Genomic DNA, 57,671 nt, shown 5'->3' with positions numbered 1-57,671 from the left:
AACGACAACATGAGGCCAACACTCGGTGTTGCCATTCGCCGTGCTTTGATCGGGCGGTGTCCGAACTGCGGAAATGGAAAGCTATTTGCTTCCTATTTGAAGCAGGTAGATCACTGCTCTGTCTGCTACGAACAATATGGGCACATTCGATCGGACGACGCTGCTCCCTGGCTTACGATTCTCATCGTTGGTCATATTGTCGTGCCAATTGCTCTTTCCGTCGAAAGCGGGATGACCTTGCCAGGCTGGGTGTCGATGACCTTATGGCCCATTCTAGCCCTCGGCATGGCGCTCATCGTTCTGCCACGCGCCAAAGCCCTGTTTGTGAGCGTGATCTGGCACACGCGATCGCCGGGTTCGGAACGTGAATGAACGTTTCCGTGGTGCTATCCGGTGACTTTAAGGCGACGGTTTGCAATCTGCCTACATAGCGCCTTGAAAATCATATCGAATAGAAGATATCTACGGGTTGAAACATTTAGGATGATGTTTTATACATGATCCTAATGGACAAAAGAAGCGATAGATTTGAACATCCCACCTTGCCGGTCGCTCTCGCGCGTGGCCTGGTCGGCCGATGCCCGAATTGCGGTCATGGCAAGCTGTATCGCGCCTATCTGAAGCAGGTAGAGAATTGCGGGCCCTGCGGCGAACGCTTTGGCGACATAGAATCAGACGACGCCGCACCCTGGTTCACTATCCTGATTGCGGGCTTGTTTGCCGCACCATCGTATTTCCTGTTTCAGGGTATGCTTCTCTCGCACTTCGCACTTACAATGATTTTGGTCTCCCTGATTGTTGTTGCGCTGATACTCGTCCTGCTGCCCCGAGTTAAGGGCGCTTTGATCAGCGCTTTTTGGTTTTCGCGCTCAAAAGGCGATAAGCCGGAATGAGTATTCTTCCAATCACAACTGCCGCCTTCCTGCATAGAGCGGCGGTCGTCGATCGCTCTTTCAGTGCAGCGTGCTCGCAATCCGGAGATCAAAATGTGATTACCGCTTCGCAGATGCGTGCAGCCCGAGAATTGCTTGGAATTGACCAGAAAAACCTCGCTGACCGCGCCGGCATCTCTCTGTCGGCCATCCAACGCATGGAGGCCGGCGACAGCGATCTGCGGGGTGGGATCGATATACAGAAAAAAGTCATCAGCGCATTCAGGGCAGCGGGGGTTGAGATCATTGGGGATCACGAGCGCAGTCACGGCGGCGGTAGAGGCGTGCGCCTGGCGCATCCCGTTGGTTTAACCGGTCGAACGCATTGATTGTCGCGGCAGGCCGGCAGCGACCAAGTGCAGGATTTCGACCTCGGACACAGAAAACATGAATACGTATTTTCCGATGGATCAATGAAGCGACGATACACTGAACATCAAGAGGCAACCGGAAGCTGGTCTGTTCTGGATACACAACCTGAACGTCCGACGGAAACCCCTTCGCGCGTCATGAACGGGCTTAGCAAGGACGATGCTTGTGACGCCGCTGAACTGCTCAATAAACTTGATGCTCAAAGACCTGGACGCCCTAGGCCGCAGCGGCGTCCTCGCTGAGAATAAGGAACACGTTCCCGTATGGCTGATTTTGACTTTCTGGACGATGATCCAAGCAGCGGGAATGATCGCGACGTACCTGTCGATGCTGTTGCATCGGTCGAACCTACTTCGACGTCCACTGACAACCCGCCTATAGCGACCGCCCGGAATTATGAGGGCCCTGACGAGGTTTTCATCGTTAGACGCCGACGCGACCTTCAGGCGCATCAAGTGGTCTCACTGATCCGTTATATCACCGATTTCGGCTCGGGCGATGCTCGGGGGGTTGCGCTTGATGGCGGATGGTCGATGCGCCTCACTAGACTCTCGGACCTGCAGTTGCTGACGTCTCAATATCCCGACCTGATCGAGAGCCATTCCAGCTCCTGATATCTTGGTAAGGAAAGGCAGTCGACTATCTGCCTGACATCGGGAAATGAATTGGCCATAGTTGGTGAGGGTGAGAAATTATGGATTTCAATGCATTCTTCGAAACGAAGCTCGAAGGTCTGCATAAGGAGGGACGCTATCGGGTCTTTGCCGAGATCGAACGCCGCGCGGGCTCCTTTCCACACGCCACTCGCCATACCGAGAATGGCAAACGCGATGTGACGGTGTGGTGTTCCAACGATTATCTGGGCATGGGCCAGCACCCGTCGGTGATTGCCGCCATGCACGAGGCGCTCGACAAATGCGGCGCTGGTGCTGGCGGCACGCGCAATATATCCGGCACCAACCGCTACCATGTCCTTCTTGAACGTGAACTTGCCGATCTGCATGGCAAGGAAGCCGCCCTCCTCTTCACCTCCGGCTATGTCTCGAACTGGGCCACGCTCGGCACGCTTGGAGCAAACATCGCTGGTTGCGTTATCTTTTCGGACGAGAGCAACCACGCTTCGATGATCGAAGGCATTCGTCACTCGAAGGCCGAGAAGAGGATTTGGAAGCATAATAATCCAAAGGATCTCGATCGAATCCTTTCCGAATATGGGACAGAACGTCCAAAGATCGTCGCCTTCGAATCCGTTTATTCAATGGACGGCGATGTCGCGCCGATTGCCGAGATTCTTGCGGTTGCCGAAAAGCACGGTGCCATGACCTATCTTGACGAGGTCCATGCGGTCGGCCTCTACGGACCCCACGGCGGTGGGATCGCCGAACAGGAAGGCCTGATGAACCGGGTGACGATCATCGAGGGAACCCTCGGCAAGGCTTTCGGCGTCATGGGCGGATATATCACCGGGTCGGCGGCGGTCTGCGATTTCATTCGCTCCTTCGCCTCCGGTTTCATTTTTTCGACAGCGCTGCCGCCGGCAGTGGCCGCCGGTGCGCTCGCTTCGATCCGTCACTTGAAGAACTCAAATGTCGAGCGCGCCCGTCATCAGGACCGCGTGGAGAAAGTCCGCGCACACCTCACCGAAATCGGCATTCCTTATATGCCGAATTCGACCCATATAGTACCGGTGATGGTACAGGATCCGGTCAAATGCAAATGGATCAGCGACGTTCTGCTGGATCGGCACGGAGTCTATCTGCAGCCGATCAACTATCCGACGGTGCCACGCAAGACCGAACGGTTGCGCATCACGCCCTCCCCCCTTCATTCCGACACCGACATCGACCATCTCGCCCGTTCCCTTTCCGAGCTTTGGTCGCAGTGCGCACTCGCGAGGCAGGTGGCTTAGTCGGAAACGCTGCGGGCGTGAATCTGGCGCGTGTGCTCATCGCGCTTTCCTGTGATGCCAGCCACGGGAAAAACCAGACGAAACGGCAATGCGTGCCAACTCAAGCTCATGTTCCAGAAAGTCATTTGCGACGAGAAGCGCAATGACAGCAGCGCGTGCATCGCCGCGGCACGCGTCGATGGCCTGATCTGCCGCCTTTTCCAAATTCGGATATAGCTTCAACGTCCGTCGCCGGGCATCGGTGCGGTCATGTGAAAATTCCTTGATGAAGGATTTCTCGCATGAATCCGTTTGCCGACGCAAGGCATTTATTCCTATTTCGTCTCATTCCGGGTCGATGCTGTGAATGACCGATAAATAAATCTTTGCGTAGCCCTCTCTCGACCTTGCCGATGTTCCAGCGCGACATGTTGATCTTAGAGACGACTGTCTGGCTGCCATCCAGATAACCGCTTCGCTCGCTGAGCAGTCGTCTGTTGACTACTTCGGCCCGTCAGTTCTCTTGCAATCCGGTGCCAGCAGTTTGGCGATCTGGGGGCTGACGATTGTGGTGAACAGTCCAGGATCGCTGAAAGCCCTCGCAGAGAGCATTGCCCCATGGACCGATGCCATCAGCATTTGGGCCTCCTCCTCCGGCCGCTTGTTCAATCGGAACAAGTCCTGCTCTACTCCAGCCTGCAGCACGGACGTGAGCCACCTCGCAAGGCTATAGAAATGGGCGCGAACGCGTGATGCGACCTCTTCCGGCAGCATCTGCATCTCGCCAGCGAGCATTGCACAAACGCAGAAGGACGGCGAGGCATCGCGAATGCATGTCTGCCAGTAGTTCAGATAGGACCGCAGTTGATCGGCAGGGCTTGAGAATTGCTCCCGGAGAGAATGTAAGCCCGCTTCAGCCTGCCGCCTGTAACGATCCACCAGCACAGAGACCAACTCGGCCTTCGTCGGAAAGTGATGGTGGATACTCGCCTTCCTGATACCAATCTCAGCCGAGATATCGGCATAGCTGAACCCGTTATAGCCTCCCGCGACAATGAGGGCCTGCGCGATGTCGAGAATTTTTTCAGAAGTTGAAGCCATTGTTTCCAGTTAATAGCCTACCTTCTAGTAGGCTATTGTCAAGGCTTGCGTTGCCCCGATCCTCACAAGGAGGTGTTCGAGTGCCGGGTTGACTCAAACGATCTACCTTCCTACTGATAGGTAGATCACAACGAGGAACCTACCAATGCAAAGCCAATCTTCGACCCAGTCCAGCTGGCTGCGATCCTATTATTTCGTACGCGCCATATTCTCTATCTCCTGGATTGCCGCCGCCATTCTGCTCAGCGGGCAACCCCGTTTTGCCGCTTTTCTGCTCGTGATCTACCCGGCGTGGGATGCCTTCGCCAACTTGGTTGACGCCCAGGTAAATGGCGGCCTGAAAGCTAACCCGTCCCAAGCGTTGAATGTCGTGGTCAGCGTGATAACGACACTCGCCGTCATCGTGGCGGTCAGCAGCAGCACTTATGCGGTTTTGGCCGTGTTTGGGGTCTGGGCGATCCTCTCGGGTCTGCTGCAACTGTACACGGGCGTAAGGCGTTTGCGTTACCATGGCGTGCAATGGGCGATGATCTTGAGTGGTGCGCAATCGGCCCTCGCCGGCGGCCTCATGATTAGCCGATCCCTTGGCACCGATGCGCCGACGATTCTGAACATCACCCCCTATGCGGGGTTCGGCGCTTTTTACTTCCTGCTTTCCGCAACCTGGCTTGTCGTCGTAGCCTACCGCAAAGCAGATGCGTAAGCGGTGGCCGGTGAAAGTCATTTGCCGCCGTCGAAAGGGCAAAGATTGCTCATTCTTCCCCGCAGTCTTAGCCAGGTTGTTAGGTCTGGTTTGGTCCGATCGCGATCCTTTCGTCCCAGCTTTCGATATTTGATTGGCCTTCTGTGCTTGGCGAGGCGTATTAATTGGCGATAGGGTCCGGCGCAGGAACAGTCAATGTCTCAGGCATCCCGTCATGACGCATGGCAGGCAGGCGACAGTTACGATCTATATATGGGTCGCTGGAGTCGACAGATAGCCCCCCGCTTTCTCGACTGGCTCGACCCTGCGGACAAATTGGCTTGGCTTGACGTGGGCTGCGGCACTGGAGCGCTTTCCGCTGCCATCCTCGATCGCTGCAACCCGGCGAGCCTGATTTCTGTCGACCCTTCCGAAGGCTTCCTTACAACAGCACGAGCAAAAGTTGCTGACAAACGCATGGAGTTCCGCGTTGGAGATGCCCAAGCGCTGGCAGTGGATACCGGCAGCAGAGATATGATCGTGTCTGGGCTGGTTCTCAACTTCGTGCCCGACAGGGAAAAAGCGTTGGGGGAAATGAAACGCGTAGCGCGCAGCGGCGCGACGATTGCGTTTTATGTCTGGGATTATCCAGGAGGTGGTGTGGAATTCATGCGGGCGTTCTGGACTGCCGCCACCGCAATTGACCCAAATGCGCAAGACCTCGCTGAAGGCAGGCGATTTCCTTTTTGCACACCCGATGGACTGACCAGCTTGGCAACGACAGCCGGCTTGAGCTCGGTAGAGTGTACCCAAATTGAGATACCAACCGTGTTCAGGGACTTCGAGGACTACTGGCGTCCGTTCACGCTTGGAGCCGGGCCTGCGCCGGGCTACTGCATGAATCTTGAGCCTTCGACCCGGCAGCGATTGAGAGGAGAGTTGCACGACAGTCTGCCGCGTAACGAGGATGGGTCGATTCCTCTAAAAACCAGAGCTTGGGCGGTCAAGGCGGTGGCCCGCTAATGGACCGAAGCAAATGTAGATGAGTAGAGAAACGCGCGTGCCGCGACAACCTTGATGGTATTATCGGATTTATCGAACATCTCAACGAGATCGAATTCCTCAAGGCTTGGAGCCCTATGACCTTGGTGATCACGGCGAGTATGGTGAATCAAGCGTCGGCGGGAACTGGGCGATGGCTTGGATTCGATGTTCGGCGGCGGGCAAATCCTGATCGTCATGCTCGGACTGCTCGGTGGTTGAGGCTGGTGTGAAAAAGACGCGCCCCGGCTGAAAACGGCTATGAGCGCAATCGACGCGTCAGTGGTGCCATCCAAGAGCAGATACCGAAAGGTATTGCGTGCTTCTCGGCGACTACCGCGTGTACTGAAGGTTGGCGTCAGCGTCAGTCAAGATAGAAGGCAAATGACAAGGCTAAATGCCTGCGACATGCCCTTGGCTCGGTGTTGAATAACGTTCGGGCATGCGCCGTGTGTATTCCTCAAAACTTGCGTTTCGATCATAGACGTCCTCAAGGACCTCGAACGCTTCCTGAACTGACAACTTTCTCTCCTGCCATATTCGGGAGCGGTGATCCTCCCGCGAAAGGGCTGAAAGATGGTCGAGAGCTGTTAGAACTCCTTGTGCGGCAGAAATCTCGTCGTTTTGCCGCGAAGCCCGGATGAATATTAGCAAGCTAGCGGCCGCTATGTCCGGGTTGAAACTTCTTGCCTTCATGAGGCTGTCCATGGCCAGTTGAAAGGCAAGCTGTAAAATCTCAAACTGTTTCAGCATCTCCCCAAGTCCTATGTTTCCCTTCCAAATAGTGCCTCAAAAAAAGAGTGTTTGCAATCTGGTAGGACCAACAGGACATTCAGACACTTACTTCGCGTGATTGAGCGCGCAGATACTTATGTTGAAGATTGATGATATTCGCCATCTCCATCTATCGTCAGCGGTCGAGAAAACGTCGCTGGCGCAGACGCTTCACGACACGATCGGCCATGCCCGCGCAACGCGTACCGTCGAATGGAAAGATTCCCCGAACGCAGCAGAAAGCCTCTTCGCTATCGCCGCGCGCATCAGCTTTCGCGCACGATGAAGGCGGGTCTTCACAGTCTCCGCCTTGATCGAAAGCACGATCGCCGTTTCCTCCGTACTCATCCCCTCGACATCGCGAAGGATGAAGACGGTGCGAAACGGCGCGGGCAGAAAGTCCACCGCCTGTTCCAGCACGCCCCCAGCTTGCCGTCGTGATCGTATGCCAGGAACGGACCCGCGGGCGGACGTGCGGGATCGACGAAGAGTTGACCCATACCGGGCAGGAAATCGGGTAGCTTGACGAGGCTACTCACCGCCTTGAACGCCCCCGCCGGCGGCGAATTGGCTATCTCGGCAGGAACATCATGCGCGAACGCTGCGAGCGATCCGGCCAGCAGCGTGGCAAGCGCGATAGAAATGGTTCTCATTGCCTATTCCTTTGGTTCACAACGCCGCTCAAATTTGCGGCGTCAACCAATTGGATGCTGGATTTCGGCAAAGGTTCCCGGAAATCTTCACGATCGTCTTCCGCAATAAAGGGATGGCCCGTTACGGTAGCTGCAATGGTGACTTCGATGAAGTTTCATCGACCTTTTACGGGTGGAGTAAGGATATCTCTGGTAATCTCAAACGGGAAAATTCGCAGTGACATCCTATCATGCCGACTAATCACCAAGGCCGGGGTTGGGCGAAAAATACCTGGCGAATTTGTCCGGTTCTCCGTTGAACGTCGCGGCATCGGCGGGCGACGCACGTTTGATCGCGATGTTCGGCCATGCGGAAGAAAATTCGGCGTTCCGTGCGAACTGCTGAAGGTCAGGTCCTGACCCTGTTGGTTTTCCGCGCCCCCGTCTATTCGACGAACCTTCTTATTCGAGCCGCGGGCAACGGTCCTGGAGATAACGTTATGTCTCGCCATCTACCGGGTTGCTTGCGAGTTTGACCAAGAAAACGTCCGTTTCCGTTGAACCAAGTATCCTGACGATCACTCCGTGTTCCGATGGCTGCTTGCATGCTGCCTCGTTGAGTCGCCTTCAGTGCATGACGGCCGACCGGAGCATTGATGACAATGTTTGAATCGAGCGCATTACGGTGATTTTCGGCGACCGCACCGCAACCCCAAGGATCACAATAGATACGACCTCAAGAACTCTTCATACGGAAGGTAGCACCACTGTCGACCCCCGCTACGATTTATCGCTGGGTGCGAGTATTATTGCCGCTTCCGATGTTAGCATCCGGAAAGTGAAAGTCTCTTGTAGATAAAGTTCGACAACCGTGCTGGAGTGGCTGAGATAGCCTATGGAAAGGTCTTGCCCGATATCGAGTTCGAAATCGCCGCCGCGTGTTGTGATCACGAACCCGCCTTCGATTGCTGGGGCCCAGATGACGCCACCGTCCACCTCGTGTTCGATATGGCGGAAGACCGGATATCCTTCGTCGCTCCCACCGCTTGCAGCAGTGTACGCCTCGGCACCAAGTATAAGCGCATAGGGACCATTAACGCCTGCAAGCCGTAGTTGGCTTACCGCCTGCGCGATAGCGCCCGGATAGCTTTTGACGTTGCCGGGAAGCGGCACAATCGCATTGCTGCTTCCTTCGCGAATTCCCTGAATGCCGGCTGCGGCATATCCATGAAAAATCGAGCGATCCTCCGCAAAGGCGATTTTGCGCGCCGCTTCCTTTACGGGCGACCAGTCTGAATCCGCTGCGCCGCGCTCAACATCATCGATTGCCTGACGCGTCAGCTCAAACGGGACACGCAACTCGACGAGCGCCTGCACTTCGCGTTGCGCCGACAGAACACCTTCGCCAGGTCCCTGAATCTGTTTGATGTGCCCTGTGCCGACAGCCGAGAAATCAACGCCCTTCGGGCCGATAACGTCGACGACACGCCGTGCTGCGAGATGCCGCTTGAGGGTGCGGGACGCTTCATCCTCGATTTGATCCCAGGCACTGTCGGAGATGGGAGCAAGTTCCCGATATAGATTATTCATGGCATGCCTCACTTCTTCAACGAACCAATGCCGAGCGAACCGTCGCTTCGGGCGGATTGCAGTTTGGATTTGTCTTCGGCCTCGGGGTGATCTGCGGCCGGGGCGACGATCACGAGATGGCTGTTCTCAGGGGTGACACTGTCCAGGAATGTCGCCGACGGAACGAAGAACAGCGTGCCTGTCACCGCGCGACTGAAGTCGAGCAGCCGATCGTAGTTTCCCGGCGGTTGGCCAATGAACATATTCTCGAGCATCTGCTCGATTCTGCGCGGAGATCGGGCATAGCCGATGAAATAGGTGCCGAACTCGCCCTTCCCCACATCGCCGAACGGCATGTTGTCGCGCACGATTTCGAGCTGCTCGCCATTTTCGACAATGCTCGTCAAAACATTGTGCGCGTAAGGCTTCTTCACCGCATCGTCCTGCTCGATGTCCGAAAGCTTGTGTCGACCGATGATGTTTTCCTGTTCCTCGACAGGCACCTGGTTCCACTGCTTCAGATCGTGCAGGTATTTCTGCACGATCACATAGCTGCCACCGGCAAAGGCCGCGTCCTCATCGCCGATGATGGTGGCCATGATGGCGTCCTGATCCACGGGGTTTTCGGTGCCGTCGACGAAGCCGATCAGATCACGGTCGTCGAAATAGTTGAAGCCATGCACCTCGTCTGCCGTGGCGACTGCGCCATCGAGCCGCGACATGATCTGTGTCGCAAGTTCGAAGCACAAATCCATCCGTGTGGCGCGAATATGAAGGAGAATATCTCCAGGGGTCGATATAGCGCGATGCTTGCCGCGGATCTCGCGGAACGGATGCAGTTCCCTCGGCCTGGGCTCCCCAAAAAGCCGATCCCATAAATCGGAGCCAAGCCCCATGACACAAGACAGACGGCTCTCGAGATCACGAAAACCCACTGCACGCAGAAGCGCGGAGAGATCGCCGCATAATGCGCGCATGGTCGCTTCATGCTCCCGCTCGGGCCTGACCGTCAGGACAAGGAATATCGCGGCCGTTGTGAGCTTTGCCACGACCGGCTGCGAAACAGGGGATGCTGAATTTGAGTCCATATTTGATCCGTCAAGAATCGCTTGCTGAAGGGGTATCGGCAATTCTACCGCCGGGATAACTCACGTCGGCGTAACGGCGTCGAATTTCTCAACGACCGACATGCGTCAATCCATGTCTCGGAAGGCATGGCAATCAGTTGCAACGCCTTCCACGACGCTCGAGGTAACAGATCCTGTGCTGAGGTTCCGTCAAAGGCCCAGTCTTTCGGGTCGGCGAAATCTGGTAAGCCAACGCCTTTACGCACATAGAGGCCGATGGCGGGCTTTTTGACATTTATGTAGAGCTCGTATTCTTGCATCGCCGCAACTCTCATGGACTAATGACCGCTGGTGCCCGGGCGTTTGGCCTCGGTCGCGGAAAAAGCGAGGCAGTCGCTAGGCTGCCTCGGGAAATGCATCAGAGATTGACCGGCCGCCCGGTCGCTTCTTCTTCCAGCGTCACGGCGATGTCCGCGTTCGCGGAAAGACGAACCTTGTCACCCTCGACACCGGCTACGAAGCCCAGTTCGATGTAATGATGATGGCCCTCATGCCTTCCAAAACTGTCGCTCTTTTTCAGTTTGATGCGCTCGCCTTCGACGCGATCGACGGTGCCTACATGAACACCGTCGGCCCCGATGACTTCCATGCTTTCTTTGATCTTACGCTGCATCGCTACGTCCTCCTTGGTTGAACTCGAATGGCAACTGGTTATTGGACTGAGGCATCCGTGAATCCATAATCTCGACAACAGGAGAGTTGGGAATGGCTACCCGGCGATCACACTGACTCCAACTCATCTTCATCGACAGTCTTTACCGTTTTCCCGTTGAATGTAAGGCCGTCCTTGACCGCCGAAATCTTGACCTTCGACCCGTCGCACACATCACCTGCAAGCAGCATCTCGGCCAATGGATCCTGGACATACCGCTGGATGACGCGCTTCAACGGACGTGCCCCGTAGGCCGGTTCCCAGCCCTTGTTGGCAAGCCAATCCCTGCCCTTCGCGTCGAGCGAAAGGTCGATTTTTCGATCATCCAGCAGTTTGCGCAAACGTTGAAATTGGATTTCGACGATCCGACCCATTTCGCTCTTCTGCAATCGATGGAACAGAATGATTGCGTCGATGCGGTTGAGGAATTCGGGCCGAAAATGCGCGCGCACCATCGCCATGACCTGCTCACGCACGACGCTCGTCTTTTCGCCTTCGGGCTGATTGACGAGATATTCCGCCCCGATGTTGGACGTCATGATGATCAGCGTGTTGCGGAAATCGACGGTGCGACCCTGACCATCCGTCAGGCGGCCATCGTCAAGGACCTGAAGCAGCACATTGAACACGTCAGGAAGCGCTTTCTCGATTTCGTCGAACAGAACAACCTGATAGGGCCGCCGCCGCACGGCTTCCGTCAGCACACCGCCCTCGTCATAACCGACATAGCCTGGCGGCGCGCCGATCAATCGCGCAACCGAGTGCTTCTCCATGAATTCGGACATGTCGATACGAACCATCGCCGTATCATCATCGAATATGAATTCCGCAAGGGCCTTGGCGAGTTCGGTTTTGCCCACGCCGGTAGGCCCCAGGAACATGAATGATCCGATCGGGCGATTGGGGTCTTGTAACCCGGCGCGCGCGCGACGCACGGCCGTCGACACGGCGCGCACAGCCTGAGACTGACCAACGACTCGCTTGGCCAGCATTTCCTCCATATGGAGCAGTTTTTCCTTCTCGCCCTCGAGCATCTTGTCAACCGGTACTCCAGTCCAGCGCGACACGACTTGCGCGATATCGTCGGCTGTGACTGTTTCGGCTATGGAAAAGTTCTCGTCGGCTTCCACATTGGCGAGCTTCTTTTCAAGCTCCGGGATCGTGCTGTAGGCAAGTTCACCAGCCCGTTGATATTCGCCTTTGCGCTGCGCGTTGGCGAGTTCGGTGCGGAACTGGTCGAGCTCGCTCTTCATCTTTTGTGCGTCTGACAGCTTGTTTTTCTCAGACTGCCATTTCGATGTGAGATCGGCCGAACGCTTCTCCAACTCGACCAATTCCTTGTCGAGAGTCTGCAACCGGCTCTTGGAGCCAGCGTCTTTTTCCTTCTTGAGCGCTTCCTGTTCGATTTTGAGCCTGACAATTTCGCGATCCAGCGAATCCAGTGCTTCCGGTTTGGAATCCACCTGCATCTTCAAGCGGGCCGCGGCTTCATCGACAAGATCGATGGCCTTGTCCGGCAGGAAGCGGTCAGCGATATAGCGGTTCGATAACGTCGCCGCGGCCACCAGTGCTGAATCTGCAATACGAACACCGTGATGCAGTTCGTATTTCTCTTTCAGGCCGCGCAGAATCGAAATCGTATCCTCGACCGTTGGCTCCGAGACAAACACCGGCTGGAAGCGCCGCGCCAGCGCGGCATCCTTTTCTACATGCTTGCGGTACTCATCGAGCGTGGTTGCTCCAACGCAATGCAACTCGCCGCGCGCCAACGCAGGTTTCAAAAGGTTGGAGGCATCCATCGCGCCGTCGGTTTTGCCAGCGCCGATCAGAGTGTGCATCTCGTCGATGAACAGGATGATGCCCCCGGCAGCGGACGTCACCTCCTGCAGGACGGCTTTAAGCCGCTCTTCGAACTCGCCGCGATATTTCGCACCGGCGATCAATGCACCAAGATCGAGCGCAAGAAGCTTCTTGTCTTTCAGGCTCTCGGGTACGTCGCCATTGATGATGCGAAGCGCCAGGCCTTCGACAATGGCCGTCTTGCCGACCCCAGGCTCCCCGATAAGCACAGGGTTGTTCTTGGTGCGCCGCGACAGGACCTGGACGGTGCGGCGGATTTCCTCGTCACGGCCGATTACGGGATCGAGCTTCCCGTCCCGCGCGGCCTTTGTCAGGTCGCGGGCGTATTTCTTGAGCGCATCATAGGCATTCTCCGCCGACGCGCTGTCGGCGGTGCGGCCGTTGCGCAATGCATTGATGGCCGCGTTGAGATTTTGCGGCGTAACACCACCCTGAGCGAGGAGCTTTCCCGCTTCGCTGTGCTTGTCAGCGTCGAGTGCCTGCAGCAGCCGCTCAGCCGTCACGAAGCTATCGCCGGCTTTTTCCGCAGCCGCTTCCGCAGCAGTAAAGAGGCGCGCAGTTTCCGGTGCAAGATAAACCTGACCCGAACCTGAACCGCTGACCTTCGGCAACTTCGCGAGTGCCTCTTGGGTGGCGTTGAGTATCTCGCGGGAATTGCCTCCAGAACGGTCTATCAAGCCAGCGGCCAGGCCCTCGTTGTCGTCCAACAGAACTTTCAGAATATGAAGAGGTGTAAACTGCTGATTGCCCTCCAGCGACGCAAGCGACTGCGCAGATTGGACGAACCCTCTTGCACGATCAGTGTATTTTTCTGCGTTCATTGAGCCATCCTTTCAAGGCAAGAATGTTGGTTCAAAGAAAGAATGAACGACGGAGCGGAAACACTACCGAACACCGATAGCAAACCACGCGAGCCAATCCTCCGCTTCTGCACAGATTACCGAGCAATGTGCATGCCAGTTTGAATAGATAATAAAATCAAATTGGTAGCGTCTTGTGATTATCTCTGTTGGACAATATGTCGAACGGCGGCTGGACAAAGTGTCCGTCACAACGGGAGACGTCAGCGCGCTTCCGGCAACCAAATGGTAAATGTCGTTCCCGTCTCGATCTCGCTTTTTACCAGGATCTTGCCGCCTTGCCGCGTCATGAGCATCTGGCTGATCGACAGGCCAAGCCCGGTTCCCTCCCGGGTCTTCGTCGTGAAGAACGGATCGAAAATCTTCTGGATGACTTCTGGCGTCATGCCGGTGCCGGTGTCGGCGACTTCGATCGCAACTCCCGCCTCGCCATCGAGATCGCTGTCAAACGTGCGCAGGGTGAGCTGGCCACCTTGCGGCATGGCATGGATGGCGTTGACGATGAGATTGACCAGAACCTGCTGCAATTCGGTACGGTTCATCATAATCGGCCGCAAGGCGCGATCTTCGCGGGTGACCGAAATCGTCGTCTTCTTCAAAAGGTGCTGAACCAGCGGCAGCGTATCGGAAACGATGCCTGCCGCTACATATTGCTCGGCGTACCCCGCATACTCCTGGGGCTTGGCGAACTGAAGCAGCTTGGTAACGATCTCCGTAACGCGGTGCATCTGCTGGTCGATAAGAAGAAACTCGGTCTTGGCATTTTCGGCGTTAGAACCCATCAGATCGCGGATGACTTCGAGATTCCCCTGCATGACTGCAATGGGATTGTTTATCTCGTGAGCAACGCCGGCGGTGATCTCGCCGATTGAGGCGAGTTTTTCCGACATAACAAGTTGCTTCGTTCTTGCTTCGAGCTGCAGGGTGGCATCGTGCAATTCCTGCGCCCGCTGTTCGACCCGGTGATTGAGGTCCTCGTTCAGCCGCCGCAGTTCAGCGTCGCGTTCCTGGATTAGGTCGAGAAGATGGTCGAGATGAAGCGAGACCTGGCCGATTTCATCCTTATTTTCGATAGGACCTGTTCGTGCCGAAAGGTCTCCTTCTTCTATCCGCGCGATTGTGCCGCTCATGCGCTCAAGGGGCCGGAAAATACCGCTGGTCCAAATCAGGAACAGGGGAATGGTGGCGGCTGCGGCGAAAAGAAACGCAGCCGCAATAGACAGTAAAGTCTCGAGTTTCGCCTCCGTGATGGGCTTCTGAAGAAACCCCGCATAAAGCATTCCGACCCGGCGATTGTAGCTGTCCACGATCGGTTCATAAGCCGAGATGTACCAGTCATTAACGACGAAGGCGCTATCGAGCCATGTCCGGCCCTGATCGAGAACTGCACTGCGAACCTCTTCCGAAACGCGTGTTCCGATGGCCCGGCGACCTTCGAACAGCCGCACATTCGTACTGATGCGGATATCATTGAGGAAGAGGGTGACCGTGCCGTGACTGCCTTCGGGCAGAGCCGCATCATTGTAAATAAGGTTGTTGATCGTATCAGCGAACCCGAGGTTCTGATTCAAGAGGATGCCACCTACCAGTGCAGCACGTTGCCCGTCGGGCAATGTCAAAGCGCTTGCGGACTGCAAGACCAGGCCATGTGTTTCCTCTTTAAGATCGCTCGCGGTACTTCCTTTTGTCGGGACGATCGCAATACGGGCACGTTGCGCGAGCTCTGGCGAAATGGCCGCGAGATCGTCGGCGCTGAAGACATCCATGCCCGTCTTCGAGTGGCCTTCAAGAGCAGATCGTACGATCGGCCAGTTCGAGCGAATGGATGGCAAAGCCATCGGATAACCGCTGACAATGATATGACCGCCATCACCGACAACGTAGAGAAAGTCGAACTTGCGGGCTTGCGCGACATCTTTGAGAAGCCCCGAAAGGTCGCCGGTCGAGTATTCTCCTTTCGAAACGAGCTCCTGAAAGCGGGCCGATTCACCCACAGCCGTCAGCCGGCCTTCGATATTGTCGAGTATCCGTGCCACATATTGATGAGCGATGGTCAGGTCATCATTGACCTTGGACACCGTCATCGCATCGAATTTATCGTTCCAACGATTGATGCTCACCCCAAGCAAAAGGGGCAGGATGATGAGCATAGGAACAAGCGCGATCGCAAGGAGGCGATAGCGTACGGATCTCCTTCTGCTCGTTAAGTTGGGGCGCGGAGTCATACATTCCAACTCACGCATTTGCGGTCGATTGTCTTGCGCGAAATACCGAGTCGGCGTGCAGCTTCTTCACGATCGCCTTTAGCCTCGCGCAGCACGGTCAGGATATGCCGTCGCTCGACATCGGCTAGAGTTCCTCCATTCTTGATGTGGTCATCATCATCGACAATCCTCTTAATATCGTCCGGGAACCCACCAAGAATCACGGTTCTCTCAATCAAATTGCGCAATTCGCGGATGTTTCCGGGCCAGTCATATCTCGCGAGTGAAGCTCGCACCCTGTCGTCGATCTCAACCGGTCGCATGCCAAGCTGTTGGGAGAGCTCGCGCATGAACAGGTTGGCAAGGTCAAACACGTCTTCGCCACGATCCTTCAAGGGAGGTAGATGAACCTGCATGACGTTGATGCGAAAATAGAGGTCCGTGCGGAACGTTCCGGCCTCGACGCGTTTTGGAAGGTCCGCATTCGTGGCGAAAATGAAACGCGCGTCGAATGGCAGCTCGCGCTCGGAACCAACCGGCCGTACGCGCCGGTCCTCCAGCACGCGCAGCAGCTTTGTTTGAAGTGCGTAAGGAAGTTCGCCTATTTCATCGAGAAACACCGTCCCGCCATGCGCATGCATAAACAATCCCTCACGCGCCCGCGCAGCACCGGTAAAAGCGCCCTTCAAGTGACCGAAAAGTTCGCTCTCGATCATCTCCGCAGGGATTGCGCCGCAATTGATCGGAATGAAAAGTTTATCGGAGCGGTTGGAGAGGGAGTGCAGCGAACGTGCGGCAACTTCCTTTCCGGTCCCCGATGCGCCCGTTAACAGGACCGAAGTTGGCAAGGCCGCGACCCGTGCAATGGTGTCGCGTACGTGTTGGATTGCCCTCGAACTGCCGAGCAACTTGTTGCGTTGAAATATCTGATGCGAGGGTGATCTCAATTCGTGACGCAGAACGTCATTTTCGCGCTGGAGCCGCATTCGATCGAGACAACGCGCGACAGCGTTGAGCAACTGGTTTGACCGAAATGGTTTTAGAACGAAGTCGACAGCGCCGGCTCGCAAGGCTCCGATCGCCGTATCGAGATCGGCATATGCCGTCATCAGGATAACGTCGGCGAAAAATCCGGTCGCCCGTTGCTCGGCTAACCACTCGAGGCCAGACTTTCCCGGCATGATGTTGTCCAGGATGACAACGTCAAAGCGCTGTTCATCGAGCTTCCGAGACGCCTCCTTTGCGTCAGCCGCCACCTCGATCACCTTGCAGCGCGGGCCTAGTATCTTGACCAGGAAGTTTCGTATTCCCGGCTCGTCATCGACGACCAGTATCGACGCTTGCGCCAACCATGGCCCGAATTCAGGATCGGCGATCGTCTCAACGGACTCCTGCTGTGCATCCCTTGACATTCGAGTTCCTTCCCAATGCCACGACAGTCGAGGTGGCGTGAAATTTCGTTGCAAGATGCATCACATCAATGCCGCTGCTTCTGGAACGCGATGAACACCTCGAGAATGGGGCGACTGCCGCAACATCCCAATTGCCGGACGTCGTGAGGAGCATGGCCCAAAAGGAGAGATCGGAGCAAGCCGTCTGGTTCGTGTAGACATTGACCGCGGACGCAACCACTGCGCGAGGTATTCCCTCTGATTTGGAGTCGACGTCAGTAGGACTCGTGCCATCCTGTTACCAATCCTTACCGCAACGACGGGCTACCCCTGTCGATGTGCCAGCATTGGTTAGACAGCAACAGATGTGCCATGTCGCGCTGTTGCGTAAAATCAATAGCTTATCTCGGCCTCTCGAAGGAAATTGGACAAGCTGTCCTTCTAGTGCCAGACAAAATGTCCAACACGACTGCCGCGCCTTTGACATTCAGCATAATCTACCCGGCTCATAAGGGTCCTAGCTCAGGATATTGTCTTTTGGCTCAATCGGGGCTGGCAGGTCTTCTTCGCCCAGGAGCGCAAGCAGTTCCCGCTCCAGGTTTCGCCTCAACGCGTCAAGCGGCAAAGCATTGGGCTCCAAACCGAACGGATCTTCGAGTTGATGGCCAAGCGCATCGAGCCCGAAGAAGGTATATGCCACCAGGAGGACGGGTAGAAGAGTCCACCAGCCCAGGGAGCCGGCGAGCGCGAACGGCAATGTCACGCAAAAGACAAGCGCTGTGCGATGCAGCAGCAAGGAATAAGAAAACGGCACGGGCGTATGGGCGATACGCTCGCATCCGCCCTGCACGTCGCTGAGCGCAGTGACCTCACGTTCCAGGACGGAGTAGTGGATCGGCCCTATCCGATCCTGATGCATAAGGGTCAGGCAATATCGGCCAATCCGATCAAGCACTTCGTTTGTCGGATTAGGGTTTTTTGGACTCTCGTTGAAATCCAACCACGGCTTGATCGCAACCAGCTCGTCCTGCCCCCGCAACCGTGCTGCCAGTCCGGCCGCGAAGCCGCATAATCCATAAAGGAGGAAATACCGATCGTGTTCTTCCAGGGTTGAGGTTTGGCGCGCGATTGATCGACAAGCAATGGTCAATTCGCCCCACAACCGTCGTCCCTCCCACCACCGCGCGTAACAGGCGTTGTTTCGGAAGCTCATGAAGACAGACAGCGCGATGCCTATCAGTGTGAAGGGAATAGCGCTGATCCGCGCGAATATTCCCGGATGTTCCTGCGCAGCAAAGATCGCCACAACACTGATAAGCGCAATCGCGATAAGCTGGGCCCCAATCCGGGGTAGAATAGAGCCGTTTATGGCAAACATTATATCTTTGAAGTTGGGCTTCGAGCGTAAGATCATTTGGATATCCGTCGTGTTCGGTGGGACCACTCAGTGCATCGGAACCGCTCGGGCACCCTTCACCGCACACGATTGGCAAGTTTGCGATAGAAGCGCTCTCCACTGACCGAGAAAGCCGCGCTGCTCGACGCGATCTGTACCAGCGATTGGCCTCAAAATGCCGATTGCTCATTCTAGCGGCACAGTCAGCAGCATAATTCGTGCCAGATTCCGGCACCACGCAAAGTCAATGACTTAGCGTCTCGTGCGGGCAACGTTTTGGACATATTGTCCCGATGACAAAGACAAATTGTCTATAGATTTCAATATGATAACGTGATCTAATGCAAATAGGATCATTTCTTGGGAGTGCTTGAAGACATGGCTGACAGCAAGCCCCTTTATAAGACTTATCACCACCCTGCGGGAGGCTGGGGCGCAGCTGCGGCGACCGCGAAAGTTCTGCTTGAGCAGAGCGTCATCACCAAAGGCTCCCGCGCATTACTCGCGATGAACCAGCCGGGCGGCTTTAAATGCCCCAGTTGTGCTTTCCCGGACGCGGACTGCAAGAAGACACTCGAGTTTTGCGAAAATGGTGCCAAGGCGCTGGCCCATGAAGCGACAAAGTTCAGGGTGACCCGTGAGTTTTTCGAAAAACACACAGTGACCGAACTCATGGAGCAGTCGGACTATTGGCTCGAAATGCAGGGACGCTTGACGGAGCCAATGCGCTATGACGCTGCGTCCGATAGGTACGTCCCCTGCGACTGGGATACGGCTTTCGCGATGATCGGCGATCATCTGCGGGCACTCGAAAGTCCGCACGAGGCGGAGTTCTATACGTCCGGCCGCACGCCAAACGAGGCCGCCTTCCTCTATGCGATATTCGTCCGGGCGTTCGGAACCAACAACTTTCCGGATTGCTCGAACATGTGTCACGAGCCGACGAGCCGTGGCCTGCCACCTGCCATCGGCGTCGGCAAGGGGACCGTCGTCCTGAAGGACTTCGAGCACGCAGAGGCGATATTCGTCATCGGCCAGAACACCGGGACGAATTCGCCCCGCATGATGACCAATCTGGTCGAAGCAAGGAAGCGTGGCGTTCCGATCGTGGCCGTCAATCCGATGCCCGAGCGCGCGCTCATACGCTTCACCGAGCCGCAAGATGTCGTACAGATGGCGACCTTCGGATCGACGGCGATCGCAAGCGAGTTCGTTCACATCCGAATTGGCGGCGATCTCGCCCTCATCAAAGGTATGATGAAAGTGATCTTCGAGCGTGAGGCTCAGGGCGAAAAGATCATCGACACGGACTTCATTGAAAAGCATACCGTGGGATTGGACGCGATCCGCGACGACGCCATGGCTCAGGAGTGGTCGGATATCGTCAGAGTTTCCGGATTGGAGGAAGCGCAGATCCGCCGCTGCGCCGAAATCTACATCCGCTCGCGCGCCACCATGATTTGCTACGGAATGGGTCTCACCCAGCATCAGCAGGGATCGCGGCTCCTGCAGCAGGTGGCGAACCTGCTTCTGCTTCGCGGCAATTTCGGAAAGCCCGGTGCTGGCATTTCTCCCATTCGCGGGCATTCGAACGTCCAGGGCGATCGCACCGTCGGGATCGATGAAAAGCCTACGCAAGAGTATCTCGACCGCGTGCGCGACGTCTTTGGCTTTGAGCCGCCACGCGAGGATGGCCATCATACGGTTGAATCGGTCGAGGCCATGGAAAAGGGCATCGCCAAGGTCTTCATCGGGATGGGCGGAAATTTCGTCCGCGCGGTCCCGGACACGGAGCGATCCAACGCTGCAATGCGCAAGCTGGCGTTGACCGTCGGCATTGCAACCAAGCTAAATCGCGGACATCTGGTGCACGGTCGCGATGCGCTGATTCTACCGGTTATTTCGCGCTCGGAGTGGATCCGAACCGCCGCTGGCGAGCAATTCGTCACGATCGAAGATTCCATGTCGAACGTCACTGCCTCGCGCGGCGTCCTGACACCGGCCAGCCCGCATCTGCTTCCTGAGGTGGAGATCGTGTGCCGGATGGCGATGGCGACACTGCCCAACAGCAGAATTCCATGGGAAAGCTATATCGCTGACTACGATCTTATTCGCGACAAGATTGCTGAGGTCTATCCTGAGATTTACAGCAATTTTTCGGAGAAGATCAAAAACCCAAAGGGGTTTCATCTGGACGTGCCGCCAAGGCGGTTGATCTGGCCGACGCCAAACGGCAAGGCGAATTTCCTGCTCCTGCCGGGCCTAGAGGTAAACAATCCTATCTCGGATCCATCAATGCTGCGATTGGCGACCGTGCGTTCACACGATCAGTTCAACACGACGATCTACAGCTATAATGACCGCTACCGTGGCGTTTACAACGACCGTATGGTTCTCTTCATGAATGCAGAGGATCGCGCTGACAGAGGCTTGGAAGCGGGATCTGTTATCGCACTTGAGACCATCAGCGATGACGGTGTTGAGCGCCGTGTCGACGGCCTGACTGTGTTGGATTATCCGATGCCGCGCGGGTCTATCGCCGGATACTACCCCGAGCTGAACCCGCTTTTGCCTCTCGACTATTACGACAGGATCAGCGGCACGCCGGCGGCAAAATCCATACCCGTTCGCGTCGTCACGGCCTGAGCGAACCTTAGGCCGCATTCCAGGACTCCGTGGCGACGGCGCTTCGGAGACGGTGTTTGTACTCTTAAAGGAGGGATGGGGCTTTGCTAGAGCAGCTTGATCCGGTGATACTGGCACGTGCGCAATTCGCGTTCACGGTTTCATTTCACTTCATCTTTCCAGCGTTTTCGATCGGGATTGCAAGCTATCTGATGGTGCTGGAGGGGCTTTGGCTCAGGACCGGTCAAGGGGTCTACGCCAACCTCTATCGCTACTGGCTCAAGATCTTCGCCGTGGTGTTCGGTATGGGTGTCGTGTCAGGCGTCGTCATGTCCTACCAGTTTGGAACCAATTGGTCGGTCTTTTCCAATAAGGCTGGTCCCATCATCGGTCCGCTGATGGCCTATGAAGTGCTGACGGCCTTCTTTCTGGAAGCCGGCTTCCTTGGGGTGATGCTCTTCGGAATGAACAAAGTTGGCAAGCGCCTGCATTTCTTTGCCACGTGCATGGTGGCGCTTGGAACGCTCATCTCGGCGACCTGGATCATTGCCGTCAACAGTTGGATGCAGACACCTGCAGGCTTCGCAATCAATGCCAAGGGGCAATTTGTTCCCGCGGGCTCGTGGTTGCCAATCATCTTTACCGCCAGCTTCCCCTACCGCCTCGTTCACACGGTCATTGCCGCCTATCTTACCACTGCCTTCGTGGTGGGAGGCGTGGGTGCCTGGCACCTCCTGAGGGATGGCAACAATCCAGGTGCCCGGAAAATGTTCTCGATGGCGATGTGGATGGCCGCGATTGTCGCGCCCATCCAGATCATCGCGGGTGATGCCCATGGGCTGAATACGCTGGAACATCAGCCGGTCAAGGTGCTCGCAATGGAGGGCGATTATCAGCCAAGCCCCAACGGGGCGCCACTCATTCTGTTCGGCCTTCCAAGCAACGATGAGGCCCGCGTGAAGTACGAGGTCTCAATCCCGCATATCGGGTCCCTCATTCTCAAGCACGATCCCTTCGCGCCGCTGCCAGGCCTAACGGACTTCCCTCGCGATCAGTGGCCGCCGACACATATCATCTTCTGGTCGTTCCGGATCATGGTCGCGCTCGGTTTTGCGATGCTTGGTATCGGTCTATGGAGTCTGGTCGCCCGCTTTCGCAAGAGACTTTACGACTGGTCATGGTTGCATCGCGCTTGTGTCGTGATGGGACCCGCCGGCTTTGTCGCCGTCATCGCGGGTTGGGTGACGACCGAGGTCGGTCGTCAACCCTTTACCGTCTACGGGCTCCTCAGGACTGCGGAATCACATTCGCCGCTCGCAGCACCCGCAGTGGCCATGTCGCTTCTGGCGTTCGTGGTGGTTTACTTCTTCGCCTTTGGAGCAGGCACCTACTACCTGCTCCGCCTTATGTCCAAGCCACCGACGCGCGGTGAGACCGAGCCTTCGAAGGTGCCACAGCGCGCTGCGGGCATTACGCCAGCGTCGGCTGTCACAGCAACATTTCCTATGAAGGAGTAGGCGTTATGGCCATCGATCTCACCATTGTCTGGGCCGCTGTCATTGGATTCGCCGTGATGGCATATGTCGTGATGGATGGCTTCGACCTTGGCATCGGTATTTTGTTTCCATCGTTTGCCGTGGGAGACGAACGCGACCAGGCGATGAACTCGATTGCCCCGGTATGGGACGGAAACGAAACCTGGTTGGTTTTGGGTGGCGGTGGGCTGTTTGCTGCTTTTCCACTTGCTTACGCTATTATTCTCCCAGCCACATACCCTCTGATGATCGCGATGCTGCTCGGCCTCATATTTCGAGGTATCGCGTTTGAATTTCGATGGCGCGACCCACGCCATCGCCCAATCTGGGATGTTGCGTTCTCGTTGGGATCATTCGTCGCTGCCTTCTCGCAAGGTGTCATACTTGGCGCGATCCTGCAGGGAATTCATGTCGAGAACGACGCTTATGCCGGAGGCTGGCTCGACTGGCTGAGCCCTTTCAGCCTTTTGACCGGCGTTGCCGTGGTGATTGGTTACGCCCTGCTCGGCGCGACCTGGCTCATTTGGAAAACGGAGAACTCGAGCCAAAGCCACGCACGGCGCGTAGCATTCTGGCTTGGCGTCGCAACGCTTCTTGCGCTCGCCGCTGTGAGCGCCGCAACGCCGTTTTTAAGTTACGACTACTGGCGGCGCTGGTTCGCGATGCCGGGCGTATTACTGACCGCGCAGGTGCCGCTGCTCGTACTTATCTGCGCCGCCACCCTTTTCTGGAGCCTCCGTCACAAATCCGAGAGACTCCCGTTTCTCATGGCGCTCACCTTATTCTTGTTGGGCTTTATCGGACTGGGGATCAGCATTTACCCTTATATCGTGCCTCGGGCAGTGACGATCTGGGATGCGGCCGCCCCACCCGAGAGCCAGATCTTCATGCTTTTCGGCGCGCTCGTCATCATACCCATCATCCTCGTCTACACAGGCTGGGCGTACTGGGTATTCCGGGGCAAGGCGGGCGTACACGGATACCACTGATGGTTGCGCATGTCCCCCTTTGGAAACGCCTTGGATGGATGGTTTTGATCTGGGCCGCGAGCGTTTCCGTCCTGGGTGTCATCGCCCAAGCGATCCGGCTCTGTCTGACTGGTTAGACGGCGCAAGGCGCAAGGGTGTGGTCGATATGGCAATCGGGGACTACTCTATCAAAAACTGAGCCGCTCTTGACGAGCCAGGATTTTCGAATGCCGGAGGTCATCCTTGTCTGTAGCGGTATCCGACCCCAACATGCACCGGCGATCATCCCCGCGCCTCGTTGTTTATGCGGCCCTGGCCGGCAACATCGCAGTTGCCGTTACCAAACTTGTCGCTGCCGCTATTACGGGCAGCGCGGCGATGTTCAGCGAAGCCATTCATTCGGTGGTCGACTGCGGTAATGAGGGCTTGCTCCTCTATGGCTATCATCGAGCCACACCGCGGCCAGACCTGGTTCATCCGCTCGGATTTGGCCGGGAACTCTACTTTTGGAGCTTTATCGTCGCCCTGCTCCTGTTTGCGCTGGGCGCTGGCGTCTCCCTGTATCAGGGTGTCCGGCACGTCATTGCCCCGGAGCCTGTCGAATACGTCCTTGTGAGCTACGTCGTACTTGGTCTCTCCTTCCTTTTTGAGAGCGCCTCCTGGATTGTCGCCTGGCGAACATTCGCAAAGATCCGGGGTAGTCTTGGCTTCTGGACCGCATTCCGGCAGAGCAAGGATCCGCCGGCATTCATGGTGCTGTTCGAGGACAGCGCCGCCCTTGTCGGACTATCCATCGCAGCCGCAGGGATCGCGGCGGCCGACATGCTTGAGATGCCGATCCTTGACGGCGTCGCTTCCATCCTGATCGGACTTGTTCTTGCAGTCACCGCAGTTTTGCTGGCGATCGAAAGCAAGAGCCTGCTGATTGGCGAGCGTGCCACGCCCTCACTCGTCGATGCGATTTGCAGGATTGCACAGGAACAACAAGGCGTGATGCATGCAAACAGTGCACTTACGGCCCAACTCGCGCCAGACCAAGCAATGGTAGCACTTAGCATCGAATTCGATAATGCATTACGGACCGAGCAGATCGAGGCATGTGTCGCAGAGATCGAACGGCGCGTTCAACTGACCCACCCAGAAGTGGTCGCACTCTTCGTCAAACCGCAAACGGTGGAACAATTCGAGCGCGGCCGGAAAAGGCGGTTCGGCCAGTTCGCGCTTCCAGCAAGTCCAGCGATCGCGCATTCGGCTCGAGGAGGCAGTTCGAGATAATCGATTGACGTGCTAGCTGGCGTTATCCGTATTGGAGTCGAGTGACTGACATTTTGTCTGGATAAACTCGGACAAACTGTCCTCGTGGAGCGAGACCTGCTCTTCAACAAATTGATATTTTTGTTGTTTCCCCTTTGGCATGGCTATTGCGTGTAACGCACCAAGTATGGGTGACGGCTGCGCATCGCGATGGTCAGCGATCCGACCACTCGCCAGCAATCTGGTTCAGCAACCATTGCCACGGTCATTACGTTTGCGCCTAGATGGATGGGGAGATGAGATGTCCAGAAAACACAAGTCGGAAGTCAAGGCTCAACGCAGGCCAACCGATAACTCGGGATCGGCGGAAGCCACTGAAAGGTTTCCTGGTGAAGCCGCCGCCGTCGCCGACCACCCTGTCAACGCTGAGGCTGCCCTGAGTACGGACAACCAAAGTGACGACGACGCCATGGCAAAGCTCCAGGCCGAAAATGCCGATTTGAAGGACCGGTTGCTCCGAACCCTGGCGGAAGTTGAGAACGTGCGTCGTCGCGCGGAGAAGGACGTTAGCGATACACGCCAATATGCTGTGGCGAAGTTTGCCGGCGATATCCTGAGCGTAGCGGACAATATGGAGCGCGCCATTGCCAGCATCCCCACCGAAGTCCGAAAGGGGCGAGGCGCGATCAAGACGTTGGTCGAGGGTATCGAGCTTACCGAAAGAGAAATGCTGAACGTTTTGGAAAAACACGGCATCAGGAAACTCATTCCCGTTGGGGAACGTTTCGATCCAAATTTTCATGAGGCACTATTCGAGGTCCCCGACGCCACCGTGCCACACGGCACAGTCAGCAGGGTCGTCGAGCCTGGCTATTCGATCGGATCTCGTCCGTTGCGCCCGGCCAAGGTCGCCACCACGCGAGGCTGTCCGCTAGGCACGGACAAACAGGGATAACGCCCGGAGACATTCTGACAAACCGACAATTGGCCACTTATCGAGGAGGAGCACACCATGTCCTACGAGAAAATTCAGACCAAAGGCGCTTATTCCGATTTCACGATCAAGGGTGATGACATCGATGCAAATTTCGATCCTTTGAAAGGTTCAACAGGTAACTGGTCCCTCGGTTTGGTCAACATAACGAATAACGCCTATTCACTCGCCTCAATAAATTACGGGAAATGGTTCAGGATCCCGACAACGGGCAAGAACTGCGAGACGGATTACGAGGAGTGCATTGGAAATGGCGTATGGACCGTGATCCTGACGGTACCCCGGGATTCATCGTCCTTCAGCCTCAGAATAGCAACGCAACCGGATCAGTTCGGCAATGCGACTGGGACAGAGTTTTTGAAAATTACGCCGAGCACCAGTCACGAAGGCGGTATTATCGGTATTGGCTAAGGCCGCACGGCCAACACTCAACTCCACTTGCCATCGAACGTTTCGATCATGATGTGGCCATTGGGCTCAAGGGTCGCACGCTTGATATCGGTTTCAGTGTTGCAACCCGAAAGCCGCATAGCGTTCTTGAAGTCTTCCTCGCTGACCAGCTGTTTGCGCAGCATCCTGCGGTCCACCCTGCCGCCTTCGGCGAGTACCGCAGGCTTACCCTCGACCATCCAGCGGAAACGCAACGAGCGCGCAGACAGCCACGCCACCAGCCAATTGAGAACGATGAGCGTCGTCGCCATGACGAAAGCGCCGGTCAACGAATTGTCGCCGCCGTTGATGCCGTTTTGGACAGTGTTACCAATCAGAATCAGCAGTATCATGTCAAAGGGTGTGAACTGTCCCATCGCCCTTTTGCCGGATATGCGCATCAACACCGTCACCAACATGTAGACGGCGATGCCACGAAGGACAAAATGCCACCATGGAGCGGACAGGCTTAAAAGTTCTTCCATCGTTCTTCACCAAATACCGAGAGTAATAGTCTTACGTTCAGGTTAGGCGGGACGAGAACTCAGCCTAGACCCTAGAGTGGACCGCTAGAAGTCCAGCACAGGCACCAAGCTGTTGGCTGGCAAAGCCGGGCTATCTGCGGCTCGTCTGACCAGCAAGTTCGCGCTAACAAGGGGAAGCTGCGCTGACGCCGACTGTCGCGAGAGAATATCGACACGGTCGCCGTCGAGGCGAGCGTAGAGAAACATTTCCCGGCTGCCAGCCGCGACGGCAGACGCTGCCAGCGGCATTTCTCTCCAGTTAAGTGCAGTGTCGAAACCTCGCCCCGAAAGAGCGCATAGCAGTGGGGCGAGGAAGAGCCGGGCGACGGTCATCGCTGCAGCCGGATTTCCCGGCAACCCGAGCACATGCAAGTTTCCGAGCCGGCCATACCACACTGGTTTACCCGGCTTGATGGCTATACCGGCGAAACTGATTTCGAGGCCGAGCATTCTGAGTGCGGGTCTGGCAAAGTCCCGGTCGCCATAGGAAGCGCCGCCGGCAATGACGAGCACGTCACTGTCGCGACTGGCCATCGTTGCTGCTGATCGGATTGCGTCGATGTTGTCGGATGCAAGCGTCGCGCCGATCAGGTCAGCGCCCCATTGCTTTGCCATAAGCTGAAGCGGTAACGTCAGGCTATCAGGTATACGCGTGTTTGTTGCGGCCGCTGAGCCCGCAGGAGCCAACTCGTCTCCGCTGGTAATGAAGCGAATTCTGGGTCGCTTGTAGACTCGGATGATCGGCTGGTCCGAAGCTGCGGCTACAATCAGTCGTCCCGTGTCAAGCAGCGTTCCGGCAGCCAAAAGAGGCTGCCCGGCGTTGAACCCCGAGCCTTTAGACCGAACGTGGAGGTTCGCGGGAAGCGGATGCATGAGCCGAATGACGCCGTCTCTTTCCTCGACAAGTTCGAAGGGGATCACGCGATCCTTGGATTGCGGTATCGGCGCACCCGTGATGATCCGTACGGTTGTTTCCGGCGAATTCTCATGGCCAGAGGCATCACCTGCATAGCTCGTTCCGACGAGATTGAATTCACGTCTGCCTGCTTGAGCAACTGCATCTTCGACAGCAAAGCCGTCCATGGCAGCGACATCTGTCCGTGGGGAGTCGATATGCGCTTTGATTGGCTCCGCCAAAACCCGAAGCGCGCCATCTCTGATGGGAAGAGGTTCGGTTTCAAGCGGGTCAATTTGCGACCGCAAGATCTCATGTGCCGTGTCGAAAGTGATTGTGGCTACACAGGCTACGGTCATCAAGGTTCTCACACTTCGTCATGGGAATTCTGAATGTAAAATAGTGTCTGCTTCATTGACCATCGCGTGCGCTATTTGCTTGTCGCGTTTGCATGGTGACAACCACAATGCAGTAAATGTGCCAGATTTCAGAAGGCGGGCTACCAGGCCATTAAGCACGTGCTCGATCGACTTTCTGGACATTCTGTCTGAAATTCAGAGCGATTTGTCTCAGGCTCCGCGAGGAGTTTGTCACCCAGCTCCAGAACAACCGAACGTGACCAGGCACAGTCCCTGCGTCTTGGACATTTTGTCTTGCCTTTCACGGACAGCTTGTCCCCGCCGCCATCGAAAAAACCAAACAAGCTATTGATTTCACTTGGAAGCGTGACTTGGCACGTCTGTTGCAATTTTACTGACAGGCGGGAGAAATATCGTGGTGTCGCGGGACGGAAAAACAGCATGGCACGAACCTTAATACCTGCTGAGCAGATTTGCTTGATGGAGCACCGCGTCGAAACCCGGTTCCATTCTCCCAGCACGGAAATGACCCGCTCATTCGTTGATGGCTGTCGTCGGCTAGCGATGAACGGCCTGACTCTCCACCGAAAGAACATCGAGGAGATGAGTTTCAAAAAATGCGTGGTGCCCGCGACACGCGGTGAGAATGCCTTCTCGTGAGGGATCAATGCGACGGAATGCGGCCTGAACGCGGGTTGCATTCCATTGGAACGAAAAACCCAACGGTACATGCAAATTCAAACAAGGAGTAACGTGGTGGCCAAAGTCATTGGAATCGATCTCGGAACGACAAATTCTTGCGTCGCCGTCATGGAAGGCAAGAACACCCGCATCATCGAGAATTCCGAAGGCGCGCGGACGACGCCTTCGATCGTTGCGTTCACGGCAGATGGCGAGCGCCTTGTCGGGCAGCCTGCCCGGCGTCAAGCGGTTACAAATCCAACTAACACGATCTTTGCCGTAAAGCGTTTGATCGGCCGCCGCTATGATGATCCGACGGTCGAGAAGGACAAGGAACTGGTTTCCTACAAGATCGTCAAGGCAGGAAACGGCGACGCCTGGGTCGAGGCTGCAGGAAAGACCTATTCCCCGTCACAAATATCGGCGTTCATCCTGCAGAAGATGAAAGAGACCGCCGAAGCAAATCTGGGTGAGACGATTACGCAGGCCGTCATCACCGTTCCGGCTTACTTCAACGATGCGCAGCGCCAGGCAACGAAGGACGCCGGCAAGATTGCCGGCCTGGAAGTTCTGCGCATCATCAACGAGCCGACAGCTGCTGCACTTGCTTACGGGCTTGAGAAGAAGAAACAGGCCAAGATCGCGGTCTACGACCTTGGCGGTGGCACTTTCGACGTGTCCATTCTGGATATCGGAGACGGCGTTTTCGAGGTCAAGTCGACCAATGGCGACACCTTCCTCGGTGGCGAAGATTTCGACATGCGTCTGGTCAACTATCTGGCAGACGAATTCCAGAAGGAGCAGGGAATAGACCTGAGAAAGGACAAGCTGGCGCTGCAGCGTTTAAAGGAAGCCGCGGAGAAGGCAAAAATTGAGCTTTCCACAGTCACGCAGACTGAAGTCAATCTACCCTTCATCACGGCGGATGCGTCGGGGCCAAAACATCTCCAGGTCAAGATAACGCGGGCCAAATTCGAGTCGCTGGTCGAGGATCTCGTGCAGAGGACGATTGAACCGTGCCTCAATGCGCTGAAGGACGCCGGGCTCACCGCGAATGAAATCAGTGAGGTCGTTCTGGTTGGCGGCATGACCCGCATGCCCAAGATCCAGGAAGTCGTGCAGAAGATCTTCAACAAGGAGCCGCACAAGGGCGTCAACCCGGACGAAGTGGTTGCGGTCGGCGCAGCTATCCAGGCCGGTGTGCTGCAAGGTGACGTCAAGGATGTGCTGCTGCTTGATGTGACCCCGCTATCGCTTGGCCTCGAAACATTGGGCGGCGTTTTCACACGCCTCATCGAGCGCAACACCACGGTGCCAGCGAAAAAGAGCCAGGTATTCTCGACTGCCGAAGACAACCAGAACGCGGTCACCATACGCGTCTTCCAGGGCGAGCGAGAAATGGCGGCCGACAACAAGATGCTCGGGCAGTTCGATCTGATGGGCATTCCGCCGGCACCGCGTGGCGTGCCGCAGATTGAAGTGACGTTCGATATTGATGCCAACGGCATCGTCAACGTCTCGGCCAAGGACAAGGGCACCGGCAAAGAACAGCGCATCCAGATACAGGCCTCCGGAGGTCTCACCGAGGCCGACATCGAAAGAATGGTCAAGGATGCCGAAGCGCACGCCGCCGACGACAAGAAACGTAAGGAAGCCGTCGAAGCGAAGAACGCCGCTGAGGCGCTTTTGCACGAGACTGACAAGACGGTAGCAGAGCATGGCAGCAAGCTGTCGGATGCAGATCGCAAAGCCGTCGAGAATGCAATGGCGGATCTTCGGGAAGCCGTAAAAGGCGACGATGCATCCGCAATCAGCGCCAAGGCAAATGCTCTTCAACAGCAATCCATGAAGCTCGCGGAAGCCGTCCACGCAGCGTCCCAATCGTCCGCCGGTGCCGGTGCGGCTCAGTCGGACGGCGACAATGTCGTCGACGCTGAATTCACGGAGGTCGAAGACGACGACAAGAAGGCGACGTGATATTACCGGAAAGCGGAACTCAGATACTGCGCTGCGTCCAACTGGTATGCGCAATTGTGCCGGGTATTGGAGCAGAAGCGTATCGCGGCCCAGGCGATAGGCGCGGCGCGGGTATCTCACTGTTGACATCAGGAGAGATCGGCCATGGAAAAATCAGACAGCAACATCCGTGTTACGGTCACACGGAATGGTCCTTACATGGTGACCGGCGACGTGAAACTTTCCGAGCAGGTCATTGGCACCGATTCCGAGGGAGCGTCGGAAAATTGGGGCGAGAATGCGTTGCCGGCCGTCGGGCTGAAGTTTGCGCTGTGCCGGTGCGGGCATTCAAACAAGAAGCCATTCTGCGATGGTACCCATGCAAAGATAGGCTTTGACGGCACCGAGGTGGCGGACCGAACGTCATATCTCGAGCAGGCGCAGACGTTCGACGGTCCTTCCCTGGCGCTTCTGGATGTCCAGGGTTTGTGCGCATTCGCGCGGTTCTGCGATCCCAACGGCCAGGTTTGGAGCCAGGCTGCTCAAACCGGCGATCCGGAGGTGCGCAAGACTTTCATTCGACAGGTACAGAACTGTCCCTCCGGACGTCTGGTGGTGTGGGACAAGGACAGCAGAACCGAGATTGAGCCTGAACTCGCTCCTTCGATAGGCCTCATAGAAGATCCAGCCGAGGCCTGCAGTGGTCCAATCTGGCTGCGCGGGGGAATTGCTGTAATTTCAGCGGATGGCGAGCAATATGAGGTGCGCAATCGCGTGACGCTTTGCCGTTGCGGCGGATCCAAAAACAAACCTTTCTGCGATGGGACACATGCCGCGATCAAATTTCACGCCAAGTAGGTTTGGTGATCAACAAAGCTTTCTGGAGTAGGTCGTGAGAAATCCTTACGAGGTTCTTGGTGTTGCCCCCGCGGACACATCTGCCGAGATACAAAGCGCATATCGAAAGCTTGCGAAAAAGCTGCATCCGGATCTCAATCCCGGCGACAAAACCGCGGAGGAGAAGTTCAAGGAGGTCGCCGGCGCCTATGATTTGCTCAGCGATGCCGAGAAGCGGAAGCGTTTCGACAACGGCGAAATCGACGCGTCAGGCACCGAGCGGCCGCAGCACCAATATTATCGCGATTTCGCCTCGTCCGATCAGGGGCACCCTTACGCAGATATGGGCGGCTTTGGCGACTTCATGGATTCCGACGACGCATTTGCCGAGCTTCTGAGACGTGGACAGCGCGGGCGGGCAAACCGACGCGGACAGGATATGCACTACCACTTGCCGATCGACTTCGTGGAATCGATAACCGGGGCCAACAAGCGCTTGACCTTGCCTGACGGCAGCACGCTGGATGTGAAAATTCCCCCAGGCATGGTCGATGGACAGACACTTCGCCTTAAGGGAAAAGGAGCACCGGGCGCAGGCAAAAGTGGACCCGGAGATGCCCTGATCGAGGTCGAGGTTCTCCCTGACCGCCGCTTCACACGCGAAGGCGACGACATATCCCTTGAATTGCCGATCTCTCTTTCAGAAGCGGTTCTGGGCGGACGCATTCGCGTTCCAACGCCCACAGGCGATGTCACCATGTCGGTGCCAAAAGGATCGAACACTGGAACGACACTGCGCCTGAAAGGAAAAGGCGCGCCCCACCGTGGAGGCGGCCATGGGGATCAGTTCGTCAAGTTGAAGATGGTTCTGCCGAAAGCCTCCGATCCCGAGCTCGAGGCATTCGTATCGAACTGGAGTAAGGGCAAGGAATTCAATCCGCGCGAGGATAGAATGTCATGACGATGAACAAAAAGGAGTTCCTCACCTCTTCGGGTTTGCAGGTACAGACGCTGGAAATCTGGCTTGAGCAGCGCTGGCTCATTCCGCAGAACACATCAGACGGAATACAGTTCTCCGACATCGATGTCGCACGTGCTCGCCTGATCCAGGAGCTGAAAAATGATCTGGGCGCGAACGACGAGGGTATCGACGTCATCCTTCATCTCATGGATCAGCTTCACGGAATGCGCCGGGCGCTCGAACAGCTGCGAAAAGACCTTCAGGAGCGATCATTTTAACGACAACCAAGTTGGTGGGAGCGAACGAGCGGACAACTCCGGGGCCGGGCCTGCTCTTCCTGTGTCGTGCCAAACGCAGGAAGTGTCGGTTGAGACGCATCATTGTTCGCACCGGCCGCGGCCAGGTCAACGTTGACTAATTGGAAAACGAATTTGCCGTCTCGCAGTGATCCGGCCCGTTCAAATTCCTGAAAAACAAGGAGAGGCTTATGCCCGAATCCCTTACCCTCACCGACCACCAAGCCATTCAAGACTGGGCTTCTGCTCGCAACGGATCTCCCGCCATGGTTTCCACCTCGGCCGAGTTTGACGAGGTGCCTGTTCTTCGGATTGTCTTCGAGCCGGAAGTGTATCCAGACGTCGACCAGCCTCTCGATGCCGGTGGCCTAGAAGTCGTCGAGTGGGACGAATGGTTTCGCGTTTTTGACGAGCAGCAACTGGTCATGTTGGTCGAAAAAGAGCAACCCGGCCGACTCGATGCCTACTATCAGATCCTGAAAGCTTAGCGCTCAAGATATCGACCGCAATACTGGCGGCAATGCGGTTACAGCGCGAGGCCGTCGGATCTGAGATTCACATCGCATCCGAAACGTTGCGGAATATGCGAAGGGATAACGGAGAGGGGAATATATGCTTGAACAATTCGCACCCTATGCGCAGGGGGTGATGCGGACCGTGGTGGGACTGCTGTTCCTTTGCCACGGCACCAGCAAGATCCTGAGCTTTCCGGCGCGCGAGCAAAGGGTCCAATCCTTTACCGTGGAATGGTATTCCGGCATCATCGAGCTGACCTGCGGGCTTCTGCTGACACTGGGCCTGTTTGTCCGCCCTGCCGCGTTCATCGCCTCTGGCGAGATGGCTTTCGCGTATTTCCTGGTTCATGCGCCGAAAAGCTTTTTTCCCCCTCTCAATGGCGGAGACGCCGCGATCCTGTTCTGCTTCACCTGTCTGTTCCTGCTCCTAGCCGGCCCCGATCCACTGAGCCTTGACGCGCTTTTGCTTGGCTGGTGACGATCATTACCAAAGCTTCGCCGATGAAGCTGAGCACTTCGGACGTAGCCTGGCAGTATCATTGCGGGCGTCGTGGCCTCTCGGTCGAAAAATGGATGGACATCCTGTCCATCCATCCAGGGTCAACATGTCCCTCATCGCCAACCGCCGCCCCGTAACCCTTTGAAAACACAGTCGTCCGCGACTGGCATATGTGTTGCTTGAGGAAATTGTGATCCGCCGGCAGCATCGGCTGATCGGTCGGTCGCACGGCGCTCTGGCTGCTTGCGCGAAGGCCTAGGGGGAGGTGCCGTCGGCTGACGGTAAGGACAGCGTCGGCACGACTGCACTCGCGCCGCAATATCGAAGGAGGATACAAATGAGTCTTTCATCCTATCTCGGTCGAGAACGTACCATCGCCGGGCCGGAATTCAGCCGATGGCTGGTTCCTCCGGCTGCGCTCTGCGTGCACCTGTGCATCGGCCAAGTCTACGCCTTCAGCATCTTCAACCTGCCAATGACCAGGCTGATTGGCATAAGCGAGCCAGCGGCCGGCGACTGGAAGTTAACCGAACTAGGATGGATCTTTTCGATCGCGATCTTCTTTCTCGGCGTGTCATCGGCCGTGTTCGGCCGTTGGGTGGAGGAAGGTGGCCCGCGCCGAGCAATGTTCACCGCGGCGCTCTGCTGGGCTGGAGGGTTCTTCATCTCCGCTGCAGGGATCAAGTTCCACAGTCTGGGGCTGATCTATCTCGGCTACGGCGTGCTCGGTGGCATCGCGCTCGGGATTGGCTACATCTCGCCAGTCTCCACGCTAATCAAATGGTTTCCCGATCGTCCCGGCATGGCCACCGGCATGGCAATCATGGGTTTCGGCGGCGGAGCGCTTGTCGCATCGCCGTTATCGGTATGGCTCATGGAGAAGTTCAGTACGCCGACCCATGTGGGCGTGATGGAGACGTTTGTCGTTCTCGGCGCGGCCTATCTGTTCTTCATGCTGGTCGGCTCGATCATCGTCCGCGTGCCCCCCACCGGGTGGAAACCCGAAGGTTTTGTCGCGCCGAAAGATAACCGGCTGATCAGCCAGAATGACGTCTACGTCTACGATGCACTTAAGACGCCCCAGTTCTGGTTGATCTGGTGCCTGCTTTGCGTGAACGTGACGGCGGGCATAGGCGTTCTTGGCCAAGCCTCGGCCATGAGCCAGGAGATGTTCCCCGGTCTTATCACACCTGTCGCAGCGGCGGGACTGGTCGGGCTGATGAGCCTGTTCAATATGGGTGGCCGCTTCGTCTGGGCCACGACTTCGGACTACATCGGCCGCCGTAATACCTATTTCGTTTTCATGGCGCTGGGATTCGTCCTCTACTGCCTGGTTCCAACCACCGGCTCGATCGGGTCCGTCCTGGCCTTTGTGCTGTGTTTCCTCGTCATCATCTCGATGTATGGGGGCGGTTTCGCGACCGTCCCCGCCTATCTCAGAGACATGTTTGGCACGCGCTACGTCGGTGCGATCCACGGCCTGCTGCTGACGGCCTGGTCGGCAGCAGGCGTCCTGGGCCCGGTCCTGGTCAATTACATCCGCGAGTACAATGTCGTCCACGGCGTGCCGAACGCGCAGGCCTACAACACAACGATGTATATCATGGCCGCGCTGCTGGTGATCGGATTCATCTGCAACTGGTTCATAAAGGCCGTCGATCCGCGCTTCCACGTAAAGAAATTTGGAACTGGAAAGAAAGACAGCGATCCTGCCGCAATCGGGGAACCCGCGAACGTACAGGAGGTACGGATATGACCACAAGACCGATGGATAACCGGCTCGTCGTCAAGCTCGTCCTTGCCTGGGGCTTTGTAGGCATACCTCTGCTTTTCGGGATACTGCAAACGCTTACCAACGTCATGAATCTGTTTCGGTAGGTGTGTCGCCCGCGGATCCCCACCCGCCCGCCGGAGCTCGGTTGCTGTAAGGCTTCTCTTTCCATGCTGTACGTTGCTCGAAGTGGCAGCCAATACACGGAGGTTTCGCGCAAACTCAATGAGCAGCATTTTCGACGTTCTTGGTCACGGGAATGGCACGGAAAGTTAATTGACCGGCCAACGGACTCCGATCCGCTTGCCGCCTTCAATACCGAAGGCCGGCAGCGGTTCGGACATCCCAGAACACTGGATACGCGCCGTTCGTGGCGTTTAAAGCGCCGATGACATGCTGGCAAGTGTGTGACCCAGACGCGAACAGTCGGGCACCTCGATCGATCGAGACGGCACATCTCAAAGCACCGAGATGGCCACGTTCGTGCCGCGCTCTACGAGGCCGCGAGCGCGATGATCACGCGATCCAGGAAGCACAGCACACTGCACGCCTCGGCGTTCGGCTGGCGACAAAGCGTGGCCACAAACGCGCCATTGTGGACGTGGCGCGCAAGCTGGCGACGATCATGCATCACATGTGGATCGACGGATCGCAGTTCGCTTTGCCGACATGGGAGGTCCCCGGCACGCAGCCGGTCGGCGTTTTGCCGGTAGCTTGAGCGCAACCGAATAGCCAATCCCCCGATCCTCCGCATCAGTGCGCCTGCCGTTCTGCCAGATCGGCTTCCGCGCGCGCGAATGGCGGCCATGTCCGTCCGCTTGCCGATAATCCGATCAAGTGCGGCCCTCCCCCCGCAATCATTCTTTTCCACGCTAAAACTACCGAAAACACGATCCTATGCGCGATACGATGTGACCACATCCGCTAGGTTCGAATCAAACGCTTACCCGTCCTCTGCACGCAAAAAGTCTGTGACCACGCTTGCGGTGAATTCAGAGCCAGTCAAGAGCCGTTGCCGCGCGTATAGCTTCGGCCCTGCGGTTGCAGCCTAGTTTCCGGAACAGATTTCCAACGTGAAATTTGACGGTCACCTGGGAAATGTTGAGGGTATCGGCGACGCTTTTGTTCGACATTCCACTGGCGATCAGCTGAAGCATCTGGGCCTCGCGCTGTGACAGGCCGCCATGCAGTGCGCGGGCCTGGGGGGAATTGACCGCGGCGCGGAAGATCGAGAGCGCGGCGCGCACGTCGGAGGAGGTTTCAACAAAGCTCCGAATGCGCCGGTTGTTCAGAAGAGGCGACAAAAATATCCGCTCTTCTGACAGGACGCCATTGCATCCGAGGCGGATCGATGCCTCGAGCGCGGACAGGATATGCGCGCGTGCCGCCGCGTTGTCGCGGCGCTGGTGCGCGGCGTAGCTCTGCCACAGCTGCAGCGCCACCTTTTCCCGGTTCGTGACGGCGGGGTTTGCGATGAGAGCATCGATCTGGCGAGAAAGGTAGGGGCGGGGCGACGATACGTGAACGGCATCGCGTAACCAGGCCATGACATAGGAGATCTCGTCTCGTCGGGTCAGGCGAGCAAGATCGTCGGTCGCGCTTTCCACCCAATGGCGACCCATCGGCATGCGCACCGCCGTGAGGGTAGCTGCCGCATCGGCCCACCGGTTCACATTCTGATAGGCGATGGCGGTGCGGATCTCCATCATCGCATGAAACTGCAACCCCTCAGACAGATGGATCCACAGCCTGTCCAGAAAACCGGGCCGGATCGTCATCGAAAAATGATCGGCCAAGACTTGAGAGGCGTAGTGAAGCGCGAACTGCATCAGGCTCGGCCAGATTTCCGCGGCGGCGAAGCGATCGAACTCGTTCTGGACAAAATCGACCAGATCGCGCGGACGGCCTGATTCATAGGCTACGCATGCTTCCGCCAGGCGCAGCATCCGGAATTCCTGTTCCGCGCTGTGCGGAACCTGTTCCAGCTTGTCGCGTGCATCCTGGGCTGCGCGCCTCGCCAGCAATGCATCGCCGCTCATCAGGCGCAGCACGATCTGATGCAGATGGATAAAGAATTCGAGCAGCGGCTGGCCGCCCATGCGACGCAGATACATCAGGGCCCGGGCGGCTGCTGCCTCTGCCTCGCGGAAATTGCGGCGGCGGATCTCGAACTCGAGAAGCGCGTTGTAGTACGCGGCCCATTTGCCGTAATCGTCCAGCGGATAATCCGCCATAAACTCGCCGAGACGGGTGATCATCGCATCGCTCGGCGTCAAGTCTTCGGCGATCATCAGGTTGAGCCTGAAGGTCCGCGCCGCAAAGGAAAAGCGCGAGCCGCGCGCCAGAGCCTTGAGAGGATCCAGATAATCCGAGCCGAGGTGCCGGCCGACGAGATGGCGCACACGCTGCAATTCGCCCTGCTTCAGAAGCGTGCGGGTGATCGCCAAAAGAACCGTCTCGTTGGTCGCGATGGTCTCCTGGGAGAAACGCATGATGATCTCCTGAAACGCGCCAAGGCTGCTTCGGTAGAGCAGCTCCCGGCCATGGGCGCGTTCGAGGATCTGGGCCGCATGGGTTTCGTGCCCGTGGTCAAGCAGCAGCGCCATGGCGGCAAGCGATCGTCCCGCGCGCTCGAGCGCCAACGCGACTTCGATCACGGCGCCTTCGGCCTCGAAGGTCGCCAGGCGTTCGCGTGTCGCAACCGTCAGCAGCCGCACCAGTTCCGGATGCTTTCCCGGAGCTTCGGTGAGAAAGGGCGGCAGCGTCCCCACCCAGTCTCCGGCGGGTGACGGGGCTTCGAGCCAGATCGACAATGCGGTTGTCTGTCCGGGAGCGAGGTGGCTGAGGAAGGTTTCGCGCAGATAATCGATGCACACCCTTTCGTCCGGGCGGGCTGTAAGCGGGAGAAAGGCCGGCCAACCCGCATATCCATGAAGCAGGCGGCGTGCCTGTTCGGAGGGCAGGTCGTGCAACTCATCCTCGGTGAAGGTCATGTCCTGGGCACCGAAGGTGGCAGAGCCGCGATGCAAGATCTGTCTTGCCAATCCGCTGATGCGCTGATCCGGACGGCAGGCGAGTAGGATATGTCCTGCGGTGTCCAGGACCTGAGCGGAAAGCCGCGCTGATCTCGCCGACACCGGCACGTCCCAGAGAAGCCAGCCGTCCTGTACGTCATCGATGCGCGGCTGCTGCAAGCTGCAGATATGCTTGCCCAGGTCTTCGGCAATCATACCCAGTGCGACGGTCTTTCCCGCACCTGCGGGAGCACGCAGGAAGATTACGCCTGCGGTTTCACGGGTAATGCGGCGACGAAGATGCGGGCGTGTCAGCAATAGGCTCATGGCAGCTGGTTAGGGCAAAAGCACGCACAAACCTATACCATTATTGCAAAAAACTATACCTTTGGGCGGTTGCCGACCAGGGAGTAGAGGGAGAAGGTTGCGTCCAACGCAGCTGATGCACAAGGAATTCTCCCCTGACGCAGCAAAACCCGTTGGTCGCGATTCTGACCCGGCTCGGCACCTTCGTGCTGGTCATGATCGCCCTGTCCATGATGATTTTCCTGCTGGCGCGCGTCGTGCCAGGCGACCCCGCCCGCATGGCACTCGGCCCGGCGGCGACGCAGGAGCAGGTCGATGCGCTGCAGTCACATATGGGCTTAGATAGCCCGCTGATCATCCAATACCTAGACTATGTGCGCAAGGCACTGCACGGCGATCTGGGAATGTCCCTAGTCTCGCAGCGCCCAGTGGTGGTTGACCTTGCCCAGACGGTGCCGGCGACCGTCGAGCTGGTGCTCGTCTCCGTCATCTTCATGTTCGCAGTAGCCATACCGCTCGGCGTCATCACGGCGCGCTACCGCAATCGCGCCTTCGACCATATCGGCCGCATCCTCTCCCTGACCGGGGTGACGATCCCGAGCTTCCTGTTCGCGATCTCCCTGCAATTGCTGGCCGCCCGTTGTCTTCCTGATTGGCCGATTATCGGCCGGCTGGATCACTCGCTGGGCTGGCGGGGCGGACCGACAGGTTTCCTTTTGATCGACGGGCTGCTGGCAGGACGTTTCGACGTGGTGCTGAACGCTCTGCAACACCTCGCGCTGCCGGCCTTCGCGCTGTCGATGGCGGGGATCGGACAGATCACCCGGATTACACGTTCCTCTATGATAGAGAACATGCGCAAGGATCACGTGCTGACGCTGCAAAGCTTCGGCGTGCCGGAACGCGTCATCATTTTCCGCTATCTGCTGAAGCTCTCGTCGATCGCGCCGCTGACGATCATGGGCCTGGAATTCGCCTCGCTGATCGGCAACGCCTTCGTGATCGAGATGATCTTCTCCTGGGGCGGTTTCGCCTCCTACGGGCTGAACGCAATCCTGCAGAAGGATTTGAATGCGGTCACCGCCGTCGTGCTGGTCGCCGGCCTATTCTTCATCGTTGCGAATCTGATCGTGGACGTCCTGATCTCGATCATCGACCCACGCTTGCGCCGCAAGGAGGCACGCTGATGGCCGACATGAAAATGCTCGACGCATCCGATCGGGGCCCGAGCGCCGGTTACATGATGTGGTATCGCTTCAGCCGCAATCCGACTGCGGTGATCGGCGCACTGATTCTGATCTCGGTGGTCGGTCTGGCGGTCTTTGCGCCGTGGCTGACGCCCTATCCGAAACATGCGGGCGCGGTCGTCGACTTCAAAGCCCGGCACATGCCGCCGGATCTGGCGCATTGGTTCGGCACGGACAAGGTTGGCCGCGACATCTTCTCGCGCACGATCTTCGGTCTGCGGGTATCGCTTCTCCTCGTGATCGGCGTGCTTGGCATTTCGGTGCCCGTCGGCGCGGTGCTCGGCTTGATTGCGGGCTATTTCGGGGACTGGGCCGAGAAGATCATCTCCGGCCTGACGAATGTCATGCTGGCGATGCCGCCTCTCGTGATGGCGCTGGCGGTGTCGAACCTGCTCGAACCCACGCTGACGAATGCAATGATCGCGATCACGCTGCTGTGGTGGACATGGCACGCGCGGCTGATCTACACGGTCTCCAAGTCGATCGCCTCCGAGGACTACATCGAAGCTGCTCGTCTCGCAGGCGCGGGACCGGTGCACATCCTATTTCGCGAGATCTTGCCGAACTGCGTCGCGGTAATTTCGGTGAAGACGACGCTCGATGCGGCCTTCGTGATCCTGTTGGGGGCGACGCTCAGCTTCCTCGGGTTCGGCGTGAAGCCACCGACCCCCGATCTTGGCTCCATGGTTGCCGACGGGCGACAGTTCATGCCCGATTTCTGGTGGGAGGTTCTGTGCCCCGGTGCCGCGGTCCTCTACGTCACGCTCGGGTTCAATCTGCTGGGCGATGGCCTGCGCGACATGTTCGACGTCGAGAGCTGAGCCATGACCGAACCTCTTCTGAAGGTTGAAAACCTCAGCGTGTCTTTCACCGCCTATGGCCGCACCCGTCAGGTGTTGCGCAATGTGGGCTTCACGGTTGCGGCGGGCGAGCGTGTCGCGCTGATCGGTGAGACCGGGTCGGGAAAATCGGTGACGGCCAAGGCGATTATCGGCACATTGCCGAAAAATGCCGTGATCAGCTCTGGCTCGATTGCATTTGCCGGGCGCGACGTGCTGACCATGACGCGGGCAGAGCGCGAGGCGCTCAAGGGCACGGCCTTCTCGCTGATCATGCAGGACCCGCTTTCGTCCTTCAATCCGGTGTTCAGAATCGGCACGCACCTGGATGACGTGATGCGCTTCGCCGACAAGCGCAGTGGCTTGGCCTCGTCCAAGGCGGATCGCCGCGTCCGTATCGCGGCCGTGCTGCGCCGGGTCCAGCTCGCTGACAGCGAGCGTGTGATGAACGCCTACCCGTCCGAACTGTCCGGCGGGATGCGCCAGCGGGTGCTGATCGGGCTTGCGCTGCTGCACCAGCCGAAGCTGCTGATCGCCGACGAGCCGGGCACCGCCCTCGACGTGACCACGCAGGACGAGATCCTGAACCTCATCAACCAACTGGTGATCGAGGAGAACATGGCTCTTCTGATGATCACCCACAACCTCGGCGTCGTGCGGAAGGTCGCGGATCGGGTGGTGGTCATGCATCACGGCGATATCGTGGAAACCGGCCCCTGCACTGAGATTCTGCACAGCCCGAAAGAGGCCTATACCCAGGCGCTCCTTGAAGCGGTGCCGCCGCTTTACGGTCCGCGCGTGATCGACCTGCCGCAAAGCGACCGGGCACCTATCGTGACGGTCGAAGGGCTGAACAAGATCTACGGCCGGCGTGACGGCTTCCATGCGGTGCGCGACGTCAATCTGACGCTGCGCGAGGGCGAGATTTTCGGCCTTGCGGGCGAGTCCGGCTCGGGCAAGACCTCGGTGGCGCGGATAATCATGGACCTGTCTCGCCCGACCTCGGGCCGCGTCACCATCGATGCTCCCGCACCGGGCCGTGGCAAAAGACTGACCCAGATCGTCTACCAGAATCCCGGCACCTCGCTGAACCCGAAGCGCACTGTCAAACAGACGCTTGTCCTGCCGCTGAAATCCATCGGCATGAATGGTGCAACACGGGAGGCCCGGATGAGGGAGCTGCTGGATCTTGTCCGGTTGCCGCAGTCCTATCTGGCGAAATACCCGCACGAGCTTTCGGGCGGGCAGAAGCAGCGCGTGGCCATTGCCCGAGCGCTCGCTGCCGAGCCGAAGATCCTGATCCTGGACGAGCCCACTGCAGCGCTCGACGTGTCAGTGCAGAAAACCGTGATCGAGTTGCTGCTGCAGCTGCGCAAGGATCTCGGCCTGACCTATCTGATGATCTCGCACGACCTCTCGCTAATGCGAAATTTCTGCTCGCGCATCGCGATCATGCTGCGCGGCGAGATCGTCGAGGACGGACCGACAGCGGAGGTCTTTGCCCAACCCAAACACCCCTACACGCGCGCGCTGATCGCTGCGATCCCCGTCGTCACCGACGTGGAGGAACGCCTGAAGCCCGTAGTGACCGAGGAGGAGCGCATGCGTTTCCTCGTGAAGACCACAGATTGATCGAGGAGAAGCCTGACTTGTATCGCGTTGGAATTGACGTCGGCGGCACCAATACGGACGCCGTCGTGCTGCAGGGAAAAACGGTTCTGGCGGGTGTCAAAGCCTCGACGACCGAGGATGTGACTTCGGGCGTGATCGAGGCGCTCGAGGCGGTAATCGCGGCTTCAGGCATCGACCGGGCGCGGATCGCAGCGGTGATGATCGGCACGACGCATTTCACCAATGCGGTGATCGAGCGGCGCCACATGGATGAAGTCGCGGCGATCCGTCTAGGCCTGCCCTCCGGCGCGAGCCTGCCGCCGATGGTCGACTGGCCCGACGATCTGCGCGAGATCGTCGGCAATCACGGCTACCAGGTAAAGGGCGGCTATGAATTCGACGGGCGCGAGCTTTCACCACTCGACCAGGATGCCATCGTCCGAATTGCAGGCGATATCCGCGCCAAGGGCCTGAAGGCTGCCGCAGTCACCTGCGTCTTCAGCGGCATCAATGACGCGATGGAACTCCGCGCCAAAGCGATCCTGGAGCAGCACTGCCCCGGGTTGCCGGTCGTGATGTCGAAGGATATCGGCCGTCACGGGCTGCTTCCACGCGAAAGTGCCGCAATCATGAATGCGAGCCTGTTGTCTCTGGCCGATCGCACCGTCGCGGCCTTCGGCATGGCCTTGGCGGCAGCGCAGATCACATGCCCGTTCTACATCACGCAGAACGACGGCACGCTGATGGCCGCCGACGTCGTGCGCGCCTTCCCGGTGCTGACCTTCGCCTCGGGACCGACGAACTCTATGCGCGGCGCAGCCTTTCTGACCGGACTCAAGGATGCCGTCGTCGTCGATGTCGGCGGTACGACCTCCGATGTGGGATCGCTGTCGCACGGCTTTCCGCGCCAGGCTTCGACGACGGTCGACATCGGCGGCGTGCGCACCAATTTCCGCATGCCCGACGTCTTCTCGATCGGCCTCGGCGGCGGCTCGCTCGTGACGAAGGGCGAAAACGGCGTCACCGTCGGCCCGAAATCCGTGGGCTACCGGGTTCGCGATGAGGCGCTGTGCTTTGGCGGCACGACGCTGACGGCGACCGATATCGCCGTGGCAGCCGGAAAGGCCGATATTGGTGACAAGGCGCTGGTCGCCAATCTCGACAAGGGGCTGGTCGACGCGGCAGTGGCGAAGATCGATGCGATGCTCGAAGCCTGCGTCGAGCGCTGCCGCATTTCCTCAACGCCGGTGCCGGTGATCGCGGTGGGCGGCGGCTCCATACTGATGCCCGACCGCATCGGCGACCTCGAGGTGATCCGTCCGGAAAATTTCGCCGTGGCAAACGCCGTGGGTGCTGCCATCGCGCAGATCAGCGGCGAGACGGACCGCGTTTTCTCGCTAGTCGACGGACGCACGCGCGAAAGTGCGCTTGCCGAAGCCGAGGCCGAGGCCCGGGAAAAGGCGATTGCCGCCGGCGCATTTGCCCAAACGCTCGAAGTCATCGAACGCGAGGACATGCCGCTTGCTTACCTGCCGGGCAACGCCACGCGCATTCACGTCAAAGTCGTCGGAGAAATGGGAGGCCATCATGGCTGAGGTGCGCAAGCTGAAATACGACGAAGCAGCCCTGCGCACGCTGACGCGCGAGGATCTCGACACGCTGGAGATCGGCGCGGGCATCCTCGGCACCGGCGGTGGCGGCAATCCCTATCAGGGCAAGCTTCTGGCGCTTGAGGCGATGAAGGCCGGTTACGAGATGAAGATCCTCGCAACCGACCGCATCGAGGGGGATGCGCTGTGCATGTCGATCGGCGGCATCGGAGCCCCTGTCGTGGGGGTGGAGCGCATCCGCGAGGGCCGCGAAGGCCTGCGCTGCCTGCGCGCCATGGAAGAACTGATCCGCACCCCGATCGACGTGATCGTCTGCGAGGAAATTGGCGGTTCGAATTCGATGAACCCGCTGGTGACCGCGGCACTCGGCGGGCTGCCGATCCTTGATTGCGACGGGATGGGGCGCGCCTTTCCCGAAATGCAGATGACGACCTTCTCGATCTATGGTCACAGCTCGACGCCATCGGTCATGTGCGACCTGCACGGCAATGCGGTCATCTTCAGCCATGCCGTATCGGAGGTCTGGCACGAGCGCATGGCACGGGCCTGCGTCGTCGCCCAGGGTGGCGGCGCGATGCTGGCGACGGCACCGATGCAGGCGCATTACGTCCACCAGTACGGCATTCCGAAAAGCTACACCAAGGCGATTGCGCTCGGCGAGGCGGTGATCCGTGCGCGCAAGGCGCAGGAAGATCCGATCGCGGCGGTCTGTGCGCTTGAGGGCGGACGGCGTATCTTCGACGGCAAGATCACCGATCTGAAGCGCCATCTGCGCGGCGGCTTTGCCGTGGGCGACATGGAACTTTCGGGCTTCGGCGATTGCGCCGGCCAGACTGCGGCCGTGGCGATCCAGAACGAATTCCTGATCTTCCGCCGGGACGGCAAGGTCGAGGTCACGGTGCCCGATCTGATCGTCTTGCTTGATGTCGACACGGGCTATCCGATCACAACCGAAGTGCTTCGCTATGGCCAGCGCGTGGCCGTGATCGCCATCCCCTGCCACGACCTGCTGCGCACTGCGGCTGCGCTCGACGTCGTAGGCCCCGCGGCCTTCGGCTACCCGGACCTCACCTATTCGCCGCTGCCCGTCCCCGCGCGGGAGGCTGCGTGAACACGAGCGGGGAAATTCCCGCATAACAGAGGAGAACTTGAATGAAGCTACGTTCCAACAATGCGCGACTTACAGCCCTTGCGCTCGGCACGGCAATGGCCCTGTCACTGACTTCAGGTGCAGCCAGGGCCGACGACAAAGTGTCGGTGATCGTCAACACGATGCAGATCTTCAGCTCGCTCGATCCGGCGAAGGTGACCGACTACACGGGCTACATGGCCATCGTGAACATGTATGACGGCCTGACGACGGTGAGCCCTTCGGGCGAGATCGTGCCGCATCTGGCGAAGTCGTGGGATATCTCGGACGATGGCCAGACCTACACCTTCCATCTGCGCGACGACGCGAAGTTCCAGGATGGCACGCCGGTCAAGGCTGCGGACCTCGTCTGGTCGATCCGACGCCTGCTCGGTATCAACAAGGGCCCGTCGAACCTGATCGTCGGCCTACTGCAGCCGGACAATGTCACCGCGCCTGACGATGCGACTGTCGTCATGAAGCTCGACCGTCAGTTCTCGCCTTTCATGGCTGTTACGCCGCTGATGATGGCGCTGAACGAGAAGCTGATCACGGCCAATGCCAAGCCCGATGACAAATGGGGTGAGGCCTATGTCGGCGAGCAATCTGCGGGCTCTGGGCCCTACAAGCTCGTCAGCTACAACCGCTCGGCCGACATGATCATCGACCGCAACCCCGACTACTTCCTCGGCTGGAACAAGGGCAAGCCGATCGACGAGGTGCGCTTCGTCCAGACAAGCGACGACGCCACGGTGAAGGCACTGGCCGACAAGGGCGAACTTGGCCTCTCCTCGCACGGACTGGGCAACGACACCTATGAATCGATCGGCAAGATGGCCGGCTACAAGCTCATCCAGGCCCGCACGGCGGGCGGCTTCGTGATCAAGCTGAACACCAAGGTCTATCCGACGGATGATGTTCATGTGCGTCGCGCCATTGCCTATGCGACGGACTACAAGACGATCCAGGAAGTGATCTATCCGGGCTTCGACATGAACGGGCCGCTGTCGACGGCCTTCAAGGATGCACACAACGGTGACATTCAGCCGGGTGTCTTTGATCTCGAAAAGGCCAAGGAAGAACTGGCGAAGTCCAAATATGCCGGGCAGGAGATCACTCTGGTGAACAGCTATGTCGCCTCGCTCGCCTTCGAGGCGGAAGTGGCCCTGCTGATGCAGGCCAATCTCGAGCAGATCGGCATCACGCTCGACATCAAGCCCGAGCCATGGAACCGCATCGTGGAACTGTCCTCGAAGCCCGAAACGACGCCTGCTTCGACACAGGTCAACATCTCGCCAACTTATCCCTCGCCGGATTCGATATTCTACAACCAATATCACTCCAAGGCATCGGGTACCTGGATGTCGATGGAATGGCTGCAGGATCCCGCAATCGACGCGCTTATCGACAAGACGCGCGCGACGACCGACGTCAGCGCGCAGAATGCCACCTACAAGGAGCTTCAAGCGAAGATATCCGACCTGCAGCCCGATGTGTGGGCCGTCTCGCCAAACCGTCGTTATGCGGCGAACAAATGCCTGCAGGGCTATGCGTTCGTCCCGATGCAAAGCTGGGACCTGAACTTCTCCAACTTCTGGTGGGACTGCAACGCGAACTGATCCTCGCGTCAGAACCATGAAACCCTGATCCCGGCGGGGTCGGGTCAGCGAGAGCAATTCCTGCAGAATCGCGTCGCGGTTTTGTGTCCGGAATTGCGTGCAAACAACAGATAGAGCGCTTCCGCGGTTCCGGTTTGAGCGGAAACGCTCTATTGCCGAAGGTGACGCATGCTTCAGGAATTCTCCGAAGAAAACATCGACCCGCTCGCCACCGGCGCGTGGATTCTGGGAACGGGCGGCGGTGGCAATCCCTATCTCTCGACGCTGAACCTGCGCCGGCTTTATGCCGAAGGCCGGCGCGTTCAGCTGATGGATCCGATGGCGCTGGACGACGACGACATGGTTGCGGTCGTCTCGAAGATGGGCGCGCCGCTGGTCGGCCAGGAGCGTCTGGGCAATCCAGCCCATCTCGCCCGCGCGGTCGAGGTGATGGAGGACTACCTGGGCAAACCCTTCCGCGCCATCATGAGTGTCGAGATCGGCGGCTCGAATGCGCTGTCGTCCTTTCTTGCCGCCGCCATGCTTGGCCGCCCGGTCGTCAACGCCGATGCCATGGGCCGCGCTTATCCCGAGGCGCAGATGACCTCATTTGCCATCGGCAACCTGCCGATGTTCCCGCTTTCGCTGGTCGATGTGCGTGACAACGAGGTGATCGTGACGCGCGCTGCCTCGTGGAAGTGGATGGAGCGTATCTCGCGCAAGGTCTGCACGGAGGTCGGTTCCACGGCCGCCACCTGCAAGGCGCCGCGCACCGGCCGCGAGGTGAAGGAATGGGGCATTCACTACACCGTCACCAAGGCGACCGAACTTGGCCGGGCCGTGATCGAGGCGCGCGCCCGCCACGCTGACCCGGTGCAGGTCGTCCTCGACCATGAGGGCGGCAAGCAGCTGTTCCGCGGCAAAGTGGTCGACGTCGCCCGCGAAACCACGGGCGGCTTCCTGCGGGGGCACGCAGCGATCGAGGGTATCGACGCCGACAAGGGCGCACGCATGGAACTCGCCTTCCAGAACGAATGGGCGATCGCTTTCCGCGATGGTCTGCCTGTCGCGATGACGCCAGACCTGCTCTGCCTGCTTGATACCATTTCAGGCAGCGCGATCGGTACGGAATCGGTGCGTTACGGCCAGCGCGTCACGGTCGTGGCACTGCCTGCGCCGAAAATCCTGACCTCTCCCGCCGGTATAGCGGCCGTCGGCCCCAGGGCTTTCGGTTATGACATTGACTTCAAATCGGTATTCCCATGAAACGCATCGGTATTGACGTTGGCGGCACCAATACGGATGCCGTCCTGATCGACGGCGAAAAAATTATTGCCTCGATCAAGGTTCCGACCACGCAGGACGTGATGTCGGGCGTGAAAGCGGCGCTTGGTCACGTCTCAGGCCATGTCGGGCCAGGTGCCCGCCCCATTGACGCGGTTATGATCGGCACGACGCACTTCACCAACGCCGTCGTCGAGCGCGCGCGCCTGGAGCGCGTCGCCGCAATCCGCATCGCGCTGCCCACGGGCGCGTCGCTGCCGCCGATGTGCGACTGGCCGGATGCTCTGCGCAGCGCAGTCGATCCGCTCGTCTTCATGGTGCATGGCGGCCATGAATATGATGGCAGTCCGCTTGTTCCGATGATCCCCGACGAGATCCGCGAAGCCGCGATTAAGATCCGCGATGCGGGCATCAGCTCGATCGCGATCTCGGCGGTGTTTTCGCCGCTGACCACCGAATGCGAGGTCAGGGCGGCAGAGATCGTCCGGTCCGTGATCCCGGACGCGAAGATCACGCTGTCGCATACGCTCGGCCGGATCGGGCTTCTGGAGCGAGAAAACGTCGCGCTTCTGAACGCGGCGCTGCAATCGCTCGGCAAGACGACGGTGCAGGCCTTCTCGGGCGCCCTTCGCGAGGCAGGCGTTACCGCGCCATTCTATCTGACGCAGAACGACGGCACGGTTGCCCTCGCCGATGTGGCGGCGGCGAACCCGGTGCACAGCTTTGCCTCCGGCCCGACAAACTCGATGCGCGGCGCGGCTTTCCTGACGGGGCTGACGGACGCGATGGTCGTCGATGTCGGCGGCACAACCTCGGATATCGGCTGCCTTGTCGGCGGTTTCCCGCGCGAGGCCAACAACATCGTTCATATCGGCGGCGTGCGCACATTGTTCCGCATGCCGGACCTGCTGCCGGTTGCCCTGGGCGGAGGCACGATCATCGATCCGGAAACCGGCACGATCGGTCCGCGCTCGGTAGGCTATCGCATCCTGACCGAAGCCCGCGTCTTTGGCGGCAGCACGCTGACCACTTCGGATGTCGCGGTCGCGGCGGGACTGATCGATATGGGCGACAAGGATCTTGTCAAAGGGCTCGATCCCGCTCTCGTCAAGGCGAGCCTTGCCCGCATCCGCGACATGGTCGCCGACAGCTTCGACCAGATGAAGACGTCCGCCGAGGACGTGCCGCTGATCGCGGTGGGCGGCGGCGCTTTCCTGATCCCCGAAAAGATTGCCGGGGCCTCGGAAGTGCTCCGCGTCGCGAATGCGGGCGTCGCGAATGCGCTGGGCGCGGCGATGGCACAGGTCTCGGGTGAGATCGATCAGGTGTTTTCGGGCCTGAGCCGCGACGAGGCGCTTGCAAGGGCCGAAGCCGAAGCGCAGGACGCTGCCGTCGAGTCGGGCGCCAACCGCGCCAGCCTCAAGACGCTCGAAGTCGAGGATATCCCGATCGCCTATCTGCCGGGCGGCGCACGGCGCGTGCGGGTGCGGGTGATCGGCGATATCGCGTTCAACTGACAAAATCCGCCCAGTCGTGATACCCGGGCGATGCCGGATCGGAGCAGGAAATGACGAAAATCGCACTGGCAATTCATGGCGGCTGCGGCGTGATGCCGGAAAACAGCATGACCCCGGAAGAATGGGAGGGTGCGCGGCATGATTTGGCGGCAGCGCTGCGAGCGGGCTATGCGGTGCTTAAGGCCGGCGGCCCCGCGCTTGATGCGGTTGAGGCTGCGGTCGTCGTGATGGAGGACAGCGCGCACTTCAATGCAGGCCACGGTGCTGCGCTCAACGAGCATGGCATACATGAACTGGATGCCTCGATCATGGATGGGGCAACACTCGAGGCGGGCGCGATTGGCACTTCGCGCGCGATCCGTAACCCGGTGAAGGCGGCGCGCGCGCTGATGGAAGATGGTAGCGCCGTCTTCCTGGTCGCCGACGCTGCCGACCGCTTCGCCGAGGCGAAGGGCCTCGCGGTCGAGCCGCAATCCTATTTCACCACGCAAAAGCGTGTCGAGGCCCTGGCGGCAATGAAGACACATGCGGCGGCAGGCACCGAGGGGACGGAGAACGAGAAGCATGGCACGGTCGGCGCGGTGGCGCTCGATGCGGCGGGGCATCTTGCTGCGGCGACCTCGACGGGCGGCTACAACAACAAGCCCGACGGGCGCGTCGGCGATAGTCCGGTGATCGGCGCCGGCACCTATGCGCGAGACGGCGTCTGCGCCGTGTCGGGCACCGGCAAGGGTGAGTACTTCATCCGCTATGTCGTGGGGCATGAAATCGCCTCCCGCGTTGCCTATCTGAAGCAGGACCTCGCGACCGCTGCGGACGGCGTCGTGAACCACGATCTTGCTCCCCATCACATCGGTGCGGGGCTGGTGGCGGTCGGTGCGGAAGGCGAGATCGCCGCGCCCTACAATACGCCGGGCATGTTCCGCGGCTGGGTGACGCCTGATGGCAAGGCTTTCGTCGCCACCCATGAGACGATCTACGAGGTGACGCTTTGACAGAAGAAAACATGACCGGGGACCTGGTCCGCGTTCCAGTGTTCGACGGGCACAACGATATCCTGGCGCGCCTGATGCACGAGGGGCGCGATGGCGCGGAGACGCGCTTCCTGAGCGGTCAGGAGCGTATGCATATCGACCTTCCCCGCGCGCGGCAAGGTGGACTGGCAGGCGGGCTTTGCGCCGTGTACGTTCCCTCGCCCGGGACGGGGCCGGATGCCAATGGCGATCTGCCGCGCGTCGAGCGCCAGTCGGCTCTCGATCAGACAATCGCGCAGGCGGCTCTCCTGCGTGGGATCGAGGCGCAATCGGAGGACGCGTTCACCGTCTGCCGCTCGGTCGGCGAAATCCGCGCTGCCATGGAGAACGACAGCTTTGCCGCGGTCTTACACATCGAGGGGATCGAGGCGGCAGGGCCGGATCTTGATCTCATCCACGTGCTCCATGCCGCTGGCCTGCGCACGCTCGGCCCGGTCTGGAGCCGCCCGAACATCTTCGCGCACGGCGTGCCCTTCCGCTTTGGCCATAGCCCGGACATCGGCCCGGGATTGACCGAGGCCGGGCGCGATCTGGTCCGGCTGTGCAACCGGCTGAAGATCATGGTGGACCTTTCGCATATGAACGACGCCGGCTTCTGGGATGTCGCGAAAATCTCGGATGCGCCGCTCGTTGCTTCGCATTCCAACGCCTTCGTGATCTGCCCGCATAGCCGCAACGCGACCGACAGGCAGCTCGATGCCATTCGCGACACAGGCGGATTGATCGGGCTGAACTTCGGCGTCAAATTCCTCCACCCCGAAGGCAAGGCTGATCCCGAGATGGATATTTCGGTCATGGTGCGCCACGTCGACTATCTGGTCGAACGGGTAGGTATCGACCATGTTGCGCTGGGTTCGGATTTCGACGGCACGTTGATCTCGAAGAAGATCGGAGATGCCTCCGGCCTGCCACGTCTGTTCGGTGCGCTGCGCATCGCAGGTTACAACGGCGAGGCACTGGCGAAGATCGCCCACAAAAACTGGCTTGCGGTACTGGAACGCAGCTGGGGCGCATGATGACGATAATCTCGAATGCGCACTCGCCCCATGCATCAGTATCCGGAGAATGGCTTTTGAGTGCCAAGCCGTGGGTACGACGCGCCGGCCGTCGATCTCGCCGACGCCCAGGTATCCCGGTTGCAATAGACTGGCAGGTTTCATCTCTAGCCAGTAGGTTAAAGCGGGGCGGGGGTGTCTAGGGAAGGATCTAATGGTTGCGTCGTATCCGTCCGCCGAGCTCATGCGCCTGGTCAATGGCTATCAGGTTTCCCAGGCAATCCACGTTGTCGCGACGCTCGGGATCGCGGACGTCCTGAAGGACGGGCCGCGAACAAGTGAAGATCTCGCCGCCGCGACGGACTCCCATCCTCGCTCACTCTATCGAGTCCTTCGCGCTCGCGGCCGTCGGGGTATTCCATGAAACTAACGACCAGCTTTTCTCTGACGCCTTTGGGCGAATGCCTTCGATCGGGCGCCTCCGATCCCGTGGGACCGTAGGCAGAGTTCTGCACAGCGTGCAGACCGGCGAGAAAGCCTTCTCCCACGTTCATGGGACCGATGTCTGGAACTATCGCGCGCAGCACTCCGAAGAGGGAGCGATCTTCGATCGCGCGATGACCGGAATATCACGTGGGATCGTCGAAGCCATCGTTTCGAGCTACGACTTTTCGTCTTTCAATCGGATCGTGGATATCGGTGGCGGTCAAGGGGCGGTGCTTGCTCAAGTTCTCGCAGCCCACCCCACCATGAGCGGCATTCTGTTCGATCAGCCGCATGTTGTTGTTCGCGCGGAACAGGTGCTGCAGGGGTCGCGGATAGATGCGAAGTGGTGGTGGGCAGCTTTTTTGAGGCAATCCCTGCCGGTGGCGATGCCTACATACTCAAAGCGATTCTGCACGACTGGGACGACGCCGAGTCGAGCGCGATCTTGAAAATCTGTCGACGCCCGATCAAGCCGGAAGCCAAGTTGCTGGTACTAGAGCGAGTGATCGCGCCGCCCAACGAGTTCTCAGATGCAAAATTCAGCGACCTCAACATGCTCGTGTCACCAGGCGGTCAGGAGCGCACGCGCGACGAGTTTGCCGCGCTCTTCGCCGTAGCAGGCTTCCGTCTGACGCGCGTTGTTCCGACCGGCACGAGGTTCAGCGTTGTAGAGGCGGTGCCAACCTAACTATGGATGCTTGAGCCTAGGAAACAACCGCGATTGGTGCCGTCTCAATGATTGGCGACGCCGTGGAATGACCCGCGCAGCGTTCGCGGATCGGGTTCCAGGATCCGTTCACTCAGCAGCAGCCGTGTGAGCCCATTACCTTGAGGCAGGTCCGCAGGGTGCGCACGACCGCTCGCCTCCTACTCCGGCAATCGTAGTACCTATCCTTTGCCTGGCTAGTCGGGCGACGGGCCGATTGCCGCCCAGGTGCCTCGGATGCGGCCGCGCCCCGCTTGCGCATATCCACAGTCACCGTGGATCGTGCGGTTAACGTCATCGTCATCTCCAGGCCTGATTCAGCCGTCGCCGAGCAGTGCGGATGACGTCGCCAAATTGCTTTGTGGTCCAATGCAGCCAGCCACCGGCGATGGAAACTAACTCGTAGGCTCGACCACGCAATTCCTCGCGAATATCGTCGATGATGAGGTCGAGCTTGCAGGTCTTGCCGACAATACGCGCCAGCACCTCTCGCGACACGGGTTTGGCCGCGGCAAAGATCACCGCCTCAACACACAAAATCCATTCGCGCCAGCGCAGATCGGGCGCCACGTGCTCCAGTTCTCTGTCGAACGCACGGTCATCTAACGAACGCTAAGTCCAAGGCAACTCCGCCATGCCTCGGCCGAAATGACGCGCAAATATCAACGTCGCCGCGATCGGTTTCGTCAATCTGACAAGGCCAGCGGCCTATGGAAGAAGCCCTCCCCTGCCTCCTACAATTCGGGCAGCGTGACGAACGGATCGATTGCTCGGACTCCCAGAGGTTCGAAATGCCGGAGGTTTCGAGTCAAAACCGTCAGCTTATGCACTTGAACTATGGCTGCGATAGCGACGTCTTCGAAACCCGGCTGATGAGCGCGAGCGGTATCTAAAATCTGGCCAGCCACATGAGCACATTGCAGGTCAAAACTCTGGTCCATCGACAACGAAAAGAAGTTGGCCACAGCATGCTCGCCGCTGGAATGGGCAAGTGCCGTGGGGTTGCGGATTGAGAAAGATCAGGCGGATTAGGGAATTATTGCGCATGTGAGATGCGTGATAATCAGAGCTAACACAGATCATGTTCTGGCTTTAACCAAATATGTCATATATGGCGATTTATCCGACGATATCGTTCATATATGGCGTTTAAATAGCCAGGGCTATCTCAGTCTGATCGTTGATGAAGGCCGATTCATATTGGCGGGCCAATGCCCCGGAGACGCCCACCTGTCGAAGCGCATCTCGCCATTCCACAGAAATGCGCTGCGCCGTCTCGCAGATCATCCTACGAGCGTCTTCTTCGTCGATCTCGAAAAACTCGCAGGCTTCCAGTGCCAGACGGATCGACCGGTCGTGCACGCCACCTTCCAGTATCGCCGTTTCGAGATGTGGACTGCGATCAGGCGCGGGGTTCACATCGAAAACCGGAGACAGCCGCCAGCGACCGGCTCCCACATAAAGAAAGCCGTGGTTCTTCAGGTGGTCGTCCTTATTCGATACAAGGATCGTGAAGATCAGGCGTAGGAAGAGTTCGCGGAAATCGGCCTGCGGATCAGCGGCCTTTGCCCGCATGAAGTCGATGATCTCCGTATAGGAACCGAGTTCTGTCCCGGTCTTGCCAACGGCAGTGCGAGCCGAGATGTAAGGAATACGTGCGGTCCCGCGCCGGTCGAACCGCTGGATCAGCGCGACCGGGAATGGCGTGGCGGCGAGTTCCAGCCTCACTTCCGGAGTGCGGATGCCACAGGCCCGGGCGAGGCGGAGCGTGGCAACCTCGACGCATTCGATCGGTTGCTGGTCGTGGACCGATGTGAACTTGGCAAGCCAGAGCGTCTCGCCGTCCCGGACATTGGCCTTGGGACGTGCGCCGCCGGAACCGCCCGCGCCGGCGAGCGCCTGCATCTCTTGGGCGGAAATCTCCTTGCCCTGCTCATAGGCCCGCGCGATGGCGGTGAGCGCTTCCAGATCGACCAGGCGTGGCACGGCATCGACCGCGCCACCCCGGATGATCTGCCCTGTATCGTCGAGAAACCGTAGAGCCCCCTGCCGGCAAGTGTCATCGGACAGCGTCAAATACTCGAACTCGGAAAGGCCGTTGCCATAGGTGCGTTCGAGAAGCCTGCGGCCCCAACTATCCGGCGCTGCGTCGGCGAAGACACCCGCCAGTGCGTCGCGCACGTTTCTGGACTGGCCGGATGTGTGAAATGGCCCAGCTTCAAGGGGAAGGGTCGGCTGCACGGCAAAGGCGCGGGGATTGTCGATCCAGGCAGGATCATAGGCAAAGGTCGAGAACTGGCGCGGCCCAGCCTGCGTGAAACGCAGTTGACCAACAGGTGTCAGACTCTCACCGAGAACGACATGGGCGTTGAAGTCGGGCATCAAAATGGTGTACCCTCCGGATCGATGACATCCGGATCATCCTGTGCCGTCTTACCCTTCGCCTTCTGCCTGCGCAGTGTGGTCGCAAAAGACCGCCCGCGACGCGGCTGGCGTTCGGTGGTCAACGCCAGACCCAGATCGTCCTTGCGGATGTCGATCAGGTCGGCCAGCCGGTCGACCAGACCAAGCACGACCAGGATATCTGCGAGCGTGCCGATCCCGACACCGGGATCCCCCTTTTCAAGACGTGCTACGGTGCTTGGTGACGTGCCCGCGCGTACCGCCAGATCGGCGACGGCGATGCCGCGCCGCAAACGAGCGCCGCGGACGTCGTGTCCAAGCCTTTCGAGGGCGGACTTTGATTTCGGCGATCCCATTACAATTATCCAAATACGATACTTATATTCCCGTATTATTCCATATATGACTAGTTGCTTAATTCAACAAGTGCGTTTGGCAGCGGAGCCCGCTGGCTATCCACTGACACGGCTCAGATTCAAACGCGCCGTATTGTCCCGTACCTTGTCGAGGCGAAGGCAGCGGGCGGGGAGCATCGGCACCGCCGTTCATCGCATCCCTTTGCTACCGGCCTAGTGTTTAGTCTCGACAGTCGGGCAGAACGTTTCCTCTCCCATTAGCTCTTTCGATCACGATTCGCCGTGCGGTAGACATCGTGATCTCCAGACCGGATTCGGGCGTCGTTGGGCACAAGACAGAGCCACCTAGCTGGCTGGCACTTGGCTGATCCCAACATCGACCCAGGCACGTGTCTGTTCCAGCACTTCATCCGAAAGCGCTGGATCATCGATCGCCCGGGCGAGGATCACGGCTCCCACCATCGCCGCCCAGGTTCCGACCGCCGCGCGGCGTCTGCCCGCCGGGCTCATCTCCGGCAGCGATGCGCTGATGCGGTCGATCTGCGATCGAAGGCCTTCCGTCATGGCTGAGCGCGCAGCCGGGTTCTGATGGCGGATGGCCGCGGCAAGCCCAGCTGTCGGGCAACCACCCGCGGCGTTATCGCGATGGCGGGGCGCAAGATAGGCATCCACATAAGCGCGAAAGTCACCCCCTCCGCCTGAGTCTGCGGAGAGGACATGGGTGAGGGTCTGCGCTATCAGGTCGTCCTTGGAGTCGAAATGGCCATAGAAGCCGCCATGGGTGAGGCCGGCGGCTTTCATCACCTCCGCCACGCTGACCGCATCGAACCCCTTGTCGCGGAACAGCCGGCTGGCCTCATCCAGAATCCGGCAACGGTTCTCCGCCATCTGTTCTCGACTGACTTTCATTTCAAAATACTCCGCCGGGACCATTGACAATCATGATGGTTATCATATTTGACATCAATCATGATGGTTATCATGAATATAGGTTTCATCAAAGAAGAGAACAATCCCATGGCCACCATTCCGTCAGTCCTCATCACCGGCGCCTCCACCGGCATCGGTGCCACCTATGCCGAGCGCTTTGCCCGCCGCGGCCACGACCTGGTGCTGGTCGCTCGCGACAAGGGACGCATGGAGACGCTCGCGGCCCGTCTCCGCAACGAAAGCGGCGTGGCGATCGATATCATCCAGGCAGATCTTACGCAGCCTGCCGAGCTTGCAACGGTAGAGACGCGGCTGCGCGACGACGCTCGCATCGGAATCCTCGTCAACAATGCCGGTACGGCCATCGGAGGAAGCTTCATCGAGCAGAGCACCGATAACGTAGCGCGGCTCGTTGCGCTCAACACGACCGCACTTCTGCGGCTTGCCAGCGCCATCGCCCCGCGACTTGCGAAGGCGGGCGAAGGGGCGATCGTCAATATCGGCTCCGTGGTCGGCCTGGCGCCGGAGTTCGGCATGACGGTCTACGGCGCGACCAAGGCCTTCGTGCTGTTCCTGTCGCAGGGGCTCAGCCTCGAGCTCGGACCGAAGGGCGTTTACGTCCAGGCCGTGCTTCCCGCCACGACGAGAACCGAGATATGGGAACGCGCCGGTGCCGACGTCAACACGCTCTCCAACGTGATGGAGGTGGAAGATCTGGTGGATGCCGCGCTGGTCGGCTTCGACCGCCGCGAACCGGTGACCATCCCGCCGCTTCCCGATGCCGGGCAGTGGGAGGCGCTTCAGGCCGCCCGCCAGGCCATGCTTCCGAACTATGGCAACCAGCATCCAGCCGAGCGGTACCGCACGGTCGTCTGAACATCGGTAAATTTCGATAACTGATCCCGCTGCGGCGGCGACAACATAGGTGAAACATGACCAACCCTACGCTGTTCGAGCCCTACATCCTGGGCTCACTCACCCTTTCCAATCGCATCGTCATGGCGCCCCTGACGCGCAATCGTGCCG

Annotated in this window: 52 protein-coding genes and 4 pseudogenes; 36 read left to right on the top strand and 20 right to left on the bottom strand. The window is 58.7% G+C overall.

What is annotated here, in order from left to right; all coding sequences use genetic code 11:
- Window positions 1-9 precede the first annotated feature (9 nt).
- The 5 genes from BM413_RS27880 (at window position 10) to hemA (ending at window position 3,213) form a co-directional block, all read left to right on the top strand.
- The gene (locus tag BM413_RS27880) at window positions 10-372 is read left to right on the top strand and encodes a DUF983 domain-containing protein (protein WP_091918114.1); all 363 of its coding nucleotides are present in this window, start codon (window positions 10-12) and stop codon (window positions 370-372) included.
- 125 nt (window positions 373-497) lie between these two features.
- Entirely contained in the window at window positions 498-893 is a 396-nt protein-coding gene (locus BM413_RS27875; protein WP_091918113.1) for a DUF983 domain-containing protein, read from the top strand.
- A 95-nt stretch (window positions 894-988) separates the two neighbouring features.
- A complete protein-coding gene (locus BM413_RS27870; RefSeq protein ID WP_091918135.1) occupies window positions 989-1,261 on the top strand; it encodes a helix-turn-helix domain-containing protein in 273 nt (90 codons plus the stop codon).
- Window positions 1,262-1,567: 306 nt separating this feature from the next.
- Window positions 1,568-1,918, top strand: coding sequence for a hypothetical protein (locus tag BM413_RS27865; RefSeq protein WP_091918112.1), 351 nt, complete (start codon window positions 1,568-1,570; stop codon window positions 1,916-1,918).
- Window positions 1,919-1,998: 80 nt separating this feature from the next.
- Window positions 1,999-3,213 carry a 5-aminolevulinate synthase gene (hemA, locus tag BM413_RS27860; RefSeq protein WP_091918111.1) on the top strand — a complete coding sequence of 405 codons (1,215 nt, stop codon included), beginning with the start codon at window positions 1,999-2,001 and terminating at the stop codon, window positions 3,211-3,213.
- Window positions 3,214-3,249: 36 nt separating this feature from the next.
- On the opposite strand, the gene BM413_RS27855 is transcribed toward hemA, so the two are convergent.
- Complete coding sequence (locus BM413_RS27855; RefSeq protein WP_091918110.1) at window positions 3,250-3,516, bottom strand: hypothetical protein; 267 nt, start codon at window positions 3,514-3,516, stop codon at window positions 3,250-3,252.
- Window positions 3,517-3,693: 177 nt separating this feature from the next.
- Entirely contained in the window at window positions 3,694-4,302 is a 609-nt protein-coding gene (locus tag BM413_RS27850) for a TetR/AcrR family transcriptional regulator (RefSeq protein ID WP_091918109.1), read from the bottom strand.
- A 136-nt stretch (window positions 4,303-4,438) separates the two neighbouring features.
- Between BM413_RS27850 and BM413_RS27845 the strand changes: the two genes are divergently transcribed.
- Both BM413_RS27845 and BM413_RS27840 read left to right on the top strand, forming a co-directional pair.
- Complete coding sequence (locus BM413_RS27845; protein WP_091918108.1) at window positions 4,439-4,996, top strand: DUF308 domain-containing protein; 558 nt, start codon at window positions 4,439-4,441, stop codon at window positions 4,994-4,996.
- 195 nt (window positions 4,997-5,191) lie between these two features.
- Window positions 5,192-5,998: a class I SAM-dependent methyltransferase gene (locus BM413_RS27840; RefSeq protein WP_091918107.1), complete on the top strand. Its 807-nt coding sequence runs from the start codon at window positions 5,192-5,194 to the stop codon at window positions 5,996-5,998.
- Between the two features lie 411 nt (window positions 5,999-6,409).
- Here the strand turns inward: BM413_RS27840 and BM413_RS27835 are convergent, their stop codons facing one another.
- The 10 genes and pseudogenes from BM413_RS27835 to BM413_RS27780 form a co-directional block, all read right to left on the bottom strand.
- Window positions 6,410-6,769, bottom strand: coding sequence for a hypothetical protein (locus BM413_RS27835; protein WP_091918106.1), 360 nt, complete (start codon window positions 6,767-6,769; stop codon window positions 6,410-6,412).
- A 157-nt stretch (window positions 6,770-6,926) separates the two neighbouring features.
- Window positions 6,927-7,231: pseudogene (locus BM413_RS27830) on the bottom strand (sigma factor-like helix-turn-helix DNA-binding protein); the annotation flags it as partial.
- A complete protein-coding gene (locus BM413_RS27825; protein ID WP_348272943.1) occupies window positions 7,135-7,443 on the bottom strand; it encodes a hypothetical protein in 309 nt (102 codons plus the stop codon). The gene BM413_RS27825 and the pseudogene BM413_RS27830, both read right to left, overlap by 97 nt.
- A gap of 759 nt (window positions 7,444-8,202) precedes the next feature.
- A complete protein-coding gene (locus BM413_RS27815) occupies window positions 8,203-9,012 on the bottom strand; it encodes a family 1 encapsulin nanocompartment shell protein (RefSeq protein ID WP_091918105.1) in 810 nt (269 codons plus the stop codon).
- Between the two features lie 8 nt (window positions 9,013-9,020).
- Entirely contained in the window at window positions 9,021-10,079 is a 1,059-nt protein-coding gene (locus BM413_RS27810; protein WP_091918104.1) for a Dyp-type peroxidase, read from the bottom strand.
- A 397-nt stretch (window positions 10,080-10,476) separates the two neighbouring features.
- Complete coding sequence (locus BM413_RS27800; RefSeq protein WP_091918103.1) at window positions 10,477-10,731, bottom strand: DUF2171 domain-containing protein; 255 nt, start codon at window positions 10,729-10,731, stop codon at window positions 10,477-10,479.
- 107 nt (window positions 10,732-10,838) lie between these two features.
- The gene (gene clpB, locus BM413_RS27795; RefSeq protein ID WP_091918102.1) at window positions 10,839-13,451 is read right to left on the bottom strand and encodes an ATP-dependent chaperone ClpB; all 2,613 of its coding nucleotides are present in this window, start codon (window positions 13,449-13,451) and stop codon (window positions 10,839-10,841) included.
- A 242-nt stretch (window positions 13,452-13,693) separates the two neighbouring features.
- Window positions 13,694-15,640: a sensor histidine kinase gene (locus BM413_RS27790; RefSeq protein WP_244538053.1), complete on the bottom strand. Its 1,947-nt coding sequence runs from the start codon at window positions 15,638-15,640 to the stop codon at window positions 13,694-13,696.
- 71 nt (window positions 15,641-15,711) lie between these two features.
- Window positions 15,712-17,106, bottom strand: a complete 1,395-nt coding sequence (locus BM413_RS27785; protein ID WP_091918100.1) for a sigma-54-dependent transcriptional regulator — start codon at window positions 17,104-17,106, stop codon at window positions 15,712-15,714.
- A 496-nt stretch (window positions 17,107-17,602) separates the two neighbouring features.
- Window positions 17,603-18,499: a bestrophin family protein gene (locus tag BM413_RS27780; protein WP_091918099.1), complete on the bottom strand. Its 897-nt coding sequence runs from the start codon at window positions 18,497-18,499 to the stop codon at window positions 17,603-17,605.
- A gap of 360 nt (window positions 18,500-18,859) precedes the next feature.
- Between BM413_RS27780 and BM413_RS27775 the strand changes: the two genes are divergently transcribed.
- From BM413_RS27775 to BM413_RS27745, 7 genes are all read left to right on the top strand, one after another.
- The gene (locus BM413_RS27775; protein ID WP_091918098.1) at window positions 18,860-21,127 is read left to right on the top strand and encodes an FdhF/YdeP family oxidoreductase; all 2,268 of its coding nucleotides are present in this window, start codon (window positions 18,860-18,862) and stop codon (window positions 21,125-21,127) included.
- A gap of 83 nt (window positions 21,128-21,210) precedes the next feature.
- The gene (locus tag BM413_RS27770) at window positions 21,211-22,623 is read left to right on the top strand and encodes a cytochrome ubiquinol oxidase subunit I (protein WP_091918097.1); all 1,413 of its coding nucleotides are present in this window, start codon (window positions 21,211-21,213) and stop codon (window positions 22,621-22,623) included.
- Window positions 22,624-22,628: 5 nt separating this feature from the next.
- On the top strand, window positions 22,629-23,630 hold the full coding sequence (cydB, locus tag BM413_RS27765) for a cytochrome d ubiquinol oxidase subunit II (RefSeq protein ID WP_091918096.1): 1,002 nt from the start codon (window positions 22,629-22,631) through the stop codon (window positions 23,628-23,630).
- Window positions 23,630-23,746, top strand: a complete 117-nt coding sequence (locus BM413_RS27760) for a DUF2474 domain-containing protein (RefSeq protein ID WP_091918095.1) — start codon at window positions 23,630-23,632, stop codon at window positions 23,744-23,746. Before cydB ends, BM413_RS27760 begins: the two co-directional genes overlap by 1 nt.
- A gap of 133 nt (window positions 23,747-23,879) precedes the next feature.
- Entirely contained in the window at window positions 23,880-24,884 is a 1,005-nt protein-coding gene (locus BM413_RS27755) for a cation diffusion facilitator family transporter (protein WP_091918094.1), read from the top strand.
- 280 nt (window positions 24,885-25,164) lie between these two features.
- Window positions 25,165-25,818 (top strand): nucleotide exchange factor GrpE, encoded by a 654-nt coding sequence (gene grpE, locus BM413_RS27750; protein WP_175544469.1) that lies wholly within the window; start codon window positions 25,165-25,167, stop codon window positions 25,816-25,818.
- Window positions 25,819-25,875: 57 nt separating this feature from the next.
- Window positions 25,876-26,268 (top strand): hypothetical protein, encoded by a 393-nt coding sequence (locus BM413_RS27745; protein ID WP_091918092.1) that lies wholly within the window; start codon window positions 25,876-25,878, stop codon window positions 26,266-26,268.
- A gap of 17 nt (window positions 26,269-26,285) precedes the next feature.
- Here BM413_RS27745 and BM413_RS27740 read toward each other — a convergent pair whose 3' ends face one another.
- Together BM413_RS27740 and BM413_RS27735 are read right to left on the bottom strand one after the other, a co-directional pair.
- Complete coding sequence (locus tag BM413_RS27740; protein WP_091918091.1) at window positions 26,286-26,771, bottom strand: DUF421 domain-containing protein; 486 nt, start codon at window positions 26,769-26,771, stop codon at window positions 26,286-26,288.
- Window positions 26,772-26,855: 84 nt separating this feature from the next.
- Window positions 26,856-28,064 (bottom strand): molybdopterin molybdotransferase MoeA, encoded by a 1,209-nt coding sequence (locus tag BM413_RS27735; protein WP_091918090.1) that lies wholly within the window; start codon window positions 28,062-28,064, stop codon window positions 26,856-26,858.
- Window positions 28,065-28,820: 756 nt separating this feature from the next.
- Here BM413_RS27735 and dnaK point away from each other — a divergent pair.
- The 9 genes and pseudogenes from dnaK to BM413_RS33825 all read left to right on the top strand — a co-directional run.
- The gene (gene dnaK, locus BM413_RS27725) at window positions 28,821-30,722 is read left to right on the top strand and encodes a molecular chaperone DnaK (protein WP_091918088.1); all 1,902 of its coding nucleotides are present in this window, start codon (window positions 28,821-28,823) and stop codon (window positions 30,720-30,722) included.
- A gap of 144 nt (window positions 30,723-30,866) precedes the next feature.
- A complete protein-coding gene (locus BM413_RS33830) occupies window positions 30,867-31,559 on the top strand; it encodes a CDGSH iron-sulfur domain-containing protein (RefSeq protein ID WP_091918087.1) in 693 nt (230 codons plus the stop codon).
- A 34-nt stretch (window positions 31,560-31,593) separates the two neighbouring features.
- Window positions 31,594-32,499, top strand: a complete 906-nt coding sequence (locus BM413_RS27715) for a DnaJ C-terminal domain-containing protein (RefSeq protein WP_091918086.1) — start codon at window positions 31,594-31,596, stop codon at window positions 32,497-32,499.
- A complete protein-coding gene (locus tag BM413_RS27710) occupies window positions 32,496-32,777 on the top strand; it encodes a chaperone modulator CbpM (protein WP_244538052.1) in 282 nt (93 codons plus the stop codon). Before BM413_RS27715 ends, BM413_RS27710 begins: the two co-directional genes overlap by 4 nt.
- Before the next feature lie 209 nt (window positions 32,778-32,986).
- Window positions 32,987-33,283 carry a hypothetical protein gene (locus BM413_RS27705; RefSeq protein ID WP_091918085.1) on the top strand — a complete coding sequence of 99 codons (297 nt, stop codon included), beginning with the start codon at window positions 32,987-32,989 and terminating at the stop codon, window positions 33,281-33,283.
- Between the two features lie 160 nt (window positions 33,284-33,443).
- Window positions 33,444-33,788, top strand: coding sequence for a DoxX family protein (locus BM413_RS27700; RefSeq protein WP_244538056.1), 345 nt, complete (start codon window positions 33,444-33,446; stop codon window positions 33,786-33,788).
- Between the two features lie 358 nt (window positions 33,789-34,146).
- Entirely contained in the window at window positions 34,147-35,565 is a 1,419-nt protein-coding gene (locus BM413_RS27695; protein ID WP_091918083.1) for an L-lactate MFS transporter, read from the top strand.
- Window positions 35,562-35,687, top strand: coding sequence for an MFS transporter small subunit (locus BM413_RS34060; protein ID WP_280141864.1), 126 nt, complete (start codon window positions 35,562-35,564; stop codon window positions 35,685-35,687). Before BM413_RS27695 ends, BM413_RS34060 begins: the two co-directional genes overlap by 4 nt.
- A 375-nt stretch (window positions 35,688-36,062) precedes the next feature.
- Window positions 36,063-36,298, top strand: a pseudogene (locus tag BM413_RS33825) (IS110 family transposase); the annotation flags it as partial.
- Window positions 36,299-36,572: 274 nt separating this feature from the next.
- Here BM413_RS33825 and BM413_RS27690 read toward each other — a convergent pair.
- Window positions 36,573-38,921, bottom strand: a complete 2,349-nt coding sequence (locus tag BM413_RS27690) for a helix-turn-helix transcriptional regulator (protein ID WP_091918082.1) — start codon at window positions 38,919-38,921, stop codon at window positions 36,573-36,575.
- Window positions 38,922-39,055: 134 nt separating this feature from the next.
- Here BM413_RS27690 and BM413_RS27685 point away from each other — a divergent pair, with 134 nt between their 5' ends.
- The 11 genes from BM413_RS27685 to BM413_RS33820 all read left to right on the top strand — a co-directional run bounded on the left by BM413_RS27685 (window position 39,056) and on the right by BM413_RS33820 (window position 52,188).
- The gene (locus tag BM413_RS27685) at window positions 39,056-40,087 is read left to right on the top strand and encodes an ABC transporter permease (protein WP_280141865.1); all 1,032 of its coding nucleotides are present in this window, start codon (window positions 39,056-39,058) and stop codon (window positions 40,085-40,087) included.
- On the top strand, window positions 40,087-40,968 hold the full coding sequence (locus tag BM413_RS27680; protein ID WP_091918081.1) for an ABC transporter permease: 882 nt from the start codon (window positions 40,087-40,089) through the stop codon (window positions 40,966-40,968). Before BM413_RS27685 ends, BM413_RS27680 begins: the two co-directional genes overlap by 1 nt.
- A 3-nt stretch (window positions 40,969-40,971) precedes the next feature.
- Window positions 40,972-42,618 carry an ATP-binding cassette domain-containing protein gene (locus BM413_RS27675; protein ID WP_091918080.1) on the top strand — a complete coding sequence of 549 codons (1,647 nt, stop codon included), beginning with the start codon at window positions 40,972-40,974 and terminating at the stop codon, window positions 42,616-42,618.
- A gap of 17 nt (window positions 42,619-42,635) precedes the next feature.
- Window positions 42,636-44,192 carry a hydantoinase/oxoprolinase N-terminal domain-containing protein gene (locus tag BM413_RS27670; protein WP_091918131.1) on the top strand — a complete coding sequence of 519 codons (1,557 nt, stop codon included), beginning with the start codon at window positions 42,636-42,638 and terminating at the stop codon, window positions 44,190-44,192.
- On the top strand, window positions 44,185-45,318 hold the full coding sequence (locus BM413_RS27665; protein ID WP_091918079.1) for a DUF917 domain-containing protein: 1,134 nt from the start codon (window positions 44,185-44,187) through the stop codon (window positions 45,316-45,318). Before BM413_RS27670 ends, BM413_RS27665 begins: the two co-directional genes overlap by 8 nt.
- Before the next feature lie 41 nt (window positions 45,319-45,359).
- Entirely contained in the window at window positions 45,360-46,955 is a 1,596-nt protein-coding gene (locus tag BM413_RS27660; protein WP_091918078.1) for an ABC transporter substrate-binding protein, read from the top strand.
- 168 nt (window positions 46,956-47,123) lie between these two features.
- Complete coding sequence (locus BM413_RS27655; RefSeq protein ID WP_091918077.1) at window positions 47,124-48,200, top strand: DUF917 domain-containing protein; 1,077 nt, start codon at window positions 47,124-47,126, stop codon at window positions 48,198-48,200.
- Window positions 48,197-49,735: a hydantoinase/oxoprolinase N-terminal domain-containing protein gene (locus BM413_RS27650; RefSeq protein ID WP_091918076.1), complete on the top strand. Its 1,539-nt coding sequence runs from the start codon at window positions 48,197-48,199 to the stop codon at window positions 49,733-49,735. The genes BM413_RS27655 and BM413_RS27650 overlap by 4 nt, the downstream gene beginning before the upstream one ends.
- 50 nt (window positions 49,736-49,785) lie before the next feature.
- Window positions 49,786-50,730 (top strand): isoaspartyl peptidase/L-asparaginase family protein, encoded by a 945-nt coding sequence (locus BM413_RS27645; RefSeq protein WP_091918075.1) that lies wholly within the window; start codon window positions 49,786-49,788, stop codon window positions 50,728-50,730.
- Between the two features lie 11 nt (window positions 50,731-50,741).
- Window positions 50,742-51,785, top strand: coding sequence for a dipeptidase (locus BM413_RS27640; RefSeq protein WP_091918074.1), 1,044 nt, complete (start codon window positions 50,742-50,744; stop codon window positions 51,783-51,785).
- A 193-nt stretch (window positions 51,786-51,978) separates the two neighbouring features.
- Window positions 51,979-52,188 (top strand): methyltransferase family protein, encoded by a 210-nt coding sequence (locus BM413_RS33820; protein ID WP_348272942.1) that lies wholly within the window; start codon window positions 51,979-51,981, stop codon window positions 52,186-52,188.
- Window positions 52,189-52,393: 205 nt separating this feature from the next.
- On the opposite strand, the gene BM413_RS33815 is transcribed toward BM413_RS33820, so the two are convergent.
- Complete coding sequence (locus BM413_RS33815; RefSeq protein ID WP_244538051.1) at window positions 52,394-52,543, bottom strand: hypothetical protein; 150 nt, start codon at window positions 52,541-52,543, stop codon at window positions 52,394-52,396.
- 38 nt (window positions 52,544-52,581) lie between these two features.
- Between BM413_RS33815 and BM413_RS33810 the strand changes: the two are divergent.
- Window positions 52,582-52,938, top strand: a pseudogene (locus tag BM413_RS33810) (methyltransferase); the annotation flags it as partial.
- Window positions 52,939-53,292: 354 nt separating this feature from the next.
- Here BM413_RS33810 and BM413_RS27630 read toward each other — a convergent pair.
- From BM413_RS27630 to BM413_RS27610, 4 genes and pseudogenes are all read right to left on the bottom strand, one after another.
- A pseudogene (locus tag BM413_RS27630) lies at window positions 53,293-53,535 on the bottom strand (SMC-Scp complex subunit ScpB); the annotation flags it as partial.
- 570 nt (window positions 53,536-54,105) lie between these two features.
- Window positions 54,106-55,338, bottom strand: coding sequence for a type II toxin-antitoxin system HipA family toxin (locus BM413_RS27620; protein WP_091918072.1), 1,233 nt, complete (start codon window positions 55,336-55,338; stop codon window positions 54,106-54,108).
- Window positions 55,338-55,715 (bottom strand): helix-turn-helix domain-containing protein, encoded by a 378-nt coding sequence (locus BM413_RS27615; protein ID WP_091918071.1) that lies wholly within the window; start codon window positions 55,713-55,715, stop codon window positions 55,338-55,340. Before BM413_RS27615 ends, BM413_RS27620 begins: the two co-directional genes overlap by 1 nt.
- Window positions 55,716-56,060: 345 nt before the next feature.
- Entirely contained in the window at window positions 56,061-56,624 is a 564-nt protein-coding gene (locus BM413_RS27610) for a TetR/AcrR family transcriptional regulator (RefSeq protein ID WP_091918070.1), read from the bottom strand.
- 108 nt (window positions 56,625-56,732) lie between these two features.
- Between BM413_RS27610 and BM413_RS27605 the strand changes: the two genes are divergently transcribed.
- A complete protein-coding gene (locus BM413_RS27605; RefSeq protein WP_091918130.1) occupies window positions 56,733-57,521 on the top strand; it encodes an SDR family NAD(P)-dependent oxidoreductase in 789 nt (262 codons plus the stop codon).
- Window positions 57,522-57,671 lie beyond the last annotated feature (150 nt).

It is taken from the genome of Mesorhizobium sp. YR577 (genome assembly GCF_900116595.1).
Classification (GTDB): Bacteria; Pseudomonadota; Alphaproteobacteria; order Rhizobiales; family Rhizobiaceae; genus Mesorhizobium_M.
Note: the sequence above shows the minus strand (reverse complement) of the source record. Positions and strands in the feature narration are given on the sequence as shown.

Coding starts and splice junctions, on each gene's coding strand:
- BM413_RS27655 (WP_091918077.1), top strand. CDS start 47,124: ATGCTTCAGGAATTCTCCGAAGAAAACATCGACCCGCTCGCCACCGGC.
- BM413_RS27605 (WP_091918130.1), top strand. CDS start 56,733: ATGGCCACCATTCCGTCAGTCCTCATCACCGGCGCCTCCACCGGCATC.
- BM413_RS27740 (WP_091918091.1), bottom strand. CDS start 26,771: ATGGAAGAACTTTTAAGCCTGTCCGCTCCATGGTGGCATTTTGTCCTT.
- BM413_RS33820 (WP_348272942.1), top strand. CDS start 51,979: ATGGTTGCGTCGTATCCGTCCGCCGAGCTCATGCGCCTGGTCAATGGC.
- BM413_RS27780 (WP_091918099.1), bottom strand. CDS start 18,499: ATGATCTTACGCTCGAAGCCCAACTTCAAAGATATAATGTTTGCCATA.
- BM413_RS27775 (WP_091918098.1), top strand. CDS start 18,860: ATGGCTGACAGCAAGCCCCTTTATAAGACTTATCACCACCCTGCGGGA.
- BM413_RS27705 (WP_091918085.1), top strand. CDS start 32,987: ATGCCCGAATCCCTTACCCTCACCGACCACCAAGCCATTCAAGACTGG.
- BM413_RS27710 (WP_244538052.1), top strand. CDS start 32,496: ATGACGATGAACAAAAAGGAGTTCCTCACCTCTTCGGGTTTGCAGGTA.
- grpE (WP_175544469.1), top strand. CDS start 25,165: ATGTCCAGAAAACACAAGTCGGAAGTCAAGGCTCAACGCAGGCCAACC.
- BM413_RS27865 (WP_091918112.1), top strand. CDS start 1,568: ATGGCTGATTTTGACTTTCTGGACGATGATCCAAGCAGCGGGAATGAT.
- BM413_RS27810 (WP_091918104.1), bottom strand. CDS start 10,079: ATGGACTCAAATTCAGCATCCCCTGTTTCGCAGCCGGTCGTGGCAAAG.
- BM413_RS27620 (WP_091918072.1), bottom strand. CDS start 55,338: ATGCCCGACTTCAACGCCCATGTCGTTCTCGGTGAGAGTCTGACACCT.
- BM413_RS27700 (WP_244538056.1), top strand. CDS start 33,444: ATGCGGACCGTGGTGGGACTGCTGTTCCTTTGCCACGGCACCAGCAAG.
- BM413_RS27640 (WP_091918074.1), top strand. CDS start 50,742: ATGACCGGGGACCTGGTCCGCGTTCCAGTGTTCGACGGGCACAACGAT.
- BM413_RS27815 (WP_091918105.1), bottom strand. CDS start 9,012: ATGAATAATCTATATCGGGAACTTGCTCCCATCTCCGACAGTGCCTGG.
- clpB (WP_091918102.1), bottom strand. CDS start 13,451: ATGAACGCAGAAAAATACACTGATCGTGCAAGAGGGTTCGTCCAATCT.
- BM413_RS27660 (WP_091918078.1), top strand. CDS start 45,360: ATGAAGCTACGTTCCAACAATGCGCGACTTACAGCCCTTGCGCTCGGC.
- BM413_RS33815 (WP_244538051.1), bottom strand. CDS start 52,543: ATGCGGCTGATCGAACAGAATGCCGCTCATGGTGGGGTGGGCTGCGAG.
- BM413_RS27735 (WP_091918090.1), bottom strand. CDS start 28,064: ATGACCGTAGCCTGTGTAGCCACAATCACTTTCGACACGGCACATGAG.
- cydB (WP_091918096.1), top strand. CDS start 22,629: ATGGCCATCGATCTCACCATTGTCTGGGCCGCTGTCATTGGATTCGCC.
- BM413_RS27760 (WP_091918095.1), top strand. CDS start 23,630: ATGGTTGCGCATGTCCCCCTTTGGAAACGCCTTGGATGGATGGTTTTG.
- BM413_RS27680 (WP_091918081.1), top strand. CDS start 40,087: ATGGCCGACATGAAAATGCTCGACGCATCCGATCGGGGCCCGAGCGCC.
- BM413_RS27875 (WP_091918113.1), top strand. CDS start 498: ATGATCCTAATGGACAAAAGAAGCGATAGATTTGAACATCCCACCTTG.
- BM413_RS27790 (WP_244538053.1), bottom strand. CDS start 15,640: ATGCTCATCATCCTGCCCCTTTTGCTTGGGGTGAGCATCAATCGTTGG.
- BM413_RS27695 (WP_091918083.1), top strand. CDS start 34,147: ATGAGTCTTTCATCCTATCTCGGTCGAGAACGTACCATCGCCGGGCCG.
- BM413_RS34060 (WP_280141864.1), top strand. CDS start 35,562: ATGACCACAAGACCGATGGATAACCGGCTCGTCGTCAAGCTCGTCCTT.
- BM413_RS27880 (WP_091918114.1), top strand. CDS start 10: ATGAGGCCAACACTCGGTGTTGCCATTCGCCGTGCTTTGATCGGGCGG.
- BM413_RS27835 (WP_091918106.1), bottom strand. CDS start 6,769: ATGCTGAAACAGTTTGAGATTTTACAGCTTGCCTTTCAACTGGCCATG.
- BM413_RS27845 (WP_091918108.1), top strand. CDS start 4,439: ATGCAAAGCCAATCTTCGACCCAGTCCAGCTGGCTGCGATCCTATTAT.
- BM413_RS27665 (WP_091918079.1), top strand. CDS start 44,185: ATGGCTGAGGTGCGCAAGCTGAAATACGACGAAGCAGCCCTGCGCACG.
- BM413_RS27755 (WP_091918094.1), top strand. CDS start 23,880: ATGCACCGGCGATCATCCCCGCGCCTCGTTGTTTATGCGGCCCTGGCC.
- BM413_RS27675 (WP_091918080.1), top strand. CDS start 40,972: ATGACCGAACCTCTTCTGAAGGTTGAAAACCTCAGCGTGTCTTTCACC.
- BM413_RS27745 (WP_091918092.1), top strand. CDS start 25,876: ATGTCCTACGAGAAAATTCAGACCAAAGGCGCTTATTCCGATTTCACG.
- BM413_RS27840 (WP_091918107.1), top strand. CDS start 5,192: ATGTCTCAGGCATCCCGTCATGACGCATGGCAGGCAGGCGACAGTTAC.
- hemA (WP_091918111.1), top strand. CDS start 1,999: ATGGATTTCAATGCATTCTTCGAAACGAAGCTCGAAGGTCTGCATAAG.
- BM413_RS27650 (WP_091918076.1), top strand. CDS start 48,197: ATGAAACGCATCGGTATTGACGTTGGCGGCACCAATACGGATGCCGTC.
- BM413_RS27610 (WP_091918070.1), bottom strand. CDS start 56,624: ATGAAAGTCAGTCGAGAACAGATGGCGGAGAACCGTTGCCGGATTCTG.
- BM413_RS27825 (WP_348272943.1), bottom strand. CDS start 7,443: ATGAGAACCATTTCTATCGCGCTTGCCACGCTGCTGGCCGGATCGCTC.
- BM413_RS27800 (WP_091918103.1), bottom strand. CDS start 10,731: ATGCAGCGTAAGATCAAAGAAAGCATGGAAGTCATCGGGGCCGACGGT.
- BM413_RS33830 (WP_091918087.1), top strand. CDS start 30,867: ATGGAAAAATCAGACAGCAACATCCGTGTTACGGTCACACGGAATGGT.
- BM413_RS27690 (WP_091918082.1), bottom strand. CDS start 38,921: ATGAGCCTATTGCTGACACGCCCGCATCTTCGTCGCCGCATTACCCGT.
- BM413_RS27615 (WP_091918071.1), bottom strand. CDS start 55,715: ATGGGATCGCCGAAATCAAAGTCCGCCCTCGAAAGGCTTGGACACGAC.
- BM413_RS27785 (WP_091918100.1), bottom strand. CDS start 17,106: ATGTCAAGGGATGCACAGCAGGAGTCCGTTGAGACGATCGCCGATCCT.
- BM413_RS27645 (WP_091918075.1), top strand. CDS start 49,786: ATGACGAAAATCGCACTGGCAATTCATGGCGGCTGCGGCGTGATGCCG.